At 31.5% G+C, this 57,671-nt stretch carries 49 protein-coding genes; 4 read left to right on the top strand and 45 right to left on the bottom strand.

The features are described from left to right. Nucleotides 1-53: 53 nt before the first annotated feature. The 28 genes from WY13_RS17060 to WY13_RS16925 form a co-directional block, all read right to left on the bottom strand. Complete coding sequence (locus WY13_RS17060; RefSeq protein WP_063556787.1) at nt 54-1,130, bottom strand: hypothetical protein; 1,077 nt, start codon at nt 1,128-1,130, stop codon at nt 54-56. 68 nt (nt 1,131-1,198) lie between these two features. Continuing rightward, nucleotides 1,199-2,341 (bottom strand): DUF2920 family protein, encoded by a 1,143-nt coding sequence (locus WY13_RS17055; protein WP_063556786.1) that lies wholly within the window; start codon nt 2,339-2,341, stop codon nt 1,199-1,201. Nucleotides 2,342-2,403: 62 nt separating this feature from the next. Next, complete coding sequence (locus WY13_RS21950; RefSeq protein ID WP_242866539.1) at nt 2,404-3,975, bottom strand: methyltransferase domain-containing protein; 1,572 nt, start codon at nt 3,973-3,975, stop codon at nt 2,404-2,406. Nucleotides 3,976-3,991: 16 nt separating this feature from the next. Continuing rightward, nucleotides 3,992-5,878, bottom strand: a complete 1,887-nt coding sequence (locus WY13_RS17045; RefSeq protein WP_063556785.1) for a glycosyltransferase — start codon at nt 5,876-5,878, stop codon at nt 3,992-3,994. 158 nt (nt 5,879-6,036) lie between these two features. Then, entirely contained in the window at nt 6,037-7,749 is a 1,713-nt protein-coding gene (locus tag WY13_RS17040) for a flagellin (RefSeq protein ID WP_063556784.1), read from the bottom strand. A 122-nt stretch (nt 7,750-7,871) separates the two neighbouring features. After that, nucleotides 7,872-8,210 carry a flagellar protein FliT gene (locus tag WY13_RS17035; RefSeq protein WP_063556783.1) on the bottom strand — a complete coding sequence of 113 codons (339 nt, stop codon included), beginning with the start codon at nt 8,208-8,210 and terminating at the stop codon, nt 7,872-7,874. Nucleotides 8,211-8,237: 27 nt separating this feature from the next. After that, the gene (gene fliD, locus WY13_RS17030) at nt 8,238-10,037 is read right to left on the bottom strand and encodes a flagellar filament capping protein FliD (protein WP_063556782.1); all 1,800 of its coding nucleotides are present in this window, start codon (nt 10,035-10,037) and stop codon (nt 8,238-8,240) included. A 38-nt stretch (nt 10,038-10,075) separates the two neighbouring features. Next, a complete protein-coding gene (gene fliS, locus WY13_RS17025) occupies nt 10,076-10,462 on the bottom strand; it encodes a flagellar export chaperone FliS (protein WP_063556781.1) in 387 nt (128 codons plus the stop codon). A 121-nt stretch (nt 10,463-10,583) separates the two neighbouring features. Further along, nucleotides 10,584-10,886: a hypothetical protein gene (locus WY13_RS17020; protein ID WP_063556780.1), complete on the bottom strand. Its 303-nt coding sequence runs from the start codon at nt 10,884-10,886 to the stop codon at nt 10,584-10,586. A gap of 30 nt (nt 10,887-10,916) precedes the next feature. Next, nucleotides 10,917-11,276 carry a flagellar protein FlaG gene (locus WY13_RS17015; RefSeq protein ID WP_063556779.1) on the bottom strand — a complete coding sequence of 120 codons (360 nt, stop codon included), beginning with the start codon at nt 11,274-11,276 and terminating at the stop codon, nt 10,917-10,919. A gap of 33 nt (nt 11,277-11,309) precedes the next feature. After that, nucleotides 11,310-11,525 carry a carbon storage regulator CsrA gene (csrA, locus tag WY13_RS17010; protein ID WP_063556778.1) on the bottom strand — a complete coding sequence of 72 codons (216 nt, stop codon included), beginning with the start codon at nt 11,523-11,525 and terminating at the stop codon, nt 11,310-11,312. After that, nucleotides 11,526-11,954, bottom strand: coding sequence for a flagellar assembly protein FliW (gene fliW, locus WY13_RS17005; protein WP_063556777.1), 429 nt, complete (start codon nt 11,952-11,954; stop codon nt 11,526-11,528). A gap of 151 nt (nt 11,955-12,105) precedes the next feature. Continuing rightward, the gene (gene flgL, locus WY13_RS17000) at nt 12,106-13,515 is read right to left on the bottom strand and encodes a flagellar hook-associated protein FlgL (RefSeq protein ID WP_063556776.1); all 1,410 of its coding nucleotides are present in this window, start codon (nt 13,513-13,515) and stop codon (nt 12,106-12,108) included. 14 nt (nt 13,516-13,529) lie between these two features. Continuing rightward, complete coding sequence (gene flgK, locus WY13_RS16995) at nt 13,530-15,662, bottom strand: flagellar hook-associated protein FlgK (protein WP_082848552.1); 2,133 nt, start codon at nt 15,660-15,662, stop codon at nt 13,530-13,532. Nucleotides 15,663-15,686: 24 nt separating this feature from the next. Further along, entirely contained in the window at nt 15,687-16,094 is a 408-nt protein-coding gene (flgN, locus tag WY13_RS16990; RefSeq protein WP_082848551.1) for a flagellar export chaperone FlgN, read from the bottom strand. Nucleotides 16,095-16,123: 29 nt separating this feature from the next. Continuing rightward, nucleotides 16,124-16,396 carry a flagellar biosynthesis anti-sigma factor FlgM gene (gene flgM / locus WY13_RS16985; RefSeq protein WP_063556775.1) on the bottom strand — a complete coding sequence of 91 codons (273 nt, stop codon included), beginning with the start codon at nt 16,394-16,396 and terminating at the stop codon, nt 16,124-16,126. Between the two features lie 245 nt (nt 16,397-16,641). Then, complete coding sequence (fliY, locus tag WY13_RS16980) at nt 16,642-17,835, bottom strand: flagellar motor switch phosphatase FliY (protein WP_063556774.1); 1,194 nt, start codon at nt 17,833-17,835, stop codon at nt 16,642-16,644. Beyond that, the gene (fliM, locus tag WY13_RS16975; protein WP_063556773.1) at nt 17,828-18,823 is read right to left on the bottom strand and encodes a flagellar motor switch protein FliM; all 996 of its coding nucleotides are present in this window, start codon (nt 18,821-18,823) and stop codon (nt 17,828-17,830) included. Before fliM ends, fliY begins: the two co-directional genes overlap by 8 nt. Before the next feature lie 27 nt (nt 18,824-18,850). Beyond that, nucleotides 18,851-19,252 carry a chemotaxis protein CheW gene (locus WY13_RS16970; protein WP_013237611.1) on the bottom strand — a complete coding sequence of 134 codons (402 nt, stop codon included), beginning with the start codon at nt 19,250-19,252 and terminating at the stop codon, nt 18,851-18,853. A 330-nt stretch (nt 19,253-19,582) separates the two neighbouring features. Beyond that, on the bottom strand, nt 19,583-19,945 hold the full coding sequence (locus tag WY13_RS16965; protein ID WP_013237610.1) for a response regulator: 363 nt from the start codon (nt 19,943-19,945) through the stop codon (nt 19,583-19,585). Nucleotides 19,946-19,978: 33 nt separating this feature from the next. After that, nucleotides 19,979-20,578, bottom strand: coding sequence for a chemotaxis protein CheC (locus WY13_RS16960; RefSeq protein ID WP_063556772.1), 600 nt, complete (start codon nt 20,576-20,578; stop codon nt 19,979-19,981). A gap of 11 nt (nt 20,579-20,589) precedes the next feature. Continuing rightward, nucleotides 20,590-22,662, bottom strand: coding sequence for a chemotaxis protein CheA (locus WY13_RS16955; protein WP_063556771.1), 2,073 nt, complete (start codon nt 22,660-22,662; stop codon nt 20,590-20,592). Between the two features lie 12 nt (nt 22,663-22,674). After that, entirely contained in the window at nt 22,675-23,442 is a 768-nt protein-coding gene (locus WY13_RS16950; RefSeq protein ID WP_063556770.1) for a CheR family methyltransferase, read from the bottom strand. Between the two features lie 4 nt (nt 23,443-23,446). Next, a complete protein-coding gene (locus WY13_RS16945) occupies nt 23,447-24,550 on the bottom strand; it encodes a protein-glutamate methylesterase/protein-glutamine glutaminase (protein WP_063556769.1) in 1,104 nt (367 codons plus the stop codon). Between the two features lie 22 nt (nt 24,551-24,572). Further along, nucleotides 24,573-25,061, bottom strand: coding sequence for a chemotaxis protein CheD (locus WY13_RS16940; protein WP_063556768.1), 489 nt, complete (start codon nt 25,059-25,061; stop codon nt 24,573-24,575). A gap of 24 nt (nt 25,062-25,085) precedes the next feature. Beyond that, entirely contained in the window at nt 25,086-25,532 is a 447-nt protein-coding gene (locus tag WY13_RS16935; RefSeq protein WP_013237604.1) for a chemotaxis protein CheW, read from the bottom strand. A 124-nt stretch (nt 25,533-25,656) separates the two neighbouring features. Further along, nucleotides 25,657-27,609 carry a flagellar assembly protein A gene (locus WY13_RS16930; RefSeq protein ID WP_063556767.1) on the bottom strand — a complete coding sequence of 651 codons (1,953 nt, stop codon included), beginning with the start codon at nt 27,607-27,609 and terminating at the stop codon, nt 25,657-25,659. A 62-nt stretch (nt 27,610-27,671) separates the two neighbouring features. Next, a complete protein-coding gene (locus tag WY13_RS16925) occupies nt 27,672-28,499 on the bottom strand; it encodes an aminotransferase class IV (protein ID WP_063556766.1) in 828 nt (275 codons plus the stop codon). Nucleotides 28,500-28,750: 251 nt separating this feature from the next. Here WY13_RS16925 and WY13_RS16920 point away from each other — a divergent pair, with 251 nt between their 5' ends. After that, nucleotides 28,751-29,395, top strand: coding sequence for an HAD-IB family hydrolase (locus tag WY13_RS16920; protein ID WP_063556765.1), 645 nt, complete (start codon nt 28,751-28,753; stop codon nt 29,393-29,395). Nucleotides 29,396-29,564: 169 nt separating this feature from the next. Here the strand turns inward: WY13_RS16920 and WY13_RS16915 are convergent, their stop codons facing one another. From WY13_RS16915 to WY13_RS16835, 17 genes are all read right to left on the bottom strand, one after another. Further along, a complete protein-coding gene (locus tag WY13_RS16915; RefSeq protein WP_013237600.1) occupies nt 29,565-29,912 on the bottom strand; it encodes a DUF1292 domain-containing protein in 348 nt (115 codons plus the stop codon). 467 nt (nt 29,913-30,379) lie between these two features. After that, a complete protein-coding gene (gene nifJ / locus WY13_RS16910) occupies nt 30,380-33,892 on the bottom strand; it encodes a pyruvate:ferredoxin (flavodoxin) oxidoreductase (protein WP_063556764.1) in 3,513 nt (1,170 codons plus the stop codon). 582 nt (nt 33,893-34,474) lie between these two features. After that, nucleotides 34,475-35,539, bottom strand: a complete 1,065-nt coding sequence (locus WY13_RS16905; protein ID WP_063556763.1) for an undecaprenyldiphospho-muramoylpentapeptide beta-N-acetylglucosaminyltransferase — start codon at nt 35,537-35,539, stop codon at nt 34,475-34,477. A 178-nt stretch (nt 35,540-35,717) separates the two neighbouring features. Next, complete coding sequence (locus tag WY13_RS16900; RefSeq protein ID WP_063556762.1) at nt 35,718-36,173, bottom strand: arginine repressor; 456 nt, start codon at nt 36,171-36,173, stop codon at nt 35,718-35,720. A gap of 56 nt (nt 36,174-36,229) precedes the next feature. Next, nucleotides 36,230-38,005 (bottom strand): single-stranded-DNA-specific exonuclease RecJ, encoded by a 1,776-nt coding sequence (gene recJ / locus WY13_RS16895; RefSeq protein WP_063556761.1) that lies wholly within the window; start codon nt 38,003-38,005, stop codon nt 36,230-36,232. A gap of 54 nt (nt 38,006-38,059) precedes the next feature. Beyond that, on the bottom strand, nt 38,060-39,292 hold the full coding sequence (locus WY13_RS16890; RefSeq protein ID WP_063556760.1) for a M16 family metallopeptidase: 1,233 nt from the start codon (nt 39,290-39,292) through the stop codon (nt 38,060-38,062). Between the two features lie 49 nt (nt 39,293-39,341). Continuing rightward, nucleotides 39,342-39,896, bottom strand: a complete 555-nt coding sequence (locus tag WY13_RS16885) for a DJ-1 family glyoxalase III (RefSeq protein ID WP_063556759.1) — start codon at nt 39,894-39,896, stop codon at nt 39,342-39,344. 59 nt (nt 39,897-39,955) lie between these two features. Further along, nucleotides 39,956-40,945: a lipoate--protein ligase gene (locus WY13_RS16880; RefSeq protein ID WP_063556758.1), complete on the bottom strand. Its 990-nt coding sequence runs from the start codon at nt 40,943-40,945 to the stop codon at nt 39,956-39,958. 550 nt (nt 40,946-41,495) lie between these two features. Continuing rightward, nucleotides 41,496-44,360 carry a DNA topoisomerase IV subunit A gene (locus tag WY13_RS16875; protein WP_063556757.1) on the bottom strand — a complete coding sequence of 955 codons (2,865 nt, stop codon included), beginning with the start codon at nt 44,358-44,360 and terminating at the stop codon, nt 41,496-41,498. Nucleotides 44,361-44,437: 77 nt separating this feature from the next. Continuing rightward, on the bottom strand, nt 44,438-46,387 hold the full coding sequence (locus WY13_RS16870; protein ID WP_063556756.1) for a DNA gyrase/topoisomerase IV subunit B: 1,950 nt from the start codon (nt 46,385-46,387) through the stop codon (nt 44,438-44,440). 165 nt (nt 46,388-46,552) lie between these two features. Beyond that, nucleotides 46,553-47,926: a sensor histidine kinase gene (locus WY13_RS16865; RefSeq protein ID WP_063556755.1), complete on the bottom strand. Its 1,374-nt coding sequence runs from the start codon at nt 47,924-47,926 to the stop codon at nt 46,553-46,555. Then, a complete protein-coding gene (locus tag WY13_RS16860; RefSeq protein WP_063556754.1) occupies nt 47,917-48,576 on the bottom strand; it encodes a response regulator transcription factor in 660 nt (219 codons plus the stop codon). Before WY13_RS16860 ends, WY13_RS16865 begins: the two co-directional genes overlap by 10 nt. A 363-nt stretch (nt 48,577-48,939) precedes the next feature. Further along, a complete protein-coding gene (locus WY13_RS16855; RefSeq protein ID WP_063556753.1) occupies nt 48,940-49,713 on the bottom strand; it encodes a lantibiotic immunity ABC transporter MutG family permease subunit in 774 nt (257 codons plus the stop codon). A gap of 1 nt (nt 49,714) precedes the next feature. Continuing rightward, nucleotides 49,715-50,482, bottom strand: a complete 768-nt coding sequence (locus tag WY13_RS16850; RefSeq protein ID WP_063556752.1) for a lantibiotic immunity ABC transporter MutE/EpiE family permease subunit — start codon at nt 50,480-50,482, stop codon at nt 49,715-49,717. Between the two features lie 5 nt (nt 50,483-50,487). Next, nucleotides 50,488-51,195, bottom strand: coding sequence for a lantibiotic protection ABC transporter ATP-binding protein (locus WY13_RS16845; protein WP_063556751.1), 708 nt, complete (start codon nt 51,193-51,195; stop codon nt 50,488-50,490). Between the two features lie 130 nt (nt 51,196-51,325). Further along, a complete protein-coding gene (corA, locus tag WY13_RS16840) occupies nt 51,326-52,273 on the bottom strand; it encodes a magnesium/cobalt transporter CorA (RefSeq protein WP_063556750.1) in 948 nt (315 codons plus the stop codon). Nucleotides 52,274-52,303: 30 nt separating this feature from the next. After that, nucleotides 52,304-53,452, bottom strand: coding sequence for a DEAD/DEAH box helicase (locus WY13_RS16835; RefSeq protein WP_063556749.1), 1,149 nt, complete (start codon nt 53,450-53,452; stop codon nt 52,304-52,306). A 411-nt stretch (nt 53,453-53,863) separates the two neighbouring features. Here WY13_RS16835 and cooS point away from each other — a divergent pair, with 411 nt between their 5' ends. Genes cooS through WY13_RS16820 form a run of 3 tightly spaced genes read left to right on the top strand, consistent with a single transcriptional unit; the run spans nt 53,864 to nt 57,478 of the window. Further along, nucleotides 53,864-55,744, top strand: coding sequence for an anaerobic carbon-monoxide dehydrogenase catalytic subunit (gene cooS / locus WY13_RS16830; protein WP_063556748.1), 1,881 nt, complete (start codon nt 53,864-53,866; stop codon nt 55,742-55,744). 19 nt (nt 55,745-55,763) lie between these two features. After that, nucleotides 55,764-56,219, top strand: coding sequence for a 4Fe-4S dicluster domain-containing protein (locus WY13_RS16825; protein ID WP_063556747.1), 456 nt, complete (start codon nt 55,764-55,766; stop codon nt 56,217-56,219). Then, the gene (locus WY13_RS16820; RefSeq protein WP_063556746.1) at nt 56,216-57,478 is read left to right on the top strand and encodes an NAD(P)/FAD-dependent oxidoreductase; all 1,263 of its coding nucleotides are present in this window, start codon (nt 56,216-56,218) and stop codon (nt 57,476-57,478) included. Before WY13_RS16825 ends, WY13_RS16820 begins: the two co-directional genes overlap by 4 nt. The last annotated feature ends 193 nt before the right edge of the window (nt 57,479-57,671 follow it).

Genomic DNA, 57,671 nt, shown 5'->3' with positions numbered 1-57,671 from the left:
ATTTTCATTTTTTTATATAAACTACTACATACTAAATTTCTTAGCGAAGAAATTTAGTATGTTAAACTTGCTAATAACTTTTCCATACACTCATGCCTGTATTTATATATTTTCAAATTATACATAATTTTTTTTATTTGAATTTTATTTTTAGCATCATCAACTCTAATTTTAACCTGTTTATCCTCATTTAAAGTATCTAAATACTTGTACATAGCTATATCCATTATCATTAAAAGCATGGGACTAAGTTGAATTTCTGATTCTATTTCATTAAATCTTTTTATACTTTTTTCAACATTAATATTCTTTATTCCTATTGAAAAATCATATAACTTACTAAGACACTTTATGCCTTCTTTTACTATCCCACTCTTGTGATTAACTTCCTGCAATAAACTTTTTATATTAAAGTTAACATCCAATTCGTTTGATGAATTAGCATTATTTATTGCTTCAGTAATAATATTAATCGTGCTATTACTATTTAAAATATCTTCAGATAGCTTAATTCTTTTCTCTCTATTTTTTTCAATGTCTGATTTTAGCTCATCAATCAAAATAACTAAGTCTTGAAATTCTTTATCATAAATTTGGTCGTAATTAGCAAAAGAATCAGCTATAAAACTAACTCTATTTTGATCTCCAAAATAGTATTTTAATATTTTGCTTAACTCTTCACTGTCTTTAAATAATCCTATAGAAATTTTGTCGCTGCAAATTACATTTTCTAAATTACCATAAATGGCAGCAATCTTTATTATTTCAAAATCACATTCAAGTACAAGAATCCTGTTATTAGGATATTTTTTTTGTAATTCACCAATATGATAACCTATACCAAAACCAAAAACAATTATCACATCATCTACATATTCTAAATTAATTTCATTTACAAATTCATTTATATCTGAGCCATCTTCCTTTGTCAAAGGTTTCCAAATGTCTTCTTTATAAACAAATGGAGTTACAAAGTTTTCAGATATTTTTTTCACTTTATGAGTAAGTAAGTTTAAATCTATATTTTTTATTTTAATATTTTGATACTTTTCTAATAGTTTAATATTTTTCTTCAAATTTTCTTCTTCCTTTTTACCATAATGAAAAAAATCTTTTAACTCTAAATCCATAATACACCTCAAATTTTAAAAAATATCTTAATAATTACTTTCTTATATATTTATAATGAAATCAGCCACTATATTGAATTAATAATTAATCTTGGCAAAATATCTCTATAACTTATTTTATATTCGTTTTCCATTGTACTATAAATATACTCATTCTTAAAATCCAAATATTCTGAAGTTTTGAACGTACTGCCATATTCATTCATAATCTTATCAAATAAATTAATAAAATTTACTCCTATGTCATGATGGTCATTTTGAAATATGCAGCTATCAGATTTATTTGCACCAATTTCAATAATTTCATCCAGCTTACAATTATCTATTGAACCACAAAACTTTCTTTTTTCACTGATAGGCGTTAGATCATCATTAGTTCCATGAAAAGATATAATTTTACATTTATTATTGAATTGATTATATAAGACATCAAGTTTTAAAATATCTAAATCACAGAACAGCTTAGATATAATATAGTTAATATCAAACTGTATTTTTATAGTTTTCTCAATGTATTTATCATTAGCTTTAAATATAGAATCATTATATTTTATAAACCAAGGTTGTCTTTTTTCTATATACTTTGGATATGTATATGCTGCTGTATCAATTATAAGTGAAAACAACTCCGGTGCAAAGGCATTACATAAATAGGATAAATACGAGCCATGAGAATTACCATAAATTAATATTTTCTTAGTATTAAATTTAAGATCATTATCATAAATAATAGATATAACTGAAAGAACTGCTGTAATATTATCAATAGCCTGCATTAATCCCATATCACAGCAGTATTCAGGCTTTTCATAAATTTTTAGTCTTCCGCCTAACATTAGATTTTCCATAGGAGATTTCATTAATTCATCCATTAAATCATCAATTAACGGGCTATTATAATTAACAAATTCACCATTTATATTGATTTCCAATATATTTTTTTCAATAAAAAATGGCATGTTTTGCATAAATTCATATCCGAAATAATCACAAGACAAAACTACCAAATTATATTTATCTGAAAAATCACGTCTCATTTTTCTATATATGTTTGAATTAGAATTTGCACCAAATCCAGGGATTAGTAATAAAATACCCGTATTATTATTTATACCGCTATCTGGTTCTGAAAAATAAACCTTCAATTTTCTATCAACACTTTTATAAATACTGGGTTGAGCATTTACATAAAAATCATAATCTTTTGCCATGATATTTACCTCTATAAGTTAAAAATTTATTATAATTATTCTATACCTCGATGAATCATCTTCTATACAAATACAAATTGAATATTGTCAGGAGTTTGCAGTTCCTTTTTAGGTTCTCTAATTGGCTTTACTGCACTTAGTTCTACTGTCATTTCTATAACTACATTTCTAAAAGTATTAATTTCATACATTATTTCATCTACTGTTTTACCTTCATATCTTTTTTTACTTACGACAAGATATATTTTTTCTACTTTCCAATCTCCCTTGTATCCATAATCTTCTCTCCAATAATAGGGCTGCGAAAAATACCCATAAGAATGTAAAAAATACTGCCTTACATGGGTAGGATTTTCAAAGGCATCATCACTAGAACCATATGGACACTTAAACAAAGCTCTTGCTCCTGGTTTTGCAATTCTATGAAGTTCTTCCATCATAGGTAATGATTTTGAAATATGTTCTATTACATGACTGCCAAAAAATTCGTCTATAGTATTATCCTCAAAAGGAAGCGGCACCTCATCGCATGTATCAAGATTTGCCACCACATCTGCTCCTGGTAATTCCATGTAATCCAAATGAATCCAGCTGGGCATAGGATTTTTACCACAGCCAAGTTCCAATTTATTTTTACTATTTTTATCTAGTTTATAAATAAATGGTTTTTTCCTTTTTCGTTTTCCACCATCATTATAAACTTTATTTTCATCTGTGTCTAACCTGCTGTCTTTAAACAATTTTCTAGGTTTAATATTAACCAATTCATCATAAAAGAATGTTTTATTTTTATTAAATATACTTTCTATTTTATTATCAATAACTTCTGGTTCAAGAAAAGTCTTTAATTTTTCTACTTTTTTTAACATTTTTCCAGCATTAAATTCATCTGCATTAAATGCCATATTCCCTAATTCAAAATAACTAAGAAAATCCTCAAACTCTTCATGTAGCTTAAATGTAATAAATGTTTTCTTAAATGAAGTACATAATATATTGGCCTCCATAGATAAATTTATAAAAAACAAAGACTCATTAATTAGTTCAACAAATTTTTCACTGCTTTCTATATTTCCAACATATTTAATATTATCATTTTGAAATTGATATATAAATCCTTTACATGATTTGTTATCTATTAGTATATCCTCGTTGCTGCTAAGTGAAAATACATTTATTTTATATCCATTATTAATCAATATTTGAAGTGCTATTTGAAGCTGTTCATACACCCACTCTAACTTATCTTCAGGAATATCATATTTTAAGTTTTGAATATTTACAGAAATTATTTTATCTGCAGCTTCAACAATGGGAAGATCATATAATTTTCTTATACCTAAAAGCATGTTATTAAAGTTATTTTTTGTATCATTTAAGACTATTATTTTAGTCTCCTCTGTTTCTATATTTTTTATATTAAATGTAGTTTTAAATCTATCTATATCTCCATTTTTAATAATAATTGCATCATAACCATTTAAATTTTCCAAATCATTTATTGATATACATTCTAGTACTGCATCAAGTTTGTTATCCTGCAAATATTTATCTATTAAATCATCATATAAATTATTAAATACTGCACTTCTATTATCTATACTTATATTTGCTATTTTTAGATAGTTTGCCATGCCTTTTACTTCCTCTCTAAAAATTATTAAGCAATTCTTTTGCTTCTATTTTTAATTTTTGATCAGTTACCTTTTTCTCCAGCCAGATCAAATATTGTTTTACTTCTTTAGGTTTATATTCTTTTTCTACAGCCTTTTGCATATATTCCATGCTCGTTTCATAATTCTTCATTTTAAAATAACATACTCCGATACATTTACATGCCATTCCGTAATATATACCTGCATCCTTCAGCGAGTCATTATAGTTATTCACAGCTTCAATATACTGTTTGCATTCAAACAATATATTTCCTATACTGGAGGATACATTTTCCTCAAAATTATTTTTTAATTCAATAAACTTCTTTAATTCGATTGAATTTCCTTTAACTAATACTATTTCTTTCAGCAATTTTAAATAATCAGCCTTATCTTCTTTAATAAATTTTACATTTCTATTTTCAAAGTACCCTTCGATGATTCTTTTAAAAGATGGCTTTACATAATTTTTTATTTCTTCTACTAATTTAACATCTTTACTCAACAGTGCAGACAGCACTGAAAACTGTACCCAGGTATAACTCCACTCATCAAAATAGCACTTAGAAAAATATTTATACGCTTCTTCATAATTTTCGTTTGAGTATAAGGTAAACATTATTTTATTATCTTCTTTTTTAAATTTATTTAACCTTATGTTTTCATAATAATAAAGCACTTTTCCTAATTTAACTTTTGCTGTTTGGTTAACCAAAAATTCAATATCTTTTTCATTATCAATATCATAAATACTGTTAATAAATAAAATTATATCAGAATAATTCTCGTTTTTTATTAATCCTAACAAACATTGAAATGCCCCATCAAAATATTTATTTTGCTGTAACGACTTAACCTGATGCTCAAGTGCGTTGATGTTATCATTTTCAAGCTCATAAAGCCTTCCCATATTATAATAGGCATTATATACATTGGCCTCAAAATTATTGTGTTCTATATCATTGTAATTTTCATTAAGTTCAAATGCTTTTTTATAAAGTTCTAATGATTTATCATAACTTCCATAAACATGTTCTAAAGATGCCCAAAGTCTATAGAACTCAGGATAACTAGGTTTTTTTGCTATGGCTTCATCAATTACCTTTCTTACAGACTCATAAGGTGAATTCAACATCATCATTGAAGCTATGGTTATATAATACGGTTTTGTATTATATCCCCCATTTTCTTCACCACTATCAATATACATTTTCATATATTTTATCGCCAGTTCATAATTTTCAAGTGAAAAATAGCAGTCACCAAAATAAAAATAAGTTTGGGCTGTTTCTTTTCCTTCGTCTACATCTTTTTGTAATAAGAATAAATTTCTTTCATATTTACTTTTAAGAATTTCAGAAGAATAACCTGTATGATAAATGGTTATATCTTTTTTATCTACAGTAAAGCAATCTATCTTTTTTCCATTATCATATACATTTTCATGAATCCTGCCCAGGTATCTCATAGATTCCTTATTTCTAAATATTCTCACCATATAATCCGTAACCTTAATATTTTTTACAGTGTCAATATTTATTCGGGGACAATATATTCCAATTATGTTTTTGCTGTTATCGATACCTTTAATAATCTTAAGTATATTTTTACTAGTGTCTCCATAAAAGTACTCATCCGCATCCAAAAATATTATCCAGTCGCCTTTTGCTCTAGAAAGAGCTAAATTCCTGGGTTGAGAAAAATCATCCTTCCAAACATAATTGTATATTTCAGCACCATACTCTTTTGCTATGCTAATTGTATTATCGGTGGAGCCAGTATCTACGACAATTATTTGGTCTACAACTTCTTTAAAACTATCAATACATCTTTTAATATTTTTTTCTTCATTTTTTGTTATTAAACATGCTGTAATTTTCATAATTTCAACCCCTCTTGCAGTTTTGATATTAATTTTTTACAGAATTAAATACTTTAACTTTCTAAAAAATTAATATTCTGTATTAAATAAGAGTGGAATACAAACTCCACCCTTATTAATAGTAATTAATTTACTTGTAACTAAATTAGGTTAACTGTTTATCTCAATAACTGAAGAACCTGTTGTGGCTGTTGATTAGCTTGAGCAAGCATAGCCTGAGCTGCTTGAGATAAAATATTGTTCTTTGAATATGCTGACATTTCTTTTGCCATATCAACATCTCTAATTCTTGACTCTGCTGATGTTAAGTTTTCTGAAGATGTTCCAAGGTTTGCTATAGTGTGTTCAAGTCTATTTTGATAAGCACCAAGCTCTGATCTCTGAGCGGAAACTGCAGCTGTAGCATTATCTAATACTTTAAGGGCAGCTGTAGCAGTATCAGTACTTGATACATCAAGAGATGCTTCTCTTAATGTAGCACTTGTTCCATCTGTGACAACATTTGTTGATGTAAATTTTGCACCTGCAACTCCTGCAACAGATGCACCAGCTGTACCAGCAATTCCAAGGGCATTTGACCTCATATCTGCTATAGATATTTGGAATGTCTGTCCCATATTTGCTCCTACCTGCATTGTAGTTACAAATTTTTGCTGAACACTTCCATCCTGTACTTTTATTTGATCTCCTGCAACACCTGGATTTGCAGCTGAAATAGTAACCTTTCCAGCAGCACCACCTGTAGCAAGTGTAACACCCGTAAGCTTTGGTCCAGCTTGTGCAATTATTGCTTTAGAAATATCATCTGCTGTTGAAGTTCCTGCTAAATCAACACCAATTGCAGAACCAGTATAAGCACCTTTAGTACCATCATAGAATTCAATTTGTTGATTATCAATTGTCATACCAGTTCCAATATAAGCTGAATAAGTACCACCTATTGTAATCGTAGCACTTGCTGCTGTTCCCGTAGTAGTTGTTCCTGTGTTTGCTGCAGCTACTCCTGCAATAGTACCAGTCTGAGTTGAAGCACCAATTGTTCCTGCTGCACCATCAAACGTTCCTCCAGTTACTGCTGTAATAGTAACATTGGAACCATTGCCACTTACTACATAATTTCCTTTCAAAACTGAGTTATTATCAATCATATCTTGAATAGATGATCTTAACTCAGTAGCACTATCAGTAGTAGCATCAGTAACACCTGCCAAATTAACAGTTGCAGATGTGCCAGTTAGATTATAAACAGCTTGAGCTGCCTGTCCACCAGCATTTGATGCTGCGAAAGTAACTGTAAGTGCCTGTCCGTTAAGAGTAACAGTATAAGTATCACCTGCTACTGCAGCAGTAGTAATTGTATTTGTCTGAGTTGCTAATGTCTTTGTAGAATCTACACCACCAGCTAAATTGCCAACTCCAGTAGTTAAACCTGAACCAGCAACCTTAACAGAACCATCACCTTTTAAAAGTGACTGAGTATTGAATTCTGTAGTATTACCAATTCTGTTAACTTCTGATGTCAATTGATTCATTTCTGTCTGTATGGATTGTCTATCAACAGTAACATTAGTGCCGTTTGCTGCCTGATTAGCAAGTTGTCTCATTCTTTGAAGGATTGAAGTTGTCTCATTTAAAGCACCTTCAGCTGTTTGAACCATTGATATCGCATCTTGTGAGTTAGAAGCTGCTTGATCAAGACCATTTATCTGGCCTCTCATTTTTTCAGATATAGCTAGTCCTGCTGCATCATCTGCTGCACTGTTGATTCTAAGACCTGATGAAAGTTTTTGCATTGATTTGCTTGCATTGTTTGAATTGATGTTCATGTTCCTTATAGCATTATTGGCTTGTAAGTTGTGATTAATTATCATAATAAATTCCTCCTTGAATTTTAATGGGCATCCTTGCCCTTTGTTATTTATTTTATCGTTGCTATTTTTATTTACTTTACTACTTTTTTTGACTTTTTATTTATTTTATATAAATAATATCATCAAATTTTTTTACTAAATATACTAGCACCTATATGCTTATTATAGCCTTTTGTTAAACTTTTCCTTCTAGATATATCATCAATTTTTTCTCTCAGCTTATGTTTCTTCTCAGCCATTATTTTTGATAGTTTCTGCTGAAAAGTAATTACTTGAAATTGATCAATTGCATCACGATACCGCTCTTTTGTACAATGCAGTTTTTCTAAATTATCTAGTAATTTTTGCCTCTCATCCATTAGATTTTCTAACGCATCATAATCATTCTTCTGAAGTTTATCAATAAGCTCACATGTGACGTCCCTTAAATTTTCCATATCTCTTTCTAAATCTAGCTTCATCATTTATTCCCCATTTCAATTTTCCTATCAGTTTCCAAGCATAGAAGACAATTGTGACTGCTGTGAATTTAATTGGTTCATAACGGTTTCAAGGTCGGAGAATTGTTTATAATATTTTTCTTGGTCTGTGCTCATTTGATCTGTAATCTTTTTTATATTAAGCTGCTCCTCATATAGCTGGTCTGGAAGTGTATTTTTGCCGCCAGTTCCTGTTATTGTAAAGTCATATTGTTTATTTGCAAAAGAAGTTAATATAGCAGTATTTAAAGTTGTATTTGTAAATCCTACATTTTTTTGAAGTATAGTATTAATTCTAGTAAAAACTCCATCTTCCTGATACTCTTGTGTACTACTATCATATTTTGTACTACCATCAGCTGCAATAGGAGCCGGTGCAGCTGATACATTAGTAAATATTTTTAATATTTGATCGCAATTAGTTGATATAGCTATTTTTAACGCTGTTGGATCTGCTATATCAATATGATCTGGTGTTGTATAATCTTGAGATGTATCTATTCCTATACTATTACCGCCGTACCTTCCCATTGAAAGTCCAGTATTATTTACGGCTGTTGTAAATGCAGTTGTTAAATTATCAAGCAAGTTTTGAAGATTGTCATCATTCCTAAGAATACCTACTTTAGCTTTAGTTTCCCAAGCTGTAATTTGCGTGGAACTCATTTCAGCTTTTTGTGCATCTGTTAAAGGCTTGTAATCTGAATTTGGTTTTTCAGTAAGTTTTGTTTGAATTTCATCTACTATAGCATTATATTTATCAATAAACGATTTAATCTTATCATATACCTTTTGAGTATCTTGTCCAATAGTTACCGATGCAGTAACAGGATGTGTGCTATCAGTCCCCTCACTTGATAATGTATAAGTCATTCCATCTATGGTGAAATTATTACTTGTCTTATCCGTAACTTCAACACCACTTCCACCTGGTGGAGTAATTATTACATCTGCATTTTGACCTTTTTGAATTGTTCCAGTAGCAGTATCAGTAGATGTACTTGAAACTGTCCAATTAGCAGTAGTTACCCCACCACTATTTGCTGCAGAAAATCCAAGTATAGTAGAAAGTGATGCTGTACTTCCACTTTTTATTGATAAACTTGTATCACTACCAGTTTTTGTACTATTTAAATTAAATTGACCTGTAAGTTCACTATAGGTTGCCTTTACACTTCCACTCCCTTGGTTATTTATGGCGTTAATAAGATCTCCTAGTGTAGCATTACCAGATGTATTATCCAAAGTAACATTAACATCACTAGTCGCACCATTAGCGTTTAATGCTAATTTAATTGATCCACTTAATGATGAATTTATATCCGTCAGTTTTGTAGAAAGCGCAGCTTTAGCTGAAGCAGGCGTTGCTGTAGGTAATGTTGTTACTGTATTGCCTACTCCTGCACCTTTGGCCAATTGTTTAACTGATATTGAATATTTGCCTGTCTTTGCTCCTACCCCTGGAGTAAAAGTTGCTACTGACGTATCTACTGTAGATGAGCCATCAGCACCTCCTACAGTAAACGGTGCAAAATTCGTTGCTGATAAAATATCATTATCTGAACTAGATGAATCAAAAAATGAACTTTGTAAATCTTTTATATTCTTAATAATATCCTGATATGCCTCTTGTTTCCACTCAGTAGTCTGTTGATCTTGCTTTGCTTTATCAAGTTTTGCTTGGTCTGCAGCCATCATTTTTTTTACTAGTGCATCTACATCAAGACCTGAAGCTAGACCTGTTAATCTAATCATATTACCGCCACCGGCACCAGTTGTACCGGATGTTACTGAACTTACATCACTCATATTCATTACCTCCCCTTATTCAATTCACAATTATCATTTTATTTTTGTATTTTAGAAGCCTTATAGGCTCCTTCCCAAGTATCTCTAACATCTTCTATTAATGGAATTACCTCATCCATTATTTTTACATCTTTTTTCATATTTGCGTCTACTAACCTTCTAACTATAAAATCATATACACTCATAAGAGATTGTCCCCATTTTCCTGACTTAGAAACATCTAAAGATATCATAAGTTCATTAAATATATTCTGTGTCTTGATTATATTTTCATGGGCCTTTTTTATATCGTTGTCCAGCATTGCCTGTCTTGCTACTTTAGCAAATTTCACCGCTCCATCTACCAGCATCAAAAGGAGCTGCTCCTTTGAGGCATAATTTATGCTGTTACTTTTATATGTTTGATAAGCATTACCTGCATACATACAATAAACCTCCCTTTATTGTATTAAGAATTAATAATGTATAATTAATAATTACAGTTGATTTTTCGTTGAAAAATCCTTATTAACTATTAACTCTTAATTATTAATTCTTAACTATTAATTATTTCTTCACATCTAGAATGTTTCCTATTTCGTTATCTATTGAAAGGTTTTCCTTTTCCTCTTTAAAGGCTTTTATTTCAACTCTTTCCACTTTATTTGCTTCTACAAAAATGCGTTTTTTATTTTTTCCCTGTTTGTACTTAGTGAGTTCTGACTTAAAATCTCCCTGGCCGTTATGTTTCTTGTCCTTATAGTCCTTATTTATGAAGATTCCTGACTTATTATGAACTTTTCCTGCACTTGTAGTTTCCTTTACTCTGCGCTGAACTTCCGGGTCTATTTTATTTAATCTAAATTCCATTAAAATCCCCCCTAGAATAATATCAATGCTTTAAACTTTTTTGTCCAAAAAAAATCCTGCCAATTCACAAAGTTTATCTACCATCTCTATTATTTTTTTAGGTGGTATTTCTTTTATAACTTCATCAGTTTTATCATCTATTATTTGTATTGTAACATCATTAAATTTACCGCATACTTCATATTTCAAATGAGTAGATTTATCCTCCATTAACTTGTTTACTTTATCTACAGCTTTTTTTACATCCTTATGTGTTAAACTCTTTTCATTCAGATCTTTACTAGCAGTTTTGTTAACTGCATCTGTACTTTGCTGAGTTTGTGAAACGTCACTAGATGTATTAAAACTTAAAGATAGCTGTCTTCCTTGACCTACATCTTTAACTTCCATGCTAAACACCCCTCTAATATTTCTGTAATAAATTTATTTTTTCAATTTTTTCAATATGCTTATATCTGAAGCTGCCGCATTTTTATTTTCTTCTTCTATTTCCTTGTAAAGTTCTTTTCTAAGTATTTTTATATTTCTAGGTGCAGATATAGAAAGTTTAACAGTTCCCTCTTCTACTTTTACAACAGTTATTTCTATATCTTCTCCTAAAAGCAGTGACTCTCCCTTTTTTCTACTTATAACTAACAATTAAAACTCCCCCTTAAAAAGTGGGTATTTTATTGGATAATCAACCTCTAGTATTAATTGTTCCCCAATATTTTCATTCTTATTTATTATTATGGGAGCTTTCAAATTAACTGTTATATTCTCTAGTTTAGAACTTAAGTTAACTGTATTTACTACAATAATATCTTTATTGCTTTTTATATTAAGCTCAGATATTTTAATTTCATTTAAATCAAATTCATAGCTTTTTAATACATTAAAAGGTGAAACTACCACAATTCCAATATTAATATCTTCAATAGAGTGAAGTATATAAAATAAATTATTTTCCTCTGCAGGAACCAATATAAATTTCTTCAAATTTTCAAAACCGGGAATGCCTTTTTTAAACATTATTATATCTTCTTTTTCATAGTTTAGTACTCCATGATATTTTGTGTTTAATTTCATTTTTATCTCCCTTTTTAGTTGAGAATGGAGAGTTGAAAGTTAAGTATTCTAAATCTATGACTCTTCGTTCTTTTGCACCTGTCTTGGAAAGAACTGGGTACAAAGTTTTTAATAATATAACTATCCTCTATCAGTTCTCAACTTTCAACTCCTATTTAATATAATCCAAAAGTGTAGGCTGCATTACTTTTCCACCGGTTTGGAGACACGCCTGGTAAACCGTAATACAAGTATAATATTCTATGGTTTTCTCTGTAACATCTATATCCTCTGTTTTTGAAAGCACTTCTTTCAAATTCGTTACTGAAGCTTCGTTTTGGGTACTCAAGTCACTCATTCTCTTTTCTTTTGCACCTATCTTTGAACGAACCTGAAGGTCTTTTTTTGAAGCTGCATCTATATCTGTAAGATCCTGTCCCATCAATTCTTTCTTTGCAGCGTCTTCATCATTTTTCCATACGCAATATTTACTCGTTGTAGTTCCATCTGCATTTTTTTCTGTAACTAATATGGCACCTAATGTACTACTAGTTACTGGATTATTACTGCTATCTGTATCAGATAAAACTTGTCCTGCTAAATGATGTTGTATTCTGTTCATAAGTGCATTTATGCTATCTCCAGAAGTTGTATTATAGTCACTTCCATATTGCATTATATCTGATGCTGTAGCATTATATGATAACACTACTCCTTGGGAAATTTCTATATTTTTATCTGCTCCTATGTTTTCCATAGTCATATTGGAAAATTGCTTTCCAACTGCAGATGACAGGTCAGATATACCTGAAGCAGCTATTTTTATATTATCATTACTATTTACAACACTATTTACAGCTATAAATTTTACATTTCCATCATTGGTTTTTACTACATTAATTTTATCTTTAAAATTGGGATCACCTTGTATTCCAGAATTTAAATTTTTAATTACTTCATCTATACTTGAACCTGAAGGATTTACAGTCAATGTATTGGTTCCATCAGAAAAAGTTATGCTTTTACCTGCGCTAATCCAATTACTAACATCAAATCCACTAGATACCACTGACGGAATATTATTTACGGCATTCCCATCCTTATCAGCATACTCTAACGTCACAATTCCATTAGCATCAGTAGTTGTAGTTATTGGCTTTGAAAGTCCTGCGGTTCCTCCAAATATATATTCTCCTTCAAAGTTTGTATTAAGCAATGTGGCAATCTGCTGTACTTCCTGACTTACTGCATCATTAATTTTATCTTTTTCATCTTGTGTATAAACTCCGCCTGCTTGCTCTAAATTGTTTCTTATATTACTAAGTACAGTTCCTATTTGGCCTAAAGTAGTATCTGTAGTTTGCATCCATGTATTTGCAGTTTTTATATTTGAACCATACTGAGTGGTATAATTTACAGAACTTTGAAGCTGCATAGCTCTTTCAACATTTATTGGATCATCAGAAGGTCTTGAAAAATTCTTTGTAGAAGATACCTGCTGCTGAATTTTATTTAAATTTGAAATATTTCTCTGCATATCTGCCAAGAAATTATTTGACAGCGTTTTATTTGTTATTCTCAAAACTCAATCACATCCTATCTCTTAAGTTGGTTTATAACTACATCCAAAAGTTCATCCACTGTGGATATCATCTTTGCATTTGCCTGATAACTGTGTTGAAATTGAATAAGATTTGTCATTTCTTCATCAATTGAAACTCCAGAGTTTGATTCTCTAGACTGTGTGTAGCTTTGAAGCTGGACAGATTCAGTGTCTACTGCTTGTTTGGCTTCCTGTTCATGACTACCGACCTTATTTACCAAGTCATTAAAATAGTTATCTAAAGTGGATCCTCCATTCACTTGTCCCACAGAGTATACATTGTTTATATTACTATTTGATGTAAATATGTCCTTTAATAAATCACTTCTATCACTATCAGTAGTTATGCTTCTAATATTCATAAGACTATTGGCAAGCTGTGCTACAGCTACCGCCCTATTTCCATCAGTACTAGTGCTTAAGGATTTTCCCTTTGAATCATATTTAGTATCCACCTTTATTTTAGATGGGTCATTCATTATTGCCACATTCACCGTTATATTGGCTGCTGTTATATTGTTTTCATCTACTTCTGAATATTTAGATGAATCTTTTTGATCTGCATTTACAAAGAAGTTATTTATTCCACCTTCTGCAGATCCACCTGTAGGATTGTCTGCTACCCAGGTACTGCTCTGGCTTATTATCGCATTTACGGAAAGTGCCAGTCCCTTTGCAAATTTATTGAGTTCATCTTGATAATCATCTATGTTATTCTGCACTGATGTATAACCTTTAAGTTCACCTGTTGGAGGTTTAAAAATTGCAAGCTGACTAAAATCTATAGGATTTGTGGAAGTAGCATTTGCACTGCCATCTAATGTAATTGCATTGCTATTAACATCTACTGCTACATTTCCACTACCATCTACTTCATAGGCAGTTCCATCATTATCACACCAGAGTACTCTGTTTTCATCCAGTTGTTTTTCCTGGTCTGATGTCATATTTACATATATTTTTACTTCATTAGTAGATGTAAGGGTATCTCCCTTTTTACAATAATCTACTTCATATGTAGATAACTTCTGTACAGTAAAAGTATTAGTAGAACTTGGATTTATCATCTGTAGCTTACCGCTGCTTATGCTATATTTATTATTGCTAGCATCTACAATTTCTCCGTTACTATTTACAGTAACAGCTACAGTATTTCCATATATATCAGTGTTAACTTGATTAACGCCACTACTATCATATAATTTACCGCTGCTATCTATAGTATAATTATTACCATCAGTTCCTAAACATTTATTCTTGCTTCCAACTTTGATATCAACTGCATTGCATATACTAGTTATATAAGAAAATGTAGCTACATTATCCGGTTTATCAGATTGAACTATATTAAGGGACTTCCCATTTAGCAATGGTGCAGAACCATTATCTCCTTCAATAGAAGCACTATTTGAAGTAGTCACATCAATTCCATCATAATCTTTATTAGTAATACTTATTCCAAATTCACTGCTGAGCTGATCTAAAAGTAAATCCCTACTGTCTAAAAGATCATTTGGATTTTGTCCTGATATTTTTATGTCTTTTATCTGCTGATTCAACTTAGATATCTTTCCTAATATGCTGTTTACATTTACTACCACATTTTTTATCTCTGTATTAGTATTGGTTTTTATATTTGAAATCTGTGAATAAGTATGGTTTAATTCATTGGTAAGTTGATAGGCCTGCTCTTTCACTGTACTTACGTTCTGAGATGATGTAGACAGTGACTGCCAAGAACTAAAAAATTTCTGTACAAGTGCGGATATTCCGCTGCCTGTTGATGCAGTATCTGTTCCCAGTACATTTTCTACCTGACTCAAGTATTTATCACGGGCTTTATACTGTCCATTAACCCCTTTTTCTACTCTTATTTGATAGTCCAAAAAACTGTCTCTTATCCTCTCAATGGAGTCTACAGTTACTCCTGTACCAATCTGTCCTGCCCCAGCCGCATTGTCCATACTTGGCATAGTATATGGCGTTGTGGTTACCATATCTGCCCTCTGGACTGAATATCCATCTGTGTTAGAATTCGCTATATTGTGAGATGTTACATTTATAGCAGTTTGCTGGGAAAAAAGTCCACTTTTTGCTGTATTAAATATTGAAAATAACCCAGGCATTTAATTCAACTCCTTATTTTTTATTTATCTGTTTCTCCCAAAAGCATTATAGGTTTTTGCTTGTCTATTTGGGTTCAATGCCCTAAGCATCTGATTTGCAAAACCAAGCCACTGTTTTACAAGGGCTTCATTTGTATCTTTTTGAAATTTCATCTTTTCAAGCAAGTTCACTATATCTAAATATACTTTTTCTAATTTTTTATCTCCTGATTCTCTTATAATCTCCCTCATAGGCCTGTCTCCAGTTATCTTTCTTCTCTGAACTTCCAGCCTTGCTACATTTCTGCTTCTTTTTTCTATGACTTTCACTATTTTATCTAGTAAAAATACTTGTCTTTCTATAAGATATTTATTTTGTTCAATTAAAGCTTCGTAAAGTGATTTAAGCATTTCATATTCTTCTAACATAATCTCAGACAGCTGCAGTCCCAACTATATCACCTCCCGGGTATATGAAAATACTATATTTTACCCTTTATATTATCTATAATTTTTTGTGCCACAAGCTTAGAATCTACTTTATAAGTTCCATTTGCTATGGACTTTTTTATACTCTCTACTCTCTCTTTAGAATTTACAAATTTATCATCTAGAGAATAAGGGCTGAGACTCTTTCCTATAGATGATATGTGAATGGAATCCTTGCTGTTTGATTCACTCTTTAAACTTTTCTCTACATTATTCCTATTATAAAAGCTCACCAACTTACTGGAATTGATTCCATTTATTTTCATAAAAATACACCCCTAACCATAACTACTTCAAATATCATTTTTCTTTACTAGTAACATTATCGAGTACATATATTCAATATTTATACTTTGAATTGAAGATAAATTGCTTATTTTAAATAAAAAGTCCCTATATGTTTCCACTTTAATGCACAAATAAACCTCATTATATTATAAATTAAAATAAGATGTGTATAGCTTTCACGATACGCATCTTATTACTAAATTTATTCATACTTATAATGATATTATCTTCCTAAAGATCTAATTTTTTCCTCATTGCTCACAATTCCCGTTATTCTAACGCCAAAGTTTTCATCTATTACTACTACTTCTCCATAAGCTACTTTCTTACCATTTACCAGTATCTCCACAGGTTCTTCTGCTAATTTATCCAACTCTATAAGAGAACCTGTTCCTAAATTCAATATATCTTTAATATTCTTTTTCGTCCTTCCAAGTACTACAGATATTTCAAGAGGCACATCCAGTATAAGATCTATATTTTTAGGAACAACTTCTGTATCTTGCGATCCACTAAGAGGCTGAAAAGATGCCCGGCTGACTTCTACAGGCTGCCTATTTACATTTGTTTCTATAGGTTTCTCGTATACCGGTTCCCTCTGCTCCACTTGAGGCTGCGCTGGTGCTGGCTGAGGCTGCTGTATAGATATTTCAGGTTCAGGCTCAGGCTGGGAACTAACGCTCTCATTTTCAGGTGCACTAGGAGCTGGCTCTTCTGGTGCAGTTTCTTCCTGACCCATCATTATAGAAACTACTTTTTTAGCCGTATTTATAGGTAATACCTGCATTATACTACTATCTACTAGTTCTCCTATTTTAAGGGAAAATGATACTTTTACAACCGTCTCATCTTCAGCTATTCCTTCAGTAAGAGGTTTTGTAAGATCATTCCACACTTTAGACACAGGAGGAGATATATTTACCTCCCTCATGAGCATAGTAGCCATAGATGTAGCAGCAGATCCTATCATCTGGTTCATAGCTTCAGATACTGCACTTATTTCTATCTCACCTAATTCTTTAATATCTGGATCTATTTTACCGTCTCCGCCCATCATAAGACTTGCAATTACAGCTGCATCTGTAATTTTCATTACCAGTAAGTTTTCTCCTATTATACCTTCTGTATATTTAACTTCCAAAGCAACATTTGGAACTTCAAATTCATCCTTCAATTCCTTAAGAGTAGTTACAACTACCACCGGAGTAGTTATGTTTACCTGCTGGTTTATTATTGTAGAAAGTGCCGTAGAGGCAGATCCCATAGATATGTTTCCTATCTCTCCAAGTAAATCTTTCTCTATATCTGGCAACTGTGGGGCATCTTGAGAATTTGTTTCTGATGGTGGATCCGGCGTACTTTCTCCTCCATTTAAAAGTGCATCTATTTCTTCCTGTGAAAGAAATCCATTACTCATAATTTTCCACATCCTTATCTAAAATATCTAATACCTCAACGCCCATGTTCTTGTCTATTACACCAGGCTTTCCATAATAATACACCTTATCTTCCACCATTAGTTTCACAGGGCTTGTAGTTTTTTCCTTTAAAGTCAATACATCTCCAACATTAAGGTTCAAAAATTCTTGTACCGTAACGTCTACAGTTCCAAGTATGGCAGTGAGTTCTACATCAACTATATCTAACCTATTTCTAAGCTTTTCTCTGGACTCATTCAATATATCTTCATCACTGTCCTGAAACCAGTATTGAACTACTAATTTATCAAGTACCTTTTCTATACTCAAATAAGGAATGCATATATTTATAAAAGTACTGCTGTTTCCCATCTCCACTGAAAAAGTTATAAGTGCAACAGGATCGTTAGGTGCAAGCGTCTGATTTAGTGCAGGATTTGTCTCAAGTCCTTCCACTTCTGTTTCTATAGGCATTACATCTTCCCAGGCCAATTTCAAATTTGATATAAGCCCTGCATTTACAACTTTTATAATATTTTTGTCTATGTCAGTAAATTCCTTAACTTTGTATTTTCCATTACCACTTCCTCCTAAGAGCAAGTCTATAATTTGAAATACAAACTGAGGATTTACTTCAAACAAAACAGATCCGCTTAAAGGCGGCATTTTAAATATAGTTAAAACAGTAGGATTAGGTACAGAATGGATAAACTCCTCATAAGTTATTTGCTGAACAGATTCCACTTTTACTTTTACATTAGCTCTAACCTGAGCAGTTAAATAATTTGAAATTATTCTGGCATAATTGTCATGAATAAGTTCAAGAGTCCTTATATGATCTTTAGAAAACTTCTGTGGACTTCTAAAATCATAAGGTTTTACTTTCTGCTTTTCCTCTTCTTTGGGTACTTCATCTGGAGTAAGTTCTCCAGCAGATAAGGCAGCTAAAAGGTCATCTATTTCATTCTGTGATAATACATCTGCCATTCTCTTCCCTCATTTCTTAAGAAAATTCTAATTTGAAAGAAGTTTGTCTATATCAATTAAAGTAACTATACTGTCTTTAAAATTTATTATTCCCTCTATATAGACCTTTTTTCCTTCATCATTTATCTTTTCAATAGCATTTTCTTCTACATCTAAAACTTCATCTACCTGATCTACTGTTATTCCCACTAATTCATCTTCCATTTCCAGTATAAGTATGCTGTTTTCGCTTATCTCAGCTTTGGGAATATCCATCAAGAGATTTATATCCAGGAGAGATATTACATTTCCCCTCAAATTTATAAGTCCTTTTATGTAAGCTGGTGCCTGTGGGACTTTTGTTATTTCCATAGAATTATTTATACTTTGAACTTTAGCTGTTTCTACAGCAAATTGTTCGTTATTTAATCTAAATATAACAACTTGCATATTTACACCTCCATATGCATAGGTACACAAACTATGTAACAAGTATCTTTGCATAAAATTTCAAATCTTAATTCTCTGTTTACCAGACGAAATCAGAAATTAAATATATGGAGTATACTACCATAGCTATTTAAAGTTTACAATAAATTTAACTCTACTTGATAGTTTTCGTAATAAACCATGTTACCTTTATACCAACCATAAAATTTTAATTTCTGATTATCTGTGACAATTCACAATTAACAATGAACAGTTCAAAATTTTTTGCAACACAGCGGAGAAAAATCTACCGAAATTATGCATTGTGAACTGCAAATTGTAAATTGATTACTAAGAAGCTACTACTTTATTTATTGCCTCTAAAACTCTATCCGGTTGAAAAGGCTTTACTATAAAATCTCTAGCTCCAGCTTTTATGGCATCCATAACCATAGTCTGCTGACCCATTGCAGAGCACATTATAATTTTTGCACCTGCATCAAATCCTTTTATTGCCTTAACAGCTTCAATACCATCCATATCCGGCATCGTTATATCCATTGTAACTACATCTGGTTTTTCCTTTTTATATAACTCCACAGCTTTTAATCCGTTGTTTGCTTCCCCCACTACCTCAAATCCGTTCTTTTCTAATATATCCTTTATCATCATTCTCATAAAAGCAGCGTCATCTACAATTAATATTTTAGCCATTTTTTTCCCTCCAAATTATTTACTACTAAATATTTATCCTATTCCTAAAGCACTTAAAATTTTTTCCATTGAACCAGGCACCGGAATATAGTAAAAATGCCCACTTAACTCTGAATTATTTTGCATAAAAAGCGTTTCTATGTCAAGAACATACTCATCATACTGTCCTGATTCTATAAATGTAGTTGAAAGTATTGCCCCAAGCATATCACAAGTAGCTGCTGGAACTGATGGTATTACATGCAGTCCAGTAAATTTTGCTATAGAGTTCATATAGGAACTAGATATTATATTGCCTATTTCGCATATAACAGAGTTACCCATATCACTTAATTCCTCTTCCTTCTGACCGGTTAACATAGAAATCAGATCCATAGCAGTATCCTTTTCAAATATAAACAGTATATTTCCAGGTATATCGCCTAAGATTCTAACTATTACGCCTATAACTACCTCACCTTCACCAATATTTGTAAAGATGTCGTCAAAAGGCACTATATTTATAGCAGGTACTGTCATATCAACTTTTCTATTTATAAGTTGAGATAATGCTGTAGCTGCATTCCCTGTACCTATATTCCCAACTTCTCTTAATGCATCAAGTTGAATAGGAGTAAGGTTTTTATAGTCCATTATTTTCCTCCTTATACCAGGGCAGCAACATCCAATATCAAAGTTACAAGTCCATTTCCCAATATGGTTGCTCCCATATATTCTTTCAAGTTTTTCAGTGTTTTTCCAAGAGGCTTTATAACAATTTCTCTCTGTCCAAGTAAGGAATCTACCATAAGTCCTACAGTTTTTTCTCCTACCCTAACTATTACTATATAATTTTTGTTGCTGTCTGATTTTTCAACACCAAGTTTTTCATAAAGTCTTATAAGTGGTATTACATTTCCATTATATATTATAACTTCTTTATTATTAGTGACCTTCACTAAATCATCTTTATAATCTATAACTCTGTCTACATAGCTTAAAGATATAGCCATGGTTTCATTTCCTACACCTACAAGAAGTACTTGAATTATCTGAAGCGTAAGTGGCAGTCTTATTATAAAAGATGATCCCTTGTCTTTTTCACTTACAAGCTCTACTGTTCCACCAAGAGAGGATATTTTTGTCTTTACTACATCCATTCCAACTCCTCTTCCTGATATATCTGTTACCTCAGTATTGCTGCTTATTCCCTGCATGAATATAAGATTCTTTATGTCAGCTTCTGTCATTCCTTCAGTATTTATACCTGCATTTTCTGCTTTTTCCCTTATCTTATCTACAGGTATTCCACTTCCATCATCTTCAACTTTTATTACAGCTTTAGTTCCTTCCTGATAAGCAATAAGTTTTATTTTACCTACAGGATCTTTTCCTTTTGCAATTCTTTCTTCTTTAGATTCTACACCATGATCTGCTGCATTTCTAAGCAAGTGAATTAGAGGTTCTCCAATTTCATCTATTACTGTTCTGTCAAGTTCTGTATCTGCTCCTTCAATTATAAGTTCCATCTCTTTATCGAGTTCTACAGATAAATCCCTTATCATCCTAGGAAATCTGTTAAATACAGTATCAAGAGGCAGCATTCTTATCTTCATTACTAAATCCTGTAAATCTGAAGTTGTCCTTGCCACCTGCTCTAAAACTTCATTTAATTCGTTTAACTTATAGCTGCTGCTAATTTGCTCCATCCTTGTCCTATTTATAACCAATTCAGATACCATATTCATAAATTTATCTAATCTTTCCAGATCAACTCTTACAGACTGATGCATTTTTTTATGGGGTTCCTTTTTAGAAGGATTTTTACTTTTCTTTTGAGCTATTGCCGCTGGTTTTGGCTTTACTACTTCCTGGGCAGCTTTCTTTTCAGTTTTAGCTTTTATCTCTTCTTCTTTTTTAGCTGAATCTGATTCCATTCTCTTTACTTTTTCCGCCTGGATGTCCACATCTTCCACAGTAACTTCTTCCACTTCAGATATGTTCATTAAAAGTTTATGGACATCTTCTGAAGTACTTTTAGTTAATAAAACAAGGCATATTTCAAATTCAAAATTTTCATTTTCTATATCCTCTGTACTAGGAATAGACTTTATTATTTCTCCTACTGCTTCCAAATCCTTAAATATTAAAAATGCCCTTGCAGATTTCAAAAGAGTACTTTCGCTAAGTTTAATTTTTATTTCATAAGCGTTAAATTGCTTATCCTCAGCTTGTTTAACTACATTTATATCATACTCATTCAATTCTACCATAGAATCTTTGCCTTGAGATTCCACTGCAGCATTTTGTTCCGGGGCATTATTTTCTTTTTCAGGCTTCTTAGCTTCACTGTCATCTTTTTGACCAGATATACTTTCCAATTCTTCAATGATACCCTGAATAGGAGTTTCTTCATCTACCCCGTCTTCTATATTTTTTATCATCTGCTCAAGAGTATCCAGACATTTAAATAAGACTGTAACTACATCTTGATTTACTTTTAGCTGCCCATCCCTAAATTCAGATAATACATCCTCCATTTTGTGAGTAAGTTCAGCCACTTCATTAAATCCCATAGTAGCTGCCATTCCTTTTATTGTATGTGCTACTCTAAAAATTTCATTTACCTTATCTATGTTATCTGGTTCTTGCTCAAGCTGAAGTAGTGATTCATTAAGTGTTTGCAAGTTGTCCATTGATTCCTCTAGAAACATAGACATATACTGCGACGTATCCATTTTATTCCCTCCTTATAGCTTTCTATATATAAAGGTAGAAGCCTTCTCAAAGCCATAATCTCTATAATTGTATATGCTTTCAGTGGCCCCGACAAATAGTAGTCCTCCTTTTTTAAGTGACTTGCTAAACTTTTCATATATTTTATCTTTTACATCTTGATTAAAATATATTACCACATTTCTGCATATTATTAAATCAAAGTTACTTTCATAATTTTGAAGTATCAAATCATGCTTTTTAAATGTGATTAAATTTTTTATTATAGGACTTATAATATATTTATCGTCCTTTATCGTAAAATACTTATCTAAATATTCTTTTTTTACATTTTTTACTTCTGATAAAACATATTCTCCTTTTTTAGCCTTTTCAATTATAGTGTTATCTATATCTGTTGCAATTATGGTGTGTCTAACTCCATGGGACAATTCATCCAAATACATAGCTACTGAATAAGGTTCGGCCCCAATTGAACAAGCTGCACTCCATATTTTCAAAGGACTATTTCTAGGAAGTAGTTCTTCCTTTAATCTAACTTTTAACTCTTCAAATATATCCGGATTTCTAAAAAATTCAGATACATTTATAGTTATAAAGTCTAAAAACTTCTGTCTTTGCTCTCCGTCCCTTTTTAAGAGTTCTATATATTCATCTATACTTTTTGCTCCTACCCTGGACATCAAGCTATTTATTCTCCTATGTAACTGGTTTGGTTTATATGCAGCCAAGTTTATATTGAATTCTCTCAAAACCCACTGCTTAAAATAAGCCATATCCATAAGTCTACCTCCCACCAAACTTTATTATTTTTACTATTTCATTTGCTATTTTGTCTATTGGTAAAACTAAGTCCACTTTTCCTGTGGCATAAGCTGCTTTAGGCATACCATAAATAGTACAGGTTGATTCATCTTCAGAAAGTGTAATTCCTCCATTTTCCTTTATCTCTACAGTTCCCTGTGCTCCATCTCTTCCCATACCTGTCAAAACTACACTTATAATATTTTCTCCATATACTTTTGATGCAGATATAAATAGCTTATCCACTGCAGGCCTTACTCCCCAAATGGCAGGTTCTTTGTTCAAATGTATTCTCTTATCTTTCCATACTTCCATATGAAATCCACCAGGCGCTACATAAACAGTATCCTTTTCAACATTCATACCATCCTCTGCTTCTAATACTCTTATTTTTGAATTAGAATCCAATCTGTCTGCAAAGGCCTTAGTAAATCCTGCAGGCATATGCTGTACCACAAATACCGGCACTCCCATGTTTTGAGGAAATTGTGTTATAACTGAATAAAGTGCTTTAGGTCCTCCCGTAGATGCTCCTATCACTACTGCATTTATATCTTTTTTAATTTTTCTATCTACATTTGAACTTGCGGCCTTTAATGTAGAAGCTTTTTCATTTTTTGATATAGACAGTTGTATATTTTCTTGTGCTTTATTTAGTTTAACTGTATTTGCCAGGTAGGCTCCTTTTATCTTATCTACAAGCTCATTTTTAACTTTATTTATATCCAAAGATATTGTACCTGAAGGCTTAGGTAAAAAATCAAAAGCACCCATATCAAGACATTCCATAGTACGCTTTTTTCCTTCCTTGGAGACACTGCTTAAAACTATTACAGGTATATTAATGCTACTTTTTTTCAATTCTCCTAGTGCTGTTATTCCATCCATCTTTGGCATTTCTACATCTAAAGTTATTACATCAGGCATATTATTTTTAGTAAAATTTAACGATAGCTTCTCTAAAAGATCCTTACCATTTCTAGCAGTCCCTACAACCTTTATAGATTCATCTTCACCTATCATGTCCGAAATAATTTTTCTCATTAATGCAGAGTCATCTACTACTAAAACCTTAATTTTTCCCAAGCATTATCACTCCATTAAATTTTTAAATTTCCTTTATACCAATTCCTACTGTCTTTATCTTGACACCCCCGTCATTGGTATCAAATATCATAGTTCTGCCTTTGTTCCCTCCTAGATCTTCTGCTAATATTGAAATAGAATTTTCTCTTAATATACTTTTTACAGCTTCTCCATTCCTACTTCCTATATTCATGACTACACTTTTATCTGAGAAATTAAACATAGAAGCCCCACCTGCTATTTTAGCCTTCAAATTTCTTTTATTTACACCTAAGGCTTCTAATTTTTCTATCAAAATAGGAATAGCTAAATCTGCAAATTTCATTGGATTTTTTGTATTTGTAAACTGGGTACTGTCTGGCAGCATTATATGTGCCAACCCACCTATACATTTTTCTTTATCATATAGAGCTATACCTACACAGGAACCCAAACCAATGGTTATAATTCTATCAGGGGAACTTGCAGTATTCATATCTGCTATTCCCACTCTTATCTCTTTTATATCCATAAATATACACCTTTCAATTTTTAATTATATGAGCTCCTTTTCTTCCTCCGTAAGTATTTTATCAAGATTTAAGAATATTATTATATTATCTTTTATTTTAATAAGGCCTTTTATATATCTTTTTGATATTTGGGACACTATGTCAGGTGCAACTTCTATATCTGCAGTATTTACATCCGTAACTTCAGATACAACATCAACTATTATTCCTATTTTATTTCCACTTTGTTTCGTAACTATTATCTTAGCCTCTTTACTTTCTTCCGCTGAAGCAAAACCAAATCTCTTACTCAAGGATATTATAGGAAGTATATTTCCTTCGTAATTTATGACTCCCTCTACAAAGTTAGGAGAATCCGGCAGCTTCGTAGTCTCTTCATAACCCAAAATTCTCTCTACTTCCATAATATCTGTAGCATAGTACTCACCATTTATACTAAATATCAATACTTTTATTTCTTTGCCATCCATTTAAAATCCTCCTTAAATAATATTGTTAGCCATCCTTATAAATCCTTATTTAAATCAATTATTACATAATTATAGCATATATCTACTTAAAATAGCATAAATCATGCATTTTGCAACAGGATTTTTATAGAACAAATTTGTCAACTACTATATCCCCTTCCTTCAAATATACATGTACATCCTTACTTGGAGAATCTAGAACAATTTCTTTGTTTTCAATTTTAAATACCGTATTGTGGTAAGCTACATCTGCCCATATATCCCCATTCTTACTTTCTACTTGAAGTTTTGTAGAAACCCCTGCTACACTCCCTACAATCTTACACTTTATTTCATTTTCAGCTTTTAGTGTTCCCCCTCTTGCCACACTCTTTTCTTGCAAAAATTCAATGGAACCATTGGCAGCAATTTGTGATATATATTCTCCTCTTCCTTTTATTATTATATCACCAGAACTCTGTATATTGGAGTCCTGGCAGTAAGATAAAACCACTTTCACAGGAAGTGCCCTTGTGTTTTTTAGTTCCTCTATTTTATCCTCAATAATTTTCATTAATTCATTTAACTGGGAACAACTTTTAATACTTATGGGTCCCATTCCTATAAGTTTGGTTTTGATAAACCTTACAATTTTATCCTCTTGATGATCATCACTTTCAACATTCAAGTCTGCAATTACATTTATGCCCAACTTAATAAGTCCTTTGAATTTACTTTCTAATAATATTTTTATTATTTCTCCGTCTTTTTTACTTTTACCAAGTAGGTTATAATCTTTTATCTCTTTTACGGCCCCAACTAACTGTTCCATACTTTTATTAAATTTACTCAAGTGTTCCATAGCCTTAATTTTCTTTACGCTGTCGCCACCACCACATATTTGGGAGCTAACAACAGTTTGTCCTATACTTATATCTCCTTTTACGTCTAAAGTAGCCCTTTCTACTTCTTTTTCCACAACAAGGTCGTTGCCACATTCTACTTTCATGCCTTCTTTTACATTCCCATGTATAATTACATCACCTATAAAATTTATATTTCCAGTACTTATATCCACATCTCCATTAATCTCATGTACCTGATGAACATAATAAGTGTTGCTTTTTATGGAGGGTTTACCATCTATTGATGCTTCAACAGTGTTTTCATCTTTAAGTACACATCCATTTCCAACCTTTATTTTAATTTGTTTTACTGGTTTACATTTTAAAACCTTTCCAGTAACATCAAATCCATTTTTACCTAAAGTACAATTATGTTTTACTGCAATTATATCCCCCTTTTTTACAACATTTATGGTACCTATACTTTTAAAGTCTATATTTCCCACTGTATCTTCTTTTAAAACTACTGAGGTTTGAAACTTATTCTCTAGAAAATCGTCTTCACCATTTACAGCTTCTTTTCCACAAGCTACTACAAGTTTTTTATCACCGTTTACAGCTTCTTTCAAATTTTCTTCCATTATACCATAAATCACTTTATTATTAGATAATTCGTTCTTGATTTCATTTACTGTATACATAGGAGGCTTTATTGATTGAATTATTTCTCCTTCAAAATTCACTTTATGACTCTCATCTTTGTCTTTTAGTTTGTAAACGTTTTTAGGCGTATATTTAACCTCGGCATATGCTTTCATCCTATCATCAGATAGATATATATTCATTTGTCTCTTCGGTTCATCTTCTTCAAAAACTATTTCTATTTTATTTTTGCTAAATACTTCACATTTATCCTTAACTTCAGCTCCATCTACAAAAATAGATATATTATGTCCCCTATGTATTACCGCAGGTTTCCCATCTTCAATAGGATCCTCTACAATTATTTTGCCATTTTCTAATTTTATGGTTCCATCTTTTTCATTTGTTTTTACAATTTCCTTCTCTGTAACAGAATTTATATTGTTCTGGTTTTCTTCGCCAAAAGATACTTCTATTATTATTTTTTTTCTAAAAATTAATTTGGTTTTCTTCACAACCTCATATTGTAATTTATCTTTTGGCAGATTTAGTTTACAGCTGGCAGATTCTAAGCATTCCTCTAGTGAAGTACCATGAAACAATTCTTTCATAATTATCCCCCCTAATAAAAAACTTCAATATCATATATAATCTATCTTAAGCCTTCTATGTTCTAATCTCTATCAAAATTTTCTATGTCATCCCTTACTTCTTTATCGTATGCCTTTATAATTTTAAGCAGTACTTTATTATTTGAAGAATCAAATTTAATGTTTTCCACTTTTTTTATAGGCAGTACTTTTGGTGACGTACCAGATATAAATAGTGCATCAAATTTTTCTACATCCTTATAGCTTACCTCTTTCTCTGACACCTCAAACCCCACTTTGCTGCAAATATCCATTATAACCCTTCTCGTAGTTCCAGGAAGCACATTTTTTAATGGTGCAGTTACAACAGTATTGTCCTTTATCATAAATATATTGGACTTACTACCCTCTGTAATGTTTCCGTTATTATCTACAAGTATAGCTTCAAATACATTCTTTTCTTTTATCGTACTGTCTACCTTAGTTCTAAATTTATTATTTATTACTTTTGCATTTGGATTTTCTCTTTCTCCATGATAAAATATGGTATCTACTCCCACTTTATACTCTTCTGGAGATGGATAATTATAAGGCAAGAAATAAGTCAAAAATGTATTTTTTTCATAAAAATTAAAAATAATCTTTATATTACCTACGGAAATTTTATTTGCCTTTATAAGTTTTAATATACTATTTTTAATATCTTTTTCATTAAGCCATAATCTCGAATTAGTTATTTTTGCTGAGTTTTCCATACGTCTCAAATGTAACTTTAAAAAAAGGGGTTTCCCATCTATAATACGTATTACCTCATATATAGACTTCCCGTGTTTAAATTCATCCTCTTTAAATTGTTCTTTGTTTTTTAATTCATTATTATATAGAAAAAATTTTTCAATACATTCACTCATGTAAATCAAATCTCCCTTTCATATATTTTCTTAGTATTTAACTAAATGTTGCCATTTAGCCTCTATTATATTCTACATTATTCATGGAAAGTTTTCCACATTTACTCAATAATTAAATTAATAATTAACCCAACTTAAAAAGATTGCCAAGCAATTTTTTTATTACAATTCTAAACAAAACCCTTTACACTAGATAAAGTTTTTAATAGAAGCAAAGTATGATATTATAGTTAAATAAGGAAGTGATTCATTTGGAAAAACTCGCTATATTTGACGTAGATTTTACTCTAACAAATAGTGAAACCTTAATGGAATTTTATATATTTATGGTGAAAAAACGTCCTAGACTCATATTATACGCACCTTTTAGTATTATATCTGCCCTTTTATTTGTACTGAAGGTTTTTAGTGCTAAAAAGGCCAAAGAAAACTTTATTTCATTTATAAATGGAATAAGTGAAAAGGATATGGAACTTCTCACAAAGGAATTTTACGAAAAAAGACTGAGTAAGATATTTTACAAAGATGCTATGTATACCTTAAAAAAATTTAAAAATAGTGGCTATAAAATATATCTAATATCTGCTTCTGCAGAATTTTATTTAAAAGAACTGTATAAAATAGAGGAAGTTGATAAAATAATAGGTACACGATTTCAAATTGTAAATGGAAAACATACTAGAAAAATTCTCGGACAAAACTGCAAAGGAGAAGAAAAGGTAGCAAGGCTTATGGAATCTTTAAAAAAAGACAACATAGAAGTTGACTTTAAAAATTCTTATATGTTCTCAGATTCACTATCTGATTTACCTCTCTTTAAATTGGTAGGCAATCCCTATCTTATAAATTACACAAGAAAAGATAACAAAGGGATTCAAGTTTTAAGCTGGAAGTGAAGTCAATTGAAAATTGACTAAATAATAAATATCAAAGAACAAAACAGATAATAATTTTCCTCCTAACGTCAGAAAATATTAAAATCATCATTATTTGAACTTTGATATTTGAACTTTAAACTTTTTAATTGACAACGTATAGTTAGAAAAACTATACGTTGTCAATTAATTATTCTTCTTCCATTAATTTCTCATAGTACTTTGAAACTTCATCAAATTCGTTATCTTCTGGAATAACAAGCTCTCCTTCATTTTCTACTTTAAATAAATAAGTAGAGCCATTTTCAGGGTTCTCAACTACGGCATATTTTCCTTCTTTATATTCAAAACCATCGACTATTTCACAGGAAACTATCTCTCCATTTTCATCCTCTAAATCTACTATTAAAGGATCTGAATCTTCACAGCCGCATCCACAGCCGCAGTCATGTTCATGTTCGTGTGTTTCTGTGCAGCCACAATTTTCTTCTTGACTAGTACAACCGCAGTTGCATTCATTTAAATTTTCTTTATCCATAAAGTAAACCTGGCATTTATTATTTAACAGTATGTTACAAATATATTTGCCAGGAATCTTCACCTCCTTTTAACTGTTATGTTCTAATTTTAACCTTAATTGCCCTATAATAAAAGTATTTTTTTAATATTTTTAAATGGACAAACTAATTTATTTACCATAATAATAAATCTACCTCATATTTGGCAGTTTAAGAATAATACGAAGTATTATTCTTAAGAGGACAGAAGACAATTGATATAGCCTAAAGGCTTGCAACAAAGTTATCTAGTTATGAGAAATAATTAAAGGTTTTCCGTAGTGTAATGGAGGAAAAGCATCAATCACTGTCCTCTGTCAATTGTCAACTGCCCTCTAAAAAATGCTTCGGAATTTACTTATATACTTATATTAAGTTAAAACTTAGTATATACGAAAAAAGTATCAGACAGCTTACACCATCTGACACTTTTTATTAAATTGCTTGATTACTGTTCGCTGTCAAGCTTTTTATATCCTGCAATTCTTTGAAGAGCATCTTTCTTAGTCTTTTCAAATAATGCATCTGCCTGATCTGGGAATTGTTTAGCAAGTGAAGAGTATCTTACTTCTCCCATTAAAAATTCCTTGAAATCTGTAGTTGGTTCTTTTGAATCCAGGCTAAATGATTTCTTTCCTTCTTCTTTTAATTCTGGATTGTATCTGTAAAGTGCCCAATATCCACAATCAACGGCTCTCTTAGCTTCTTTCTGGCTCTTTCCCATTCCAACTCTTAAACCATGGTTGATACATGGAGCATAAGCTATTATAAGTGATGGGCCATGATAAGCTTCTGCTTCATGAATTGCCTTTAATGCCTGATTCTTATCAGCACCCATTGAAATTTGAGCTACATAAACATATCCATAACTCATAGCCATCATTCCAAGATCTTTCTTCTTAGTCTTCTTACCACTTGCAGCAAATTTAGCTACAGCAGCTGTTGGAGTTGATTTTGAAGATTGTCCACCTGTATTTGAATAAACTTCTGTATCAAGTACAAGAATATTTACATCTTCATTTGAAGCTAAAACATGATCTACTCCGCCGTATCCTATATCATAGCCCCAGCCGTCTCCACCGATTATCCAGTGAGATCTCTTTACTAGGAAGTCTCTATTTTCATAAATATCATTTAATAGAGTATTGCTGCCCTTTTCTTTTTCAAGTAAAGCTACTATTTTGTCAGCTCTTTCTCTTGTTGCTTCACCTTCACTGAAGTTTTTAATCCAATCTTCAAAAGCAGCCTTAAGTTCTGCACTCAAACTACCCTTTAAAGCTTCTTCAATCTTGTCCTGAAGTCTTTCTCTTGTCTGTTTAACTCCAAGGAACATACCTAATCCATATTCAGCATTATCCTCAAATAATGAGTTAGCCCAAGATGGACCATGTCCTCTGTAGTTAGTTGTATATGGTGTTGCTGGTGCTGATGCTCCCCAAATTGATGAACATCCTGTAGCATTTGCTATCATCATTCTGTCACCAAATAATTGAGTTACAAGTTTAACATAAGGAGTTTCTCCGCATCCTGCACAAGCTCCTGAGAACTCAAGTAATGGCTGTTCAAACTGACTTGCTTTTACACTGTATTTGTTCTTCATCGGATTATCCTTATGAGATACAGTATTAACAGCATAATCCCAAGCTTCTGTCTTTGAAAGCTGAGTATCTACTGGCTTCATAACAAGAGCTTTTTCTTTTGCTGGACACACATCTTCACAGTTTCCACATCCTGAACAATCAAGTGGTGAAATAGCCATTGTAAATTTAAGTCCCTTTGCTCCTGTTGCATCTTTACCTTCAAATCCTTGAGGTGCTTTAGCTAATTCTTCTTCAGTTGTAAGAACTGGTCTTATAGCTGCATGTGGACATACAAATGAACACTGGTTACATTGTATACATTTGTCTACTTGCCATTCTGGAACGTTTATAGCTATTCCTCTCTTTTCATAAGCTGCAGTTCCTGCTGGGAATGTACCATCTTCCATTCCTATAAATGCACTTACTGGAAGTTTGTCTCCATCTTGTCTGTTCATAGGGTTAACTATCTTTTCTATGAATGCTGGAGCTTTCTTAGCTTCTACTGCTTCATCTTTAGCATCTTTCCATGAAGCTGGAACATCTATTTTAACTACTGCATTTACGCCCTTGTCTATAGCAGCATTGTTCATATCTACAACTTTTTGTCCCTTCTTACCATAAGAAGTTACAACTGCTTCTTTTAGGTACTTAACAGCATCATCTATTGGAATGATATTTGCAATCTTGAAGAATGCAGACTGGCATATCATGTTTACTCTTCCACCAAGTCCAATTTCCTGTGCTATTTTAACAGCGTTTAATGTATAGAAATTTATGTTATTATTTGCTATATATCTCTTCATTGAAGCTGGCAATTCTTTTTCCAATTCTTCTGGAGTCCAGATTGTATTTAATAAGAAGTTACCGCCTTTTTTAAGTCCTTCAAGTACATTATACTTGTGAACATAAGATTTATTGTGAACTGCAATGAAATCAGCCTTATCTATAAGATATGGTGATTTTATTGGTGATTTACCAAATCTTAAGTGAGAAACTGTTATTCCACCAGATTTCTTTGAATCATATGCAAAGTATCCTTGAGCATACATATCTGTATGGTCTCCAATGATCTTTATAGCACTCTTGTTTGCTCCAACAGTACCATCTGATCCAAGTCCCCAGAACTTACAAGCTGTAGTTCCTTGTGGTGTTGTATTTATATCTTCTCCTATAGGTAATGAAGTATTTGTAACATCATCAACTATGCTTAATGTAAATCTATCCTTAGGTTTGTCTGATTTTAAGTTTTCAAATACTGGTAGAATATGTGATGGTAATACATCTTTTGAACCAAGTCCATATCTTCCACCAACTATAACTGGTTGCACTTCTTGTCCATAGAAAGCATTCTTAACATCTAAGTAAAGAGGTTCTCCAATTGATCCTGGCTCCTTTGTTCTATCAAGAACTGCAATTTTCTTAACAGTCTTTGGTATGTATTTCATAAAGTGTTCTATTGAGAATGGTCTATATAAATGAACTGTAAGTAATCCAACTTTTTCACCTTTTGCAGTTAAGTAATCAATTACTTCTTCTACAGTTTCACAGACAGAACCCATAGCTATTATAATTCTCTCTGCATCCTTTGCTCCATAGTAATTAAATAAGTGATATTCTCTTCCTGTAAGTTTAGTTATTTCTTGCATATAGCCTTCAACTATTTCTGGAAGTGCTTCGTAGTACTTATTTGAAACTTCTCTTTCCTGGAAGTATATATCAGGATTTTGAGCTGTACCACGAGTTACTGGATGATCTGGATTTAAAGCTCTTCTTCTAAAATCATTCAAAGCTTTCTGATCAACTAATTTTGCTAATTCATCATACTCTAATAATTCGATTTTTTGAATTTCATGAGAAGTTCTGAATCCATCAAAGAAGTTTACAAATGGAACTCTTCCTTTTATTGCTGATAAATGTGCTACTGCTGAAAGATCCATAACCTGTTGTACTGAACTTTCTGCAAATAGAGCAAATCCAGTTTGTCTTGTTGCCATAACATCTTGGTGATCACCAAATATGTTAAGTGAATTTGCAGCTACTGCTCTAGCTGATACATGAAATACTCCTGGCAATAATTCACCAGCAATCTTATACATGTTAGGTATCATAAGTAATAAGCCTTGAGATGCAGTATATGTACTAGTCAATGCTCCTGCCTGTAATGAACCGTGTACAGCTCCTGATGCTCCAGCCTCCGATTGCATCTCCATAACTTTTACTTCTTGTCCAAAAATATTTTTCTTTCCCTTAGCTACCCATTCATCTACATGTTCTGCCATTGGTGATGATGGAGTTATTGGATAAATAGCTGCTACATCAGTAAATGCATAGGAAATATAAGCAGCAGCAGTATTTCCATCCATAGTTTTCATTTTACGCATAAAAATTCCTCTCCTTTTCAAGTATATAATTAAATCTTTTTATTAAACTAGCAATAGTATAAAATTACTTACATCGTACTATTTAGATTTAATACAAAATACAATCTTAAATAACTATACTTATTTTTCATTTATAATTAATACAGTTTAATCTTGTCACTAGTACAGCATTTCTTTTACAATTAAAGATTTGTATTAAGCATCTAAAAAAGCACATTGAAAAGTACTTAACTATCTTTATTAAATTAAGTATCTTATATATTCTACTATTTTAATATACATCAAAATCCTAAACATGTAAAATACATTTTGAAAAAATTAAAAATTAATTTAAAATCTTATATTACAGGTGTGTATTTTTTCTAATACAGCTTTATTTAAATTTATAATAACCTGTAAAAAAGAATACGAGTAATGCTTTTCACCTTTGTTTATAACTCTACATTATTCTCTACTATTTTTCAAGTAATTTATGGTATTTTTTAAATTTTTATGGTTGTCTTGCACTAAATAGCTGTTTAATTGTTAACTTTTTTATATAACAGCTTTTTAAGGTTATTATACAAATTTTTAATATTAAACTTAAATGCTATATTTTTCTATTAAATTTATGATTTTACCTACTGCATCCTGTACAGGGCTTGCCTCCATATTATTTATATATTCATTTCTAGAGCTATAGAGTTTAAAAATTCTATCTAAAAGTACCTGAGAAGTAAGTTCCTCTTCCTGGAGGACCATACTATATCCACTTTTTTCAAAAGAAGCTGCATTTAAAATCTGATCTCCCCTACTAGATTTTTTAGATAGTGGAATTAGCAAGTTTGGCTTTTTTAAGGCAAGTAATTCAAATATCACATTTGCACCAGCCCTAGATATAACTATATCTGCTGCATTCATTATATGCGGCAATTCTTCATTTATGTACTCAAACTGTACATATCCCTTTCTCTCCTTAAGGGATTTATCTAAATTTCCTTTTCCACATATGTGAACTATATTATAATTTTTCAAAAGCTCATTTAGTGAATTTCTAACTGTATTATTTATAAACATAGATCCTAGGCTTCCACCTATTATGAGAAGTACTGGTTTCTCATTATCAAATCCACACATTCTCCTTCCTATTATCCTACTTCCATCTAGAAGTTCCTTCCTTATAGGAGTTCCTGTTAAAACTGAGTTATTGCCCTTTATGTTTTTTAAAGACTCCGGAAATGTAGCACAAATCTTAGTACAATAAGGTGCAGACAATCTATTTGCAAGTCCGGGAGTTATATCTGATTCATGGGCAATGACAGGTACTTTATTTATATGTGCAGCAATTACCACAGGAACTGAAACAAATCCCCCTTTTGAAAACACTATGTTAGGTTTTTCCTTTCTTATTATAAGTATAGCTTGAAGTATTCCCTTTAAAACTTTAAATGGATCAGTAAAATTCTTTATATCAAAATACCTTCGGAGTTTACCACTGGATATTATATGATACTTTATTTTTTGATCTTCTATTATTTTTCTTTCAATTCCATTTTCGGTTCCTATATACTGTATGTTATATCCTAGTTCTTTTAATCTTGGAACTAAGGCAAGATTAGGTGTAACATGTCCAGCAGAGCCTCCACCTGTAAGTATTATTTTTTTCAAGTTTTATTTCCTCCTCGTACAATTTTTCCAACTCTTAGATTTATTATAGTAATTATTTATACTTTGTACAACAATAGAAGCAATATACATATTTATGACTTAGGATTTTACATTATACGGAATCTAAAAAAGGAAAGCCCTATTTACGAATTAGTTTATACAGAAGAATATATACTTTTTATTGATTAGAAATCATCTTTTTAATTTTTTCAGTCAAACTCATGGCTGTTTTTTCATCTGTTGTTATTACAAATAATGTATTATTCCCAGCTACAGTGCCAATAACCCCATTGAAAGCTAAAGAGTCTGCAGCTTCTGCTGCTGCCTTGGCTGAGCCAGATAAAGTTTTTATTACAACAAAATTTTTCATAGTTTGTACATCAATGACTGTTTGTGAAAATATAGCTACTATTTTATCAGGAAATAGTTTTCCTGTGTGCCTTACAACAGAATATTTCGATTTCCCATTTTGGCCCACTACTTTTGTAATTTTTAATTTCTTTATATCTCTTGACACAGTGGCTTGAGTTACTTCTATTCCAGCACTCTTAAGCTCTTCTACTAGCTCCTCCTGTGTTTCTATATCCTTTGAATTAATAATTTCAAGTATTTTTGTATGTCTTGCAGTTTTCATATATAATCTCTCCATTTATCAATTTTAAAAAATATAAATCAAGTTTTATTTCTATTTTATGCTAATCTAAAATCTTTTAATATAAGCTGTATATTCTTATTCCCTTTATATTCATTAACAGAAGGCAAATATATAAAATCCATTTTTAGATTTTTAAAATCATTATTTAAAATTTTATAAGCTGCTCCACTTCCATAAGCTTTAAATACCAATTGTCTAAACTTTTCCCCTCCGTCAAAAGATAGTGCATCAATTTTGTTTAAACTATTTTTCAGCCTGCAGAATAGTTTCAAAGTATTTTTGTCCTTACCTATGAAATAAACTCTGAATACATCCACATTTTTTTCTCCAAATACAGGTGTAGAATTTCCTTTGCCAAAAGGCTCTAATCTCTTTATATCTTCTATCATTTTAAAAGATATGCTGTTTAAGGGAACCTGTTTATCTATTCTAATCTTAGGTATTATATCCTCATCTGTAAGTTTGCAATTTTTATTTAACTTATCTCTAAGCTTATGTATATTTCCCTCTTCTATAGACAACCCTGCTGCTAAAGGATGACCTCCAAATTGACACATTAACTCCTTGCATTTTACAAGTTCTTCAAACATATTATAACCTTCAATAGATCTACCCGAACCTTTAGAAAAGTCCTTTCCATTAGTTATCACAATAGAAGGTACATTATATCTTTCTTTAAGCCTTCCTGCAACTATTCCTGCTATACTTTCATGTACTCCTTTTTCATATACCACAAGTACTTTGTCCTTTTTCAAATCTGACTTTTCAACTTTATCTATTATTTTATTTAGACTATCAATCGTCATATCCTGCCTATGAATATTCAACTCATGAAGTTTCTTGGCAAGTTCATGTGCCCTATCCGGATCTTTACAAAGTAAAAGTTCCAGTGCTAAAGATGCACTTTCAAGTCTTCCCGTAGCATTTATACAAGGTCCTATTACAAATCCTATATGGTAAGAATTCAAGGTTTTACCTTCTAATGAGGTCTCTTTTATAAGTTCTCCTATTCCTAAATTTTCTGTGTTATTTAACATTTCAAGGCCTTTTTTAGCTATAATTCTATTTTCACCTATGAGATCCACCACATCGCATATAGTTCCAATAGCTGCATACTCGATAAATTTAAGTGCCTCTTCCTGTTGTATATTAAATTTATCATAAAGCACTTGAATAAATTTAAAAGCAACCCCTGCTCCACAAAGTTTTTTAAAAGGATATTTGCAGTCTTCCTGTTTTGGGTCAATAACAGCATCTGCTTCAGGAATTAAGAATTTTCTTTTTCCATCTTCATTATCTGAAAAAGGTATATCATGATGGTCAGTTATGACTACCTGCATATTTAATTCCACAGCCCTTTTAATTTGATCCAGTGCCGAAATTCCATTGTCACAAGTTATTATAAGCTGGATTCCATCTTCCTTGAGTTTTTCTATACTATGAATATTTATTCCATAACCTTCTGTAATTCTGTCAGGAATATGGTATTTTACCACAGCACCACACCTTAAAAGTCCACAGTACAATATATAAGTGCTCATTACTCCATCCACATCATAGTCTCCATATACTGCTATATTTTTTTTCTCTTTTATAGCACTATATATTATATCCACACCACTTTCCATGTCTTTCATGAGCAGCGGATTCTGGAGATCTCTCATGGAGGGATTTATAAAACTTTTTATCTCTCCCTGTGTTTCTATTTCCCTATTTACAAGAATTGAAGCTACAACTTCACTTATTCCTGCCATTTTGGCAATAGCTTTTACATCTTTTTTACACCTTTTTAACATCCACTTTGCCTGCAATAACGACACCCCCCTTTTTAATAATCATGCTCAATTCACAATTTGTGAATTAATTTAGTTTCCAGTTAAAATCTGTATAGAGGGTTTAACCATAACCTTGTTTACAACTTCAATTATATCTTCTTCTCGAACATCATCTAAATTATATGTATTTGAATAACCATCATATCTGCACCCTCTTTGCATAAGTTCAGAAGTAACAACTTCTTTACAAAATTCAATGGATCTTTCAAATTTTATTTCCCTCTTTAAATTTATGCTTTTACTTAAAGCATTTATTTTAGCCCTAGTAAAGTACCCTTTTAAACATTTCAATTTGTCTATTGTATCAGAAGTTATAGAAATTGCTTTTTTTACATTTTCAAAAGAAGTGCCCATATTTATAGAAAGAAGTTTTATTCCCCTTTCATTTTTTATGCTGCTTCCAACTTCATAGGCCAGTGCATTTTCTGTCCTTATCTTATTAAAAAGAATACTATCTGTACCTTGTCCAAAAGCAGAATTAAGAAGAAGTAGAGCTTTGGATTCCTTATGATTTAATTTTTGTATATCAAATATATATTGAATTTTAGCTCCAGTTATACCTGGTACAATTTCTTCAAACGCTCCAGTTCTCACTGCTTCGCACAAACTTTTTTCATGCACACATTTTTTAAAATCACTTTTCCATAATCCAAAATATATGCTTATTATGTCCCTTATAAAGTTAATATTTAAAGACGAACATACACAAATGGTACAATTTCCAGGAAAATAAAAGTCATGATAAAAACTTTTTATTTCATCTAAAGTAATTGATTCTATGCTGTTTTTATTACCTACTATAAGTTCTCTTATCCTTCTTTTTTTAAAGGAATTTCTAAAAAGAGTACTCTCACAATGCCTATACATATCATCTTTCCATTCTTTAATTTCCTGAAGTATTACATTTATCTCTTCCTTAAAACCTTTAGTTGAAAAAAGAGGATTCAAGAGCAGGTCACTGTAAAGTTCAACTGCTCTTTCCAAATCCTCTGAGAGACATGTACCATAGTAAATTGTATATGGATAATTTGTCATAGCATTTTCAAATCCAAATATACTTTCAAGTTCAAAATTTATCTGATTTTCACTTCTATTTTTACTTCCCTTAGATATAAGGTGTTCTACTGCATGAGCTGTACCTAAATGAAATTTTTTTTCTTCTTCCAGCGCCCCTGCATTAAACCCTATACAGAGGGAAGTTACTTTTCCTTCTCTATATTCATATAACAATTTCAACCCATTATCTAATATATATTCTTGCAAGCCTTGCCTCCATATGTATTTTATATTTTCTATTTACATTATAATACTGTCAAACTAAATTAAAAAGCATATCTTTTTTTAACTTTTCCACGGTGTCTTTGTCTACCAAATTTTCTAAAACTTTAAAAGCAAAATGCATGGCAGTGGCAGGGCCCCTACTTGTTATAATATTCCCATCTTGGACTACTATATCTTCACTATAGCTTACAGGTGCTATATCATCTTCATATCCTGGATAGGAAGTTACCTTTTTGTCTTCAATAATGCCTGCCTCTTTTAATACTATAGGTCCTGCACAAATAGCAGCTACTATCTTTTTAGAATTATTGAAGTCTTTTACAGCTTGTACAACCTCACGGTTATCCCTTAAATTAGCTGCTCCAGGCATTCCACCAGGTATTATTAAAGCATCATATTTATCCGTATTGGTTTTCTCTAATAAACTATTGGCTTTTACATGTATCTCATGGGTACCCATTACATCATCTTCAGAATTTATAGAACAAGTTATACAGTGTACCCCACCTCTTCTCAAAACATCTACACAAGTTAAAGCCTCTACTTCTTCAAAACCTCTTGCAAGTAAAACTATAGCCTTTTTCATAACACAACCACCTCAAATCAATTATAGCACAGTATTAAATTGATAATTATACATATAAATCATAAAAATAATTTCATAAAGTCAGCATTAGTTAATTTTAAAATATACTTTGACACGTCTTTTTTTTCTATAATATTTTTTATCTCTTTAATATTAAACTTTTTATCAATAAATAGATCTTCCATCTCCTTTATAGGATTTTCCTCAAAGAAATCTCCCTCTACTTTAAATTCTTTTATTATTCCGTCAACTACATTTGCCTTAACACATATACTTCCTGCATCAAATCTCATTTCTTTATTATAATTAAACTTAGGAGATTTCCCAAAATTCCATTCCCAGGTGCCATACTTATTGTTAACAAGTTCATTTATCTTTTTCGTATCTTCCTCACTTAAAACATAACTTTTGGGATTCTCTTTTCTGCTTTCAAAAAAGCACTCAATTAACATATCTTTGAATTTTATAAGTGATACTCCCTTATCAATATGTTCACTTATATTTGTAACTCTGCTTTTTACTGATTTTATTCCCTTAGATTCAAATTTTTCTTTTTTTACTTTTAATGCCTTTGACAATATAGTTAAATCACTTGAAAATAAAATTGTTCCATGATGCAATAACTTTTCCTTATGAAAATACTGTGAATTACCAGAAAACTTTTTTCCATCTATCAAAATGTCATTTCTGCCGCTGAAAGTTGCTTTAACTCCCAGCTTATTTAGACAGGATACTACTGGCAGTGAAAAGAAAGAGAAATCGTTTTTATGCAGTTTGGATTTATTTTTTATTATAGTAAAATTCAAATTGCCAAGATCATGGTATACTGCACCTCCACCAGACAATCTTCTCACAACTTTAATATTGTTTTTATCTACATATTCCAGATTTAATTCTTCATAAGTATTTTGATTTTTGCCAACTACTATAACTGGTTCATTCTGCCATAATATTAATATATCTTCCCCTAAATCTTTATATTTCACAAAATATTCCTCAAGGGCAAGGTTAAAATATGGATTATTTGAATTATTAACAACATTTATCATTATTTTTTCTCCTTTGCGCATATGTGTTTCTAAACAAAAAATCAACTTATACTTCGGGATATTTTTTACAACCTTCAGCTTAATATTTTTTTACTATAACTCAATTATACTATATATAGTTTATTAGTGAAAAGTTGAGTATTTAATATTTTATTTTAAAACTCACAGAAAAGAGCCATACTTTAAAAGAACCAGTTATGTTATTAGTTCTTTTAAAGTATGACTCTCTTTAAATTTCGCATTTTAAAAATTTTGCAAAGCACTTTTTAGAGGACATAGGACAGTGAAGGTAAGTTTTCTTCCTTATGTCAGAAAACTAATTTATTTTTTTAAGCTTGTTTTGCTAATGCAAAAAGCTTAAAATTTATATAAGTCAGCGATATTTCGCTTTAGCGAAATGAGCCATTAAAAATTTAATTAAAGATTTTTCGTAGTGCAGCGGAGAAAAATCCTCCTTCACTGTCCTCTGTCAATTGTCCTCTGTCCTCTCAAAAATATTGCGACGCAATTTTTTTATATTAACTTAATTTCATGTGCGAAAGTTGAGTACTTAATAAACTTTTTTAACTTTATCATCCATAACTATGAGCATAATGCTTTTGCCCCTTCCTGCTCTATTTTGAAGAACTACATCTTTTAAATTTATCTGCTCTTTGTTTCCCTTTTCAGAAATTAGGTTTAGCTTACGATCTTTATTATCATTACCATCTATGAGAAAACAATATGATACCTTATCATCTTCCTTCAAACTTATAGCTGTAACACCTGCAGCTAATTTTCCCATAGTATTTACGGTATTTGCTTTAAACTTTATTCCCATTCCTCTTTCAGTTATTAAAAATATTTCTATTTCTTCCTTGTCACTGTATTCTACATTTACAAGAGAATCTTTTTTATCCTTAAATTTATAAGCAATAGAACATCCAGCAGCCTGTTTAAATTCCATTAATGCCGTCTTTTTTACCATACCATATTGGGTAAAAAAGTATACATATCCACAATCAAAATTTTCCACAGAAATTATCTTTAGTATATTACCTACATCTATATTGTTTATAAGTACCTTAATATCTATACCACTATTATCTACGTTCTGAATCATAAAAGCAGGTATAGAAAAAACTTCTCCATCTAATGTAAATATCAATATGTAACTTGAAGAATTGGTAAACACACTTTTAGAAGATTTTCCTGAATTTAAAACTTTAATTATCCCAGCCTTATTTATGTTTATATAAAACTTTTTATATTCTGGTGCTGTTGAAAAATCCATCTTTAACGCAAAATCTTCTCCTTGTAATGTAACAAGTGGTGTAGTAACTATATTCCTATCTTCTAAATTAAGTTCTGGACTTCTTACCGTAAACTCAAGTCCGGATTTAGTTTCTACTTTTATAAATTCTACTTTTGCACTTCTATCAACAAGTTCTACCCCTATAAGTTTTTCCCCACTTTTTAATTTCAATGCCATAAGCTTTGTATAATTTGTAATAAATGACTCAATTCCTGTTCTTTTTATTCCACCAATGCTAGTAAAAAATACAAAATCCTTTTGCAAATTAAAATCTTTTATACTGTATACTGCAGTTATATGATTTTCTTCTAAATTAATTCCCTTTATTAAATTATCCAGCTTTTCGCCTTTTTCCTTCCACTTAAAATCAGGGATATCCATTCCTCTAATCCTGTACATATCACCGGAATCTGTAAAGAACATAAGGGTATCTCTTGTGCTGGAATTTATAAAGTACTGGTTGAAATCTCCTTCTCTATATTCTATATCTTCAACTTTTCCACTAGAGCGATTATAACTTTTTAAAGAGGTCCTCTTTATGTATCCCTCCTTTGACATAGTGATAACTATATCTTCATCAATTATAATTTCATCTACGTCTATTTTTGCCTTTTCATCTTCTTCAACAATAGCAGTTCTTCTATCGTCCCCATACTTTTCTCCAACTTCAATAAGTTCCTTTTTTATAACTTTAAGAATTTCCTTCTCACTTTCCAATATTTTAGTAAGTTTTTTTATAACTTTCAAAAGTTTTTCATGTTCTTTTTCAAAAGATTCTATTTCAAGTCCAGTGAGCCTGTACAGCATAAGCTCCAATATAGCCTCCGCCTGAGGGTATGTAAAATCAAACTGTTTCATAAGGTTTGAAGCAGCATCTTTTTTCGATTTAGAACTTCTAATAGTCTTTATAATTTCATCCATTATGCCTAGAGCTTTTATAAATCCCTCTACAATATGAAATCTCTTTTTTGCTTCTTCCAATTCCCTTTTAGTTCTCTTTGTTATTATTTCCTTTTGGTATTCCACATAATATTTCAATATGAGTTTTAACCCCATAGTTATTGGCTTTCCATCTCCTAATGCTACCATGTTAAAAGATATATTGCATTGGAGATCCGTTTTCTTCAGTAAATATTTTAAAATCTTTTGAGCCAATTTCATATCTGTAGATTTTTTAAATTCTATTACTGCTCTTATACCACTTCTATCAGATTCATCCCTTATGTCTGATATAGGCTCTAGTGCCCTCGCATACCTTTTGTCTGCAGTCATTTCAGAAATTACCTGAAGTAATTTTGCCTTACTCCTTCTATAAGGGAACTCTGTAATAACTATTCCAAGTCTTCCGCTGTCCAATTTTTCTATGGAAGTCTTGGCCCTTAGTGTAACTTTTCCTTCTCCTGTTTCATAGGCTGAAATCATAGATTTTTTACCTATAATTATTCCTCCTGTAGGTAAATCCGGTCCTTTTATGTAATTCATAAGTTCTTCTACAGTTATATCTCTATTATCAATATATGCTACAGTCGCATCTATTACTTCTCTTAAATTATGTGGAGGTATGTTAGTGGCAAGACCTACGGCTATTCCAAAAGCTCCATTTACAAGTAAGTTAGGATATCTTGCTGGAAGAACTTCCGGTTCCTTTTCAGATCCAGAATAATTATCCACCATATTTACTACACCTTTTTCTATATCTCTTATCATCTCCATAGCAATTGGTGTAAGTCTTGCTTCTGTATAACGCATGGCAGCTGCACTATCTCCATCCTGACTTCCCCAATTTCCATGACCATCTATAATTGGCATCCTAGTTGTAAAATCCTGGGCTAATATTACCATGGCGTCATATACGGAAGTATCTCCATGAGGATGGTATTTTCCAAGGATGTCTCCTACTATCCTTGCAGATTTATAGTACGGTTTGTCTGGAAACGCCTTTAACATATATGAACCATATATTATCCTTCTATGCACAGGTTTTAACCCATCTCTGACATCAGGAAGTGCCCTGTCCTTTGCCACTTCTACTGCATAAGGAAGATAATTGTCCGGCATAGCTTCTTCTATAGGAATTTTTATTATATTGTTATCTTTTGGAATTACTGTGTTCTTAACCAAATCCATTTCCTCCGATTCTTTCACTTTAGACTATAGGTTATCTAATAGAATTTCATTAACTTCGAATTGTGCATTATCTAAAATTGTGCATATTTATACATATATTTTTTCCTAGGTGCAACTACATCTCCCATTAAAAGTGATACCATCTTTTCAGCTTTAGCAGCATCATCTATAGTTATTTGCTGCAGTGTTCTCGTTTCAGGATTTAAAGTAGTTTCCCAAAGCTGGTCTGGATTCATTTCACCAAGTCCTTTGTATCTCTGTACAAGCACACCTTTTCCTATTTTCTTTTTTGCATCTGGCAGTGTCTCATCACTATAAGCATACTTAATTACCTCTTTGCCTTTATTCTGCTTATATACTTTATAAAGAGGCGGCAGTGCTATATAAAGGTGACCATTTGAAATAAGCTGTCTCATATATCTATATATATAAGTCATCCAAAGGGACCTTATATGATATCCATCTACATCTGCATCACTTAAAATTATAATTTTATCATACCTTAAATCACTTTCATTATAATTTTCAAGTATTCCGGTACCTATAGCAGTATTAAATATCTTAAGTTCTTCACTTCCAAGGACATTTTCAAGCTTCTGCTTTTCCGTATTCATAATTTTACCCTTAGAAGGCATTATAGTCTGGAATCTTCTATCCCTGGCCTGTTTTGCAGAGCCTCCGGCGGAATCACCTTCAACTACTATAAATTCACATTTTGAAGAATCCTTTAATGTGCATACGGCAACTTTTCCTGCAAGAGGAGCCGCACCTTTACCTATCTTTTTCTTTTCAGCATCATTTATCTTTTTTATCTTCTCTCTTCTTGCTGCAGCATGGAGAGCATTATTTATTATAGCAGATGCTATCTCTTTATTATCTTCTATCCACTCTGAAAGCTTTGTATAGGCAAGATCATTCATCATAGTATAGGCTTCCGTATTTCCAAGCTTTGTCTTGGTCTGACCTTCAAATATAGGATTAGTTATTTTTATCTTAACTATAGCTGTCATCCCTTCTCTTAAGTCGTCCCCTTCAAATTCTTTATCCTTTTCTTTCAGTAAATTTAATTTTTTAGCCCACTCTTTAAAAGCCCTTGTCATACCTGTTTTAAATCCACTTTCATGGGTTCCTGATTCTGTAGTAGGAATATTATTTACATAACTTGCTATATGATAGGTAGTAGAATCCGTAAACTGCATGCACACCTCTCCATACATACTTAAATCATTTATCTTTCTCTCTCCTTCAAATAATATTGGATTCTTATGAATAGGTGTTTTACTCTCATTTAAATAATCTATAAAATCTAGAAGTCCCCTTTCCGAATGGTACTCCCTTTCTATACTTTCTTCTCCAGTATTATCAATTAATTTTAAAGTTATACCTTTATTTTGAAAGGCCAACTCTTTTAACCTTTCATCTATTACATCAATTTTAAAATCAGTTGTAGAAAATACTTTGTTGTCAGGCATAAAGGTTACTTTTGTACCAGTATCACTTGTATCTCCTATTACTTTAATAGCTGTTACTGGTGTACCTGGCATATTTTTCTTTAGTAATTTATCATAGGCATATTCAAACCTCTGCTTATATATATGTCCATTTTGCTTGACTTCTACTTCCATCCAGGTAGACAGAGCATTCACTACTGCTGCCCCTACACCATGAAGACCTCCTGAAGTCTTGTACACTGAATTATTGAATTTTCCCCCTGTATGAAGTTCGGTAAACACCATTTCCACTCCATTTTTTTTCTTTACAGGATGGATTCCAGTAGGTATTCCTCTTCCGTTATCCTGCACTGACACGCTGCCATCCTTGTTTAAGGTAACATATGCCCTATCTCCAAATCCATTGGAAATTTCATCTATAGCATTGTCCAAAAGCTCCCATATGCAATGATGGAGACCTTTACTGCCAGTTGAACCTATGTACATTCCCGGTCTAACACGTACTGGTTCAAGTTTCTCCAATGAAGTTAAGGAGTTTACATCATAGACATTTCTTTCTTTGCCCTCCATAAAATTTCCCCTTTCAAATATTTATATTAATAATTAATAATTCTACATTTCCATCATATTTACGAAAAAAAACCTTCTCGAAAAAGAAGGTATTTAACTTCAAAATTATTATATAAGTAATATTTAAATTATGCAAATTTATTTTTAAAAAATATCATATAAATTTCATTCTATTGGAATCTGAAGAATGACTTGCCCTCCTCCTGTAATAGGTGAATTTCCTATATACATCTCTCCTTTATGTTGTTTTAGTATAGAATAGGCAATAAATAATCCCATGCCATAATGTGTTTTAGACGTTCTGCTGTTATCACCCATATAAAATTGTGCTGCAGCAAATTTAATGTCTCTATTTGAAAAACCTTTACCACTATCAGTAACGGTAAAGCATATGTTATCCTGAAAACCTGCCACTTTAAAATAGATTTTACTATTATCTGGTGAGTAATCCACGCCATTAGAAACAACATTCATAATTGCCCTGTATAGTAAACTTTGATCAATTATAATTTCTTGTGGCAAACACTCTTCCTCAAATTCAACCTGTAACTTTTTTGTACATGCGAGTGCATTTAATTGATTATGAATATTTTCTACAAACTTCCCTGTATTCACTTTACTTGGCTGTATGCAAAAGCCTTCTTCTGCTCTAGATAATTCAATAAGTGTTTTTATATATTTCTCAATTTGATTAGAATTTTTATGAATAAATGCTGTATATTCCTTCTGTTCTTCATTTAAAGGTGAATCTATTAATAATTCTGAATTGCCCTTAATAACCGCTAGTGGTGTTTTTATATCATGGGCAAGAGCTGAAATTTGCTTTCTTTTATCCTGTTCAATATGCCACTGCCTTTTTAAGGATTTTTTTAATTCTTCTTTCATATCTGATAGTGACAATAAAACGCTGTCAAATTCTTTTATCCCTGAATGAGTTATCTCAAAGTCCAAATCCTGTTCCTTGATTTTTTCTGATACTTCAAGTAAAGGATTTAACTGTTTTTTTAGCTTTCGTGCATAAATTGTTGAAATTATAAAAATAAGAGTAATAGATAAAAAAATAAGCATTAAAACTTCCATTCCTTGAGGATTAGGTAAATTATCATTTAAAAAGTCAGAACTATATCTCATTATAATATAATACTGAAGTATGCATAAACCATCTTTTCTTTGTATAATATAATACTGTTTCGTTGCCCAATGGTTATTATATCCCTCTCCCCTTGCATACCTTTTTGCTTCATCTAAATCTTTAGAATTTAAATCTGTTTTAACTACTTTATAGCTTTTATCAAAAACAACAAATTTACATCCTTTAGGAATAATACTTTTTGTAACATTTTGTGCTGATTGAATTTGAGATTTTGAAGCTGCAGCTAAACCTTCACTGTAATTTGCAGGCAAAAATATGTTAAACTTTATAAGTAAAAGAAATATCTCAAAATCTAATGCAAAAAAAACAATAAATGATATAATCAACGTTAATAAATATCTAAAAAAAATTCTTCTAATAGTAGGTACTTTTTTAGTTATTCCCATTTATAGCCAATCCCCCAAACCGTTTTAATTGGATATAAATCAGAAACAGCAAGCTTTGCTCTTATGTTTTTTATGTGTTCTGCAATGCCTGAACTGTCACTTTCCCTTTCATATCCGTATACAGCTTCATAAATTTGCTCTTTTGTAAATACCTGTCCCTTGCTGCGTACAAGAAATTCACAAATAGCATATTCACTTTTTGTCATAGGCACTTTTTTATCTTCTACAATAATTTCTTTACTTGCCAAATTGAATTTCATACCAGAGATAGAAATCATATTGTGTTTTTCTCTTTTCTCTCTCCTCAAGTGGGCATTTACCCTAGCACGAAGTTCTCCTGTACTAAAAGGTTTTTTTATATAATCATCACCACCTATTCCAAGTCCAAACATTACGTCATCTTCCATAGTTTTAGCAGTTAAAAACAAAATTGGACAGTCTACTATATCACGAATTTTCTCACATAATTCAAAACCATCTATATCCGGCATCATAACATCCAATAAAATAAGATCATATTTTGCATACTCATTAAGCAGAATTTTTTTTGGATTATTGACAATTGTAACAACATGTCCATCTTTCGCAAGAACATTTTTTACAAGTACTAAAATGTCCTCTTCATCATCTATTACAAGAATTTTGGCCATACAGCTATCCCCCTTAAATTAGTTAAGAAATCAACTTTCTAACATGCAAAATTTTGACTTACTATAAAAACTTTGCGAAGCACTTTTTAGAGGACAATTGACAGAAGACATAGGACAGTGAAGGTAAGTTTTCTTCCTTATGTCAGAAAACTAATTTATTTTTTAGGTTTGTTTTGCTAATGCAAAACATCGCTTAAGCAAACATCTAAAATTTATGGCTTTTATATAATTATTTACTTAGAGAGCACTCCTGAGAAACAAAAGAACATGAATTTCTTTTAAATTAAAGATTTTTCGTAGTGCAGCGGAGAAAAATCCTCCTTCACTGTCCTCTATCAATTGTCCTCTGTCCTCTCAAAAATATTATTCATCACATTTACGTCCTTCCCAAAACTCAAACCATAAAAGTTGCAGCATCAACATTGCCAAAGTATATGCACCTGTAATGTACGATGCTTTTCGAATACTATATAAAAGATAAGGAATTTCTTTATGCATAGCTGCAGACATAAAATTCAAAACAGCAAAATCACAAAACCTTACACCCCATGCCCAGGGAAGATACATCCAGCATCTATCTCCCAGTCCTGTAATCATTAGCGCAGCAATGAGCATACCTGCAATTCCTAGAAAAATAGATGCTCCCCTGCCAAACTTTAAACTGACAAAAAAACTTAATATATAAATAAATATATTACTAAAAGTAAGCCATCCAAACACCTGAAAATATAATAAATAAGGAACATTGGATACATGTAAAAACAATTTTAATCCCAAAAGTACTATACCAAGAGCTAAAAATAAAGAAAACATTCCCATAAAAATCAAGGTAATCAGCTTACTTAAACACGAAATACTTCTCGATTTTGTGCTGCCGAGCAGCACTTGAAATTGACCTGCTTGTTCTTCCTGTGAAACAACCATACTGCAAATTATTCCAATTAAAAGTGGAAATACCATGCCAAGTAATTCAAAATAAAGTACGTGCTTTTCAATAGTCTCTACCTTGTTAAATAAATTGTAACAGAACAGAAAAAAGAATGCACCTATTATTGGAATTACAATGTGAATCCAAAATATTTGAGTATGTTTTAACTTTTGAAAGTCAGCCCGTAAAGCTCTAAATAATGACAACATTTTATACCACCTCCTGATTTTTAAACCAACTTGATGTAACAGTAAGTAGTACAGCAAATAGTAGAATAGATAATACAATTCCTACAGGAATAACACCTGGTCTAAGCATTATTGTATCTTTTCCTACTGGCAGCTGTCCATTTGGAAGTATACCAAGCATAGGGCACATAAGACGACTCGTCCAACTGTAAGGACACAGCCACCAGATGGATTTCACAGCCATTGCTCCATTAAGGTCTATACCTACTGCAGTATTCAAAATAATCGGTACAAAAAATCCAAATTTCTTAGCTAAAAATAGACAAAGTGGAATTTGCCATAGTGACGTTATCACAATAACAATAGCTGCTGTAATTGCATTTATACCTGGAATAGTAACTATAGAATTTAAAGCAAACCTCGAAATAATTCTTGGTAAAGCATATTTTCCTAATATACCAACTCCTAATGCCAAAAGAATGCAAGAAAATAAAACATAAGCAGCTATAAGAATAACTTTTGAAACCCAAACTTTTTTTAAGTCAATAGGCATAGAGAAAACAGCTCTGTATTTAATTTTTTTCTCTTCTTTTTGATTTACAAGTGCACAGATAACTGCAACACTCCCCGGCAGCATAAGCATATACCACCAATTAAATGCGTTTAACTGAAAATAAACTCCTGAAAGAAAAAAAGCAAAAAATAGCGCAAAAACTGGAAAAATCAAAACAAGTTTTTTAGTCATAGTCCTTTTTAACTTTAAATTCTCTGCCTTCAAATATGAACTCATTTTAATTACCTCATTTCCCTTTTAGATTTTTTAACTACTTCCATGAAGAGTGATTCTAGATCCTCACCCGGATTGATTTTTGCTTCATACCCTAAAATTCCATTACTAATAATTCCAATGTGATCTGCAATAAGCTCTACCTCAGACAATATGTGACTAGACAAAATAACTGTTATGCCCTGATCTGGAAAAGAACGAATAAGATTTCTCAAATCTTGAATACCAATAGGATCTAGTCCATTAGTAGGTTCATCTAAAATTAAAAGTTTAGGGTGATTAAGCAGCGCAATTGCAATTCCAAGTCTCTGCTTCATACCCATGGAAAATTGGCCTGCACGCTTTTTCCCTGTGTCTGTTAAATCAACAGTTTGGAGTACCTCATCAATACGGTATTCCTTAAGTCCAAGTAGTGTAGTTCTGACCTTTAGATTTTCCCTTGCAGTTAAATTTTCATATAGTGGAGGAGCTTCAATTAGTGCTCCAATATCCTTTAAATCTTTTCTGCTCCAGGGATGTCCTTCAAAAATAATTTCACCTGAAGTTTTCTTAAGTATCCCTGTAATCATTTTTAATGCAGTAGACTTTCCAGCACCATTAGGGCCAAGCAATCCATAAACGGAATTTTCTTTTATTGCAAGTGAAATATTATTTGCCGCTAGCTGTCCTTTAAAATTTTTACATAAATTTTTTGTTTGTAAAATATATCTTTCCATCTTTATAAATCCTCCCTTATCAATTCATGTTAATTGTAAATACTAATTTTAAGGATTTTATAAGGATTTAAAAAAAATGATCTCAGTGACTTTTTATCACTGAGATCATTTTTTGCAAACTTTAATATAGTTAATAACCTTTTTTCTTAAAGAATATTACCTCACATATTGTAATAAGTGCCATTACAAATAAAACTATAAAATAAGCATACCTGTAATGTAATTCAGGCATGTATTCAAAATTCATTCCATACACCCCAGTTATTATTGTAAGAGGCATCATAATTGTAGTAATAATGGTTAAAAGTTTCATTACCTTGTTCATAGAATTTGAAAGCTGTGATGAATACAATTCCAAACAGGATGTTATCATTTCTTGTTCTGATTCTATTAAATCATATATTCTCAAAATATGGTCATATATATCTGAATAGTATATTCTATTAGTTTCAGATATTATATCATCATGTCTCAATAATGTACTTAACAATTCCCTAATTGGAGATACTGTACGCCTTAACTTCATAATGTTTTTTTTCAATTTCATTATTTCAGTTGCTGTTTGCTGAACAGGGCTCAGCATTGCTTTTTCCTCCAAAATATCTATATGATTTTCCAACTTATCCGTCAATATAAAATACTGATCCACAATTTCATCTAAAATATCATATAGTATAAAATCAGTGCCTTTAATGCATACATTTGATTTTTTCTTCAATTCAGTAAATATTTTTTTGATTATTTTATTTTCATTATAATGAATCGTTATTATAAAGTCTTTATTTATAAATATATGTATATTTTTATAAGGAAAAAATCCTTTTATTAAGTCTCCACTTGATGTAATGGTTATAAAATGATATTCATTATAATCATTAATTTTAGATCTTTTAATTTTTTGCATACAGTTTTGAATTGTAATAGGATGAAAATGAAAATGTTTTTTTAATATTGAAAACTCATGTTCTTGTGGCGTATTTATGTCAATCCAATAAGGTTCTTTAGTATTTTCAGCTTCAAATATAGCTTTTTCTAGACTTTCAAATTCTTTTAATGTATTTTTAATTAATGTAACCAATATTACAATCCCCCTGTGTATAAACAATTTTTATCTATGTTCTATTATTTTTCCTTTGTACATATCTTTTAAATCTATTTTTATATTAAATGCCTTTTCATATTGTTTTAATAATTTCTGCTCTTTATTTGTGATTATGCATATAGAAGTACCTTCCTTGCCAGCTCTTGCTGTTCTCCCTGATCTATGTAAATAATTGTCGACATCTTCTGGTATATCATAACTGAAAACATAATCTACATCCTCTATATCAAGTCCTCTTGCTGCTATATCTGAAGCTACTAATAAATTAATTTTACCTAATTTAAAACTTTCCAAAGCTCTTTTACGCTCTTTCTTGTCTTCAGCTCCATATATAGCTTCTGCTCTTAATTTATGATATTTTAATTTTTCTGTAAGTATTTCTATTTCATCTGGCTTATTTACAAATACAATGGCCCTCTTTGGATTTAATATATGCACAAGTTTTCTTAGAATTAATATTTTATCTCTTCTTTCACACATAAAACACATATGCTTTATGTTTTCATTCATAGAAGTTGTTTGTTCTGCCTTTATAAATTTGTAATCTTTCATTAAGTCTCTTGCTATATCTAAAGTTCTATCATCTATTGTAGCTGAAAAAAACATTAATTGTCTCTCCCTCAATGTAGTTTTTATTATAGCTTTAACATCGTTTATATTATTCTTATCCAAAAGTTTATCTGCTTCATCTACTACAATGGTCCTAATAGTATGCGATTTCAATTTTTTCATTTTAATAAGTTGAAGTATTCTTCCTGTAGAACCCACTACTATATGCGGCTTTTCACTTTTTAAAATTTCCACCTGTCTTTTTATATTTACATTTCCTATTATAGCTGCAGACCTAACTGGAATATCTGAATTGTCAGCTAAGTTTTTTATTACATTATGTATTTGAATTGCAAGTTCATGTGTAGGTGCAAGTATATATGCCTGAACATCCTTACTTTCAAAATCAATTTTTTGAAATATGGGAACAATATAAGCTAAAGTTTTTCCGCTGCCTGTTTCTGATTCTCCTACTATATCTTTACCTAAAAGAGCTTCTGGAATGGCTTTATATTGTATTTCTGCAGCATATTCAATTCCTTCCCTTTTTAATCCTTCTGTTATTCCTTCATTTATACCTAATTCATTAAACAAAACTTTTGTCATATGTTTTTCTCCTTAATTTTTAATACATCTATTCTTCTATTATATCAATATAGAATAATTTTCAATCAAATAAGAATTATTTTATATTTTATATTGACAAGGAAACCGAAAAGGTTTATATTATTGTTATTGGATAACAATTATTCTTTAGTTAGTTGTACTTGTAAATAAATAGTATTAATTAATATTATTAAACTATTGCAGTTTTTGATTCTTAGTATAAGTATTCTTATTGTCTTTAGCACTTAGAATACGTTATCCTTTAGGGGAAGAACTTATCCAGGGACATATCAGCCGTTAGCTCCGAGAATGTCAGTGTTACGGATGGTAGCCATGGGATGAATTTAGTTTTAATCAGTAATTTTAATAATTTAATAGTACACTTAAATAGTATAGTTTGGAGGTTTTATTATGTCAAATAACAAAATTTGTAAGTCAGCAGATAAGGTACTTGAAAAGTTTATAGGTTCTCTAGATGGTGTAGAAACTTCTCATCATAGGGTAGAAAGCCAAAGTATTAAATGTGGTTTTGGTCAGCTAGGAGTCTGCTGCAGACTCTGTGCAAACGGTCCCTGTAGGATAACACCTAAAGCTCCAAGAGGAGTATGTGGTGCTAGTGCTGATACCATAGTTGCAAGAAACTTTCTTAGAGCTGTCGCTGCCGGCAGTGGATGTTATATCCATATAGTTGAAAATACAGCTAGAAACGTAAAATCTGTAGGTGAAACTGGCGGAGAAATAAAAGGAATGAATGCTCTCAACAGCCTGGCAGAAAAACTCGGTATAACAGAATCTGACCCACATAAAAAAGCTGTACTAGTAGCTGATGCCGTGTTAAAGGACTTATACAAACCAAAATTCGAAAAAATGGAAGTTATAAGTAAATTGGCTTATGCACCTAGACTAGAGAATTGGAACAAACTAAATATAATGCCTGGCGGTGCAAAATCAGAAGTTTTTGATGGTATAGTAAAAACTTCTACAAATCTAAACAGTGACCCTATAGATATGCTTCTAAACTGTTTAAAACTTGGAATATCAACTGGAATTTATGGACTTACCCTTACAAATTTATTAAATGACATAATTTTAGGTGAACCTGCTATAAGACCTGCAAAAGTTGGTTTTAAAGTTGTAGATACGGATTATATAAATTTGATGATAACAGGCCACCAGCACTCCATGATTGCCCACCTTCAAGAAGAACTTGTAAAACCTGAAGCTGTAAAAAAAGCCCAAGCAGTTGGTGCTAAAGGATTCAAACTAGTTGGATGTACCTGTGTAGGACAGGATTTACAGTTAAGAGGAAAATACTACACTGATGTTTTCTCCGGTCATGCAGGAAATAACTTTACAAGTGAAGCCTTAATAGCAACTGGAGGCATAGATGCAATAGTATCTGAATTCAACTGTACTCTTCCTGGCATCGAACCAATAGCTGATAAGTTCATGGTTAAAATGATATGCACAGATGATGTTTGTAAAAAATCAAATGCAGAATACGTAGAATATTCCTTTAAAGATAGAGAAAAAATAAGCAGCCATATTATAGATACAGCTATTGAAAGTTACAAGGGAAGAAGATCTAAAATTAAAATGAATATTCCTAAAAACCATGGCTTTGATGACGTCATAACCGGTGTAAGTGAAGGTTCCTTAAAATCATTTTTAGGAGGCAGCTGGAAACCTCTTGTAGACTTAATTGCTGCTGGGAAAATCAAAGGTGTTGCTGGAATAGTAGGTTGCTCAAACTTAACTGCCAAAGGTCACGATGTATTTACAGTAGAGCTTACAAAAGAACTTATAAAGAGAAATATAATTGTACTTTCTGCAGGTTGTTCAAGTGGTGGCCTTGAAAATGTAGGACTTATGTCTCCAGGAGCTGCTGAACTTGCAGGAGATAGCTTAAAAGAAGTATGCAAGAGTCTAGGAATACCACCTGTACTAAATTTTGGTCCATGTCTTGCTATTGGAAGATTAGAAATTGTAGCAAAAGAACTAGCAGAATACCTAAAAATAGATATTCCACAGCTTCCACTTGTACTTTCTGCACCTCAATGGCTTGAAGAGCAAGCATTGGCAGATGGAAGTTTTGGTCTTGCCCTTGGATTACCACTTCACCTTGCTATATCTCCTTTTATTGGTGGAAGCAAAGTGGTAACAAAAGTTTTATGTGAAGATATGGAAAATCTAACAGGCGGTAAGCTTATAATAGAAGAAGACGTAATAAAAGCTGCAGATAAATTAGAAGAAACTATACTTGCAAGAAGAAAAAGTTTAGGTCTTAATTAAAATTTAGAAGGTGGTCTTTATGAAAAGAATAATGATAAATAAGGATTTATGTACCGGATGCTTAAATTGTACTTTAGCTTGTATGGCAGAACACAATGAAAATGGAAAATCTTTTTCTGATCTAGATCTCAGCAATAATTTTCTTGAAAGTAGAAATCACATATCTAAAGATGAGAATGGAAACAAGCTTCCTATATTTTGTCGTCACTGTGACGAACCTGAGTGTGTAATGACCTGTATGAGCGGTGCCATGACTAAAGACCCTGAAAGCGGCATAGTATCCTATGATGAGCATAAATGTGCCAGCTGCTTTATGTGTGTCATGTCCTGTCCTTACGGAGTATTAAAACCAGATACTCAGACCAAAAGCAAAGTAGTTAAATGTGACCTATGTAGTGATAGAGATACACCTAGATGCGTTGAAAATTGTCCAACAGGAGCAATTTATATTGAAAAGGAGGCAGATCTCCTATGAGTGGTTTAACAATAAAAATATTTTTTCATACAAAATATGTAATAATAGGAGCCAGCGCTGCTGGAATAAATGCTGCTAAAACTTTAAGAAAATTAGATAAATCCTCCAAAATAACTATTATTTCAAAGGATGATGCAGTTTATTCAAGATGTATGCTCCACAAGGTACTTGAGGGAAGTAGAAATTTAGAGACTATAAATTTTGTAGATTCTGATTTCTTTGAAAAAAATAATATAGAATGGATAAAAGATGCAGATGTAAGCACTATAGATATTGACAAGAAAAAAGTCTTACTTCAAGACAACAGCAGCTTCAAATTTGACAAACTCCTTATAGCTTCTGGTGCTTCCTCCTTTATTCCCCCAGTTAAAAATTTAAGAGAAGCTAAAGGAGTGTACTCCCTTAGAAATTTTGAAGATGTAACTGCTATACAAGACAAACTTAAAAGCACAAAACGAGTAGTAATACTTGGTGCAGGTCTTGTAGGAATTGATGCTCTTTTAGGTCTTATGGTGAAAAATATAAAGATTTCAGTTGTAGAAATGGGAGATAGGATTCTCCCCCTTCAACTTGACAAAACTGCATCCACTATGTATGAAAAATTGTTAAAAGAAAAAGGTATAGATGTCTTTACTTCAGTTAAATTGGAAGAAGTAGTTTTAAATAAAGATGGCTTTGTAAGTAAAGCAGTATTATCAAATTCGACTACTATAGATTGCGATATGATAATAGTTGCTGCTGGAGTTAGACCAAATGTCAGCTTTATAAAAGACAGCAGGATAAAAGTTGAAAAAGGCATTGTCATAGATAAACATTGTAAAACCACTGTAGATAATATATATGCTGCCGGAGATGTTACTTTTACTGCTCCTATATGGCCTATAGCTGTAAAACAGGGAATGACTGCTGCTTACAACATGGTAGGTATAAATAGAGAGTTAAATGACACTTTTGGCATGAAGAACTCAATGAATTTATTTAACCTTCCATGCGTATCCCTTGGCAATGTAAATATAGCAGATGAAAGTTATGCTGTAGATACATTAGAAGGAGATGGAGTTTATCAAAAAATAGTTCACAAAGATGGAGTAATCTACGGTGCACTTCTAGTTGGAGATATATCTTACTGCGGCGTACTGGGATATCTCATAAAAAATAAAGTAAATATAAGCAATATCCATAAAAATATTTTTGACATAGATTATTCTGATTTTTACAATGTTGAAGAAGATGGACAATATAGTTATCAATTGAGGTAAATTACTCTGTAGAGTTTCTAATCAAAAAATAGGCTATGTTTTAATATAGTGTTGAAATATAGCCTAAGTCAAGTACCACCAGCTAAGCTGGTGGCTTGATTAAGCCCTATAAGGGCATGGTACTGGCAAGCGCTACTCGCGCCCTGAATAGACCGCCAATCGCAAAACATTTCCAGCAACCACCCTTGGTGGC

The organism is Clostridium ljungdahlii, from assembly GCF_001636845.1.
Classification (GTDB): Bacteria; Bacillota; Clostridia; order Clostridiales; family Clostridiaceae; genus Clostridium_B; species Clostridium_B ljungdahlii_A.
This window is presented reverse-complemented; position numbering and strand designations above follow the sequence as displayed.

Bases quoted from the DNA above. Each gene is read 5' to 3' on its own strand.
- WY13_RS16930 (WP_063556767.1), bottom strand. From the start codon at position 27,609: ATGAAAGAATTGTTTCATGGTACTTCACTAGAGGAATGCTTAGAATCT.
- WY13_RS16915 (WP_013237600.1), bottom strand. From the start codon at position 29,912: ATGGATAAAGAAAATTTAAATGAATGCAACTGCGGTTGTACTAGTCAA.
- WY13_RS16940 (WP_063556768.1), bottom strand. From the start codon at position 25,061: ATGGATATAAAAGAGATAAGAGTGGGAATAGCAGATATGAATACTGCA.
- WY13_RS16950 (WP_063556770.1), bottom strand. From the start codon at position 23,442: ATGGATATGGCTTATTTTAAGCAGTGGGTTTTGAGAGAATTCAATATA.
- WY13_RS16970 (WP_013237611.1), bottom strand. From the start codon at position 19,252: ATGCAAGTTGTTATATTTAGATTAAATAACGAACAATTTGCTGTAGAA.
- WY13_RS16965 (WP_013237610.1), bottom strand. From the start codon at position 19,945: ATGGCTAAAATATTAATTGTAGATGACGCTGCTTTTATGAGAATGATG.
- WY13_RS17055 (WP_063556786.1), bottom strand. From the start codon at position 2,341: ATGGCAAAAGATTATGATTTTTATGTAAATGCTCAACCCAGTATTTAT.
- WY13_RS16960 (WP_063556772.1), bottom strand. From the start codon at position 20,578: ATGGACTATAAAAACCTTACTCCTATTCAACTTGATGCATTAAGAGAA.
- WY13_RS17045 (WP_063556785.1), bottom strand. From the start codon at position 5,878: ATGAAAATTACAGCATGTTTAATAACAAAAAATGAAGAAAAAAATATT.
- fliY (WP_063556774.1), bottom strand. From the start codon at position 17,835: ATGAGTAATGGATTTCTTTCACAGGAAGAAATAGATGCACTTTTAAAT.
- WY13_RS16870 (WP_063556756.1), bottom strand. From the start codon at position 46,387: ATGGAGGGCAAAGAAAGAAATGTCTATGATGTAAACTCCTTAACTTCA.
- WY13_RS16900 (WP_063556762.1), bottom strand. From the start codon at position 36,173: ATGAAAACTGCAAGACATACAAAAATACTTGAAATTATTAATTCAAAG.
- WY13_RS16860 (WP_063556754.1), bottom strand. From the start codon at position 48,576: ATGGCCAAAATTCTTGTAATAGATGATGAAGAGGACATTTTAGTACTT.
- WY13_RS17015 (WP_063556779.1), bottom strand. From the start codon at position 11,276: ATGGAAGTTAAAGATGTAGGTCAAGGAAGACAGCTATCTTTAAGTTTT.
- WY13_RS16935 (WP_013237604.1), bottom strand. From the start codon at position 25,532: ATGGATGGCAAAGAAATAAAAGTATTGATATTTAGTATAAATGGTGAG.
- WY13_RS17020 (WP_063556780.1), bottom strand. From the start codon at position 10,886: ATGGAATTTAGATTAAATAAAATAGACCCGGAAGTTCAGCGCAGAGTA.
- fliD (WP_063556782.1), bottom strand. From the start codon at position 10,037: ATGAGTGATGTAAGTTCAGTAACATCCGGTACAACTGGTGCCGGTGGC.
- WY13_RS16865 (WP_063556755.1), bottom strand. From the start codon at position 47,926: ATGGGAATAACTAAAAAAGTACCTACTATTAGAAGAATTTTTTTTAGA.
- fliM (WP_063556773.1), bottom strand. From the start codon at position 18,823: ATGGCAGATGTATTATCACAGAATGAAATAGATGACCTTTTAGCTGCC.
- WY13_RS16955 (WP_063556771.1), bottom strand. From the start codon at position 22,662: ATGGATACGTCGCAGTATATGTCTATGTTTCTAGAGGAATCAATGGAC.
- WY13_RS17040 (WP_063556784.1), bottom strand. From the start codon at position 7,749: ATGATAATTAATCACAACTTACAAGCCAATAATGCTATAAGGAACATG.
- WY13_RS16835 (WP_063556749.1), bottom strand. From the start codon at position 53,452: ATGACAAAAGTTTTGTTTAATGAATTAGGTATAAATGAAGGAATAACA.
- WY13_RS16845 (WP_063556751.1), bottom strand. From the start codon at position 51,195: ATGGAAAGATATATTTTACAAACAAAAAATTTATGTAAAAATTTTAAA.
- WY13_RS16855 (WP_063556753.1), bottom strand. From the start codon at position 49,713: ATGTTGTCATTATTTAGAGCTTTACGGGCTGACTTTCAAAAGTTAAAA.
- WY13_RS16850 (WP_063556752.1), bottom strand. From the start codon at position 50,482: ATGAGTTCATATTTGAAGGCAGAGAATTTAAAGTTAAAAAGGACTATG.
- WY13_RS16880 (WP_063556758.1), bottom strand. From the start codon at position 40,945: ATGATAAATGTTGTTAATAATTCAAATAATCCATATTTTAACCTTGCC.
- WY13_RS16925 (WP_063556766.1), bottom strand. From the start codon at position 28,499: ATGAGTGAATGTATTGAAAAATTTTTTCTATATAATAATGAATTAAAA.
- WY13_RS16885 (WP_063556759.1), bottom strand. From the start codon at position 39,896: ATGAAAAAGGCTATAGTTTTACTTGCAAGAGGTTTTGAAGAAGTAGAG.
- flgK (WP_082848552.1), bottom strand. From the start codon at position 15,662: ATGCCTGGGTTATTTTCAATATTTAATACAGCAAAAAGTGGACTTTTT.
- WY13_RS21950 (WP_242866539.1), bottom strand. From the start codon at position 3,975: ATGGCAAACTATCTAAAAATAGCAAATATAAGTATAGATAATAGAAGT.
- WY13_RS17035 (WP_063556783.1), bottom strand. From the start codon at position 8,210: ATGAAGCTAGATTTAGAAAGAGATATGGAAAATTTAAGGGACGTCACA.
- cooS (WP_063556748.1), top strand. From the start codon at position 53,864: ATGTCAAATAACAAAATTTGTAAGTCAGCAGATAAGGTACTTGAAAAG.
- WY13_RS17060 (WP_063556787.1), bottom strand. From the start codon at position 1,130: ATGGATTTAGAGTTAAAAGATTTTTTTCATTATGGTAAAAAGGAAGAA.
- WY13_RS16820 (WP_063556746.1), top strand. From the start codon at position 56,216: ATGAGTGGTTTAACAATAAAAATATTTTTTCATACAAAATATGTAATA.
- flgM (WP_063556775.1), bottom strand. From the start codon at position 16,396: ATGAAAATAAATGGAATCAATTCCAGTAAGTTGGTGAGCTTTTATAAT.
- WY13_RS16825 (WP_063556747.1), top strand. From the start codon at position 55,764: ATGAAAAGAATAATGATAAATAAGGATTTATGTACCGGATGCTTAAAT.
- fliS (WP_063556781.1), bottom strand. From the start codon at position 10,462: ATGTATGCAGGTAATGCTTATCAAACATATAAAAGTAACAGCATAAAT.
- nifJ (WP_063556764.1), bottom strand. From the start codon at position 33,892: ATGCGTAAAATGAAAACTATGGATGGAAATACTGCTGCTGCTTATATT.
- fliW (WP_063556777.1), bottom strand. From the start codon at position 11,954: ATGAAATTAAACACAAAATATCATGGAGTACTAAACTATGAAAAAGAA.